General features: G+C 65.7%; 52 protein-coding genes, 1 tRNA gene and 1 pseudogene (2 of these 54 running past the window's edge). 32 read left to right on the forward strand and 22 right to left on the reverse strand.

The features are described 5' to 3' along the window. The 7 genes from ABQF30_RS00910 to ABQF30_RS00940 all read right to left on the reverse strand — a co-directional run. On the reverse strand, window positions 1-46 hold the 5' portion of the coding sequence (locus tag ABQF30_RS00910; RefSeq protein WP_448460259.1) for an MCE family protein. 1013 nt of this gene lie to the left of the window's left edge; the window shows 46 of its 1059 coding nt (coding positions 1-46); it begins with the start codon at window positions 44-46; its stop codon lies off the left edge, out of view. Between the two features lie 2 nt (window positions 47-48). Next, window positions 49-1152 (reverse strand): MCE family protein, encoded by a 1104-nt coding sequence (locus tag ABQF30_RS00915; protein WP_448460261.1) that lies wholly within the window; start codon window positions 1150-1152, stop codon window positions 49-51. Continuing rightward, window positions 1149-2204 (reverse strand): MCE family protein, encoded by a 1056-nt coding sequence (locus ABQF30_RS00920; protein ID WP_448460263.1) that lies wholly within the window; start codon window positions 2202-2204, stop codon window positions 1149-1151. Before ABQF30_RS00920 ends, ABQF30_RS00915 begins: the two co-directional genes overlap by 4 nt. Further along, a complete protein-coding gene (locus ABQF30_RS00925; protein ID WP_448460265.1) occupies window positions 2205-3248 on the reverse strand; it encodes an MlaD family protein in 1044 nt (347 codons plus the stop codon). Further along, on the reverse strand, window positions 3245-4552 hold the full coding sequence (locus ABQF30_RS00930) for an MCE family protein (RefSeq protein ID WP_448460267.1): 1308 nt from the start codon (window positions 4550-4552) through the stop codon (window positions 3245-3247). Before ABQF30_RS00930 ends, ABQF30_RS00925 begins: the two co-directional genes overlap by 4 nt. 80 nt (window positions 4553-4632) lie before the next feature. Continuing rightward, window positions 4633-5490: an MlaE family ABC transporter permease gene (locus ABQF30_RS00935; protein WP_448460269.1), complete on the reverse strand. Its 858-nt coding sequence runs from the start codon at window positions 5488-5490 to the stop codon at window positions 4633-4635. After that, the gene (locus ABQF30_RS00940) at window positions 5487-6299 is read right to left on the reverse strand and encodes an MlaE family ABC transporter permease (protein ID WP_448460270.1); all 813 of its coding nucleotides are present in this window, start codon (window positions 6297-6299) and stop codon (window positions 5487-5489) included. The genes ABQF30_RS00935 and ABQF30_RS00940 overlap by 4 nt, the downstream gene beginning before the upstream one ends. A 222-nt stretch (window positions 6300-6521) precedes the next feature. Here ABQF30_RS00940 and ABQF30_RS00945 point away from each other — a divergent pair, with 222 nt between their 5' ends. From ABQF30_RS00945 to ABQF30_RS00955, 3 genes are all read left to right on the forward strand, one after another. Further along, on the forward strand, window positions 6522-7739 hold the full coding sequence (locus ABQF30_RS00945; RefSeq protein WP_448460272.1) for a TetR/AcrR family transcriptional regulator: 1218 nt from the start codon (window positions 6522-6524) through the stop codon (window positions 7737-7739). Between the two features lie 81 nt (window positions 7740-7820). Next, complete coding sequence (locus ABQF30_RS00950; protein WP_448460273.1) at window positions 7821-9605, forward strand: hydroxysqualene dehydroxylase; 1785 nt, start codon at window positions 7821-7823, stop codon at window positions 9603-9605. Window positions 9606-9623: 18 nt separating this feature from the next. Then, on the forward strand, window positions 9624-10613 hold the full coding sequence (locus ABQF30_RS00955; RefSeq protein WP_448460275.1) for a CobW family GTP-binding protein: 990 nt from the start codon (window positions 9624-9626) through the stop codon (window positions 10611-10613). Window positions 10614-10729: 116 nt separating this feature from the next. Here ABQF30_RS00955 and ABQF30_RS00960 read toward each other — a convergent pair whose 3' ends face one another. Continuing rightward, window positions 10730-12619, reverse strand: a complete 1890-nt coding sequence (locus ABQF30_RS00960) for a DUF1214 domain-containing protein (protein WP_448460277.1) — start codon at window positions 12617-12619, stop codon at window positions 10730-10732. Between the two features lie 235 nt (window positions 12620-12854). After that, window positions 12855-14111, reverse strand: coding sequence for a menaquinone reductase MenJ (menJ, locus tag ABQF30_RS00965; RefSeq protein WP_448460279.1), 1257 nt, complete (start codon window positions 14109-14111; stop codon window positions 12855-12857). Between the two features lie 21 nt (window positions 14112-14132). On the opposite strand from menJ, the gene grcC1 reads away from it, so the two are divergent. The 3 genes from grcC1 (at window position 14133) to ABQF30_RS00980 (ending at window position 16972) form a co-directional block, all read left to right on the forward strand. After that, window positions 14133-15140, forward strand: a complete 1008-nt coding sequence (gene grcC1, locus ABQF30_RS00970) for a nonaprenyl/(2E,6E)-farnesyl/geranylgeranyl diphosphat synthase (RefSeq protein WP_448460280.1) — start codon at window positions 14133-14135, stop codon at window positions 15138-15140. A 74-nt stretch (window positions 15141-15214) separates the two neighbouring features. Then, complete coding sequence (gene htpX, locus ABQF30_RS00975) at window positions 15215-16093, forward strand: zinc metalloprotease HtpX (RefSeq protein WP_448460282.1); 879 nt, start codon at window positions 15215-15217, stop codon at window positions 16091-16093. Between the two features lie 213 nt (window positions 16094-16306). After that, window positions 16307-16972, forward strand: coding sequence for a DUF1326 domain-containing protein (locus ABQF30_RS00980; RefSeq protein WP_448460284.1), 666 nt, complete (start codon window positions 16307-16309; stop codon window positions 16970-16972). Between the two features lie 97 nt (window positions 16973-17069). On the opposite strand, the gene ABQF30_RS00985 is transcribed toward ABQF30_RS00980, so the two are convergent. Then, complete coding sequence (locus ABQF30_RS00985) at window positions 17070-19235, reverse strand: SulP family inorganic anion transporter (RefSeq protein WP_448460286.1); 2166 nt, start codon at window positions 19233-19235, stop codon at window positions 17070-17072. A gap of 435 nt (window positions 19236-19670) precedes the next feature. Between ABQF30_RS00985 and ABQF30_RS00990 the strand changes: the two genes are divergently transcribed. The 4 genes from ABQF30_RS00990 (at window position 19671) to ABQF30_RS01005 (ending at window position 22924) form a co-directional block, all read left to right on the forward strand. Further along, entirely contained in the window at window positions 19671-20444 is a 774-nt protein-coding gene (locus tag ABQF30_RS00990; protein ID WP_448460288.1) for a response regulator transcription factor, read from the forward strand. Between the two features lie 4 nt (window positions 20445-20448). Beyond that, the gene (locus tag ABQF30_RS00995) at window positions 20449-21942 is read left to right on the forward strand and encodes a sensor histidine kinase (protein ID WP_448460290.1); all 1494 of its coding nucleotides are present in this window, start codon (window positions 20449-20451) and stop codon (window positions 21940-21942) included. Window positions 21943-22070: 128 nt separating this feature from the next. Beyond that, a complete protein-coding gene (locus ABQF30_RS01000; RefSeq protein WP_448460292.1) occupies window positions 22071-22370 on the forward strand; it encodes a hypothetical protein in 300 nt (99 codons plus the stop codon). A gap of 38 nt (window positions 22371-22408) precedes the next feature. After that, on the forward strand, window positions 22409-22924 hold the full coding sequence (locus ABQF30_RS01005) for a hypothetical protein (RefSeq protein WP_448460294.1): 516 nt from the start codon (window positions 22409-22411) through the stop codon (window positions 22922-22924). Between the two features lies 1 nt (window position 22925). Here the strand turns inward: ABQF30_RS01005 and ABQF30_RS01010 are convergent, their stop codons facing one another. Together ABQF30_RS01010 and ABQF30_RS01015 are read right to left on the reverse strand one after the other, a co-directional pair. Then, on the reverse strand, window positions 22926-24359 hold the full coding sequence (locus ABQF30_RS01010; protein ID WP_448460296.1) for an APC family permease: 1434 nt from the start codon (window positions 24357-24359) through the stop codon (window positions 22926-22928). A gap of 18 nt (window positions 24360-24377) precedes the next feature. After that, window positions 24378-25517 (reverse strand): zinc-binding dehydrogenase, encoded by a 1140-nt coding sequence (locus ABQF30_RS01015; RefSeq protein ID WP_448460298.1) that lies wholly within the window; start codon window positions 25515-25517, stop codon window positions 24378-24380. 120 nt (window positions 25518-25637) lie between these two features. Here ABQF30_RS01015 and ABQF30_RS01020 point away from each other — a divergent pair, with 120 nt between their 5' ends. Beyond that, window positions 25638-26231, forward strand: a complete 594-nt coding sequence (locus ABQF30_RS01020) for a helix-turn-helix domain-containing protein (RefSeq protein ID WP_448460300.1) — start codon at window positions 25638-25640, stop codon at window positions 26229-26231. Between the two features lie 3 nt (window positions 26232-26234). Here ABQF30_RS01020 and ABQF30_RS01025 read toward each other — a convergent pair whose 3' ends face one another. Both ABQF30_RS01025 and ABQF30_RS01030 read right to left on the reverse strand, forming a co-directional pair. Then, window positions 26235-27260: an NAD(P)H-dependent glycerol-3-phosphate dehydrogenase gene (locus ABQF30_RS01025; protein WP_448460302.1), complete on the reverse strand. Its 1026-nt coding sequence runs from the start codon at window positions 27258-27260 to the stop codon at window positions 26235-26237. A gap of 45 nt (window positions 27261-27305) precedes the next feature. After that, a complete protein-coding gene (locus ABQF30_RS01030; protein WP_448460304.1) occupies window positions 27306-28511 on the reverse strand; it encodes an MFS transporter in 1206 nt (401 codons plus the stop codon). Between the two features lie 102 nt (window positions 28512-28613). Between ABQF30_RS01030 and ABQF30_RS01035 the strand changes: the two genes are divergently transcribed. From ABQF30_RS01035 to ABQF30_RS01090, 12 genes are all read left to right on the forward strand, one after another. Next, window positions 28614-28934 (forward strand): ArsR/SmtB family transcription factor, encoded by a 321-nt coding sequence (locus ABQF30_RS01035; RefSeq protein ID WP_448460306.1) that lies wholly within the window; start codon window positions 28614-28616, stop codon window positions 28932-28934. A 432-nt stretch (window positions 28935-29366) separates the two neighbouring features. Then, window positions 29367-30236, forward strand: a complete 870-nt coding sequence (locus ABQF30_RS01040) for an MlaE family ABC transporter permease (RefSeq protein ID WP_448460308.1) — start codon at window positions 29367-29369, stop codon at window positions 30234-30236. 1 nt (window position 30237) lies between these two features. Next, window positions 30238-31095: an MlaE family ABC transporter permease gene (locus tag ABQF30_RS01045; protein ID WP_448460309.1), complete on the forward strand. Its 858-nt coding sequence runs from the start codon at window positions 30238-30240 to the stop codon at window positions 31093-31095. Window positions 31096-31104: 9 nt separating this feature from the next. After that, window positions 31105-32709: an MlaD family protein gene (locus ABQF30_RS01050; protein ID WP_448460311.1), complete on the forward strand. Its 1605-nt coding sequence runs from the start codon at window positions 31105-31107 to the stop codon at window positions 32707-32709. Continuing rightward, on the forward strand, window positions 32706-33761 hold the full coding sequence (locus tag ABQF30_RS01055) for an MCE family protein (protein WP_448460312.1): 1056 nt from the start codon (window positions 32706-32708) through the stop codon (window positions 33759-33761). Before ABQF30_RS01050 ends, ABQF30_RS01055 begins: the two co-directional genes overlap by 4 nt. Next, window positions 33754-34797: an MlaD family protein gene (locus tag ABQF30_RS01060; protein WP_448460314.1), complete on the forward strand. Its 1044-nt coding sequence runs from the start codon at window positions 33754-33756 to the stop codon at window positions 34795-34797. Before ABQF30_RS01055 ends, ABQF30_RS01060 begins: the two co-directional genes overlap by 8 nt. Beyond that, complete coding sequence (locus tag ABQF30_RS01065; protein ID WP_448460316.1) at window positions 34794-35912, forward strand: MCE family protein; 1119 nt, start codon at window positions 34794-34796, stop codon at window positions 35910-35912. The genes ABQF30_RS01060 and ABQF30_RS01065 overlap by 4 nt, the downstream gene beginning before the upstream one ends. After that, window positions 35912-37159 (forward strand): MCE family protein, encoded by a 1248-nt coding sequence (locus ABQF30_RS01070; protein ID WP_448460318.1) that lies wholly within the window; start codon window positions 35912-35914, stop codon window positions 37157-37159. The genes ABQF30_RS01065 and ABQF30_RS01070 overlap by 1 nt, the downstream gene beginning before the upstream one ends. Beyond that, window positions 37156-38406, forward strand: a complete 1251-nt coding sequence (locus ABQF30_RS01075) for an MlaD family protein (RefSeq protein ID WP_448460320.1) — start codon at window positions 37156-37158, stop codon at window positions 38404-38406. The genes ABQF30_RS01070 and ABQF30_RS01075 overlap by 4 nt, the downstream gene beginning before the upstream one ends. A gap of 8 nt (window positions 38407-38414) precedes the next feature. Further along, window positions 38415-39050: an Rv1363c family protein gene (locus tag ABQF30_RS01080; protein ID WP_448460322.1), complete on the forward strand. Its 636-nt coding sequence runs from the start codon at window positions 38415-38417 to the stop codon at window positions 39048-39050. A gap of 2 nt (window positions 39051-39052) precedes the next feature. Beyond that, window positions 39053-39847: a mannan-binding protein gene (locus ABQF30_RS01085; protein ID WP_448460324.1), complete on the forward strand. Its 795-nt coding sequence runs from the start codon at window positions 39053-39055 to the stop codon at window positions 39845-39847. A gap of 2 nt (window positions 39848-39849) precedes the next feature. Continuing rightward, a complete protein-coding gene (locus ABQF30_RS01090; RefSeq protein ID WP_448460326.1) occupies window positions 39850-40116 on the forward strand; it encodes a type II toxin-antitoxin system Phd/YefM family antitoxin in 267 nt (88 codons plus the stop codon). A gap of 95 nt (window positions 40117-40211) precedes the next feature. Here ABQF30_RS01090 and ABQF30_RS01095 read toward each other — a convergent pair whose 3' ends face one another. Continuing rightward, the gene (locus tag ABQF30_RS01095; RefSeq protein ID WP_448460327.1) at window positions 40212-40703 is read right to left on the reverse strand and encodes a YajQ family cyclic di-GMP-binding protein; all 492 of its coding nucleotides are present in this window, start codon (window positions 40701-40703) and stop codon (window positions 40212-40214) included. A gap of 108 nt (window positions 40704-40811) precedes the next feature. On the opposite strand from ABQF30_RS01095, the gene ABQF30_RS01100 reads away from it, so the two are divergent. The 5 genes from ABQF30_RS01100 to ABQF30_RS01120 all read left to right on the forward strand — a co-directional run bounded on the left by ABQF30_RS01100 (window position 40812) and on the right by ABQF30_RS01120 (window position 42882). Beyond that, window positions 40812-40894: transfer RNA gene (locus ABQF30_RS01100), tRNA-Tyr, on the forward strand. A 477-nt stretch (window positions 40895-41371) separates the two neighbouring features. Further along, window positions 41372-41503: a hypothetical protein gene (locus tag ABQF30_RS01105; RefSeq protein WP_448460329.1), complete on the forward strand. Its 132-nt coding sequence runs from the start codon at window positions 41372-41374 to the stop codon at window positions 41501-41503. A gap of 5 nt (window positions 41504-41508) precedes the next feature. After that, window positions 41509-41862, forward strand: coding sequence for a hypothetical protein (locus ABQF30_RS01110; RefSeq protein ID WP_448460330.1), 354 nt, complete (start codon window positions 41509-41511; stop codon window positions 41860-41862). A 130-nt stretch (window positions 41863-41992) separates the two neighbouring features. Then, window positions 41993-42310: a hypothetical protein gene (locus ABQF30_RS01115; protein WP_448460332.1), complete on the forward strand. Its 318-nt coding sequence runs from the start codon at window positions 41993-41995 to the stop codon at window positions 42308-42310. Then, the gene (locus tag ABQF30_RS01120; RefSeq protein ID WP_448460334.1) at window positions 42307-42882 is read left to right on the forward strand and encodes a carboxymuconolactone decarboxylase family protein; all 576 of its coding nucleotides are present in this window, start codon (window positions 42307-42309) and stop codon (window positions 42880-42882) included. Before ABQF30_RS01115 ends, ABQF30_RS01120 begins: the two co-directional genes overlap by 4 nt. Before the next feature lie 4 nt (window positions 42883-42886). On the opposite strand, the gene ABQF30_RS01125 is transcribed toward ABQF30_RS01120, so the two are convergent. From ABQF30_RS01125 to ABQF30_RS01135, 3 genes are all read right to left on the reverse strand, one after another. After that, complete coding sequence (locus ABQF30_RS01125; protein WP_448460336.1) at window positions 42887-43168, reverse strand: hypothetical protein; 282 nt, start codon at window positions 43166-43168, stop codon at window positions 42887-42889. Window positions 43169-43186: 18 nt separating this feature from the next. Next, window positions 43187-44395 (reverse strand): inorganic phosphate transporter, encoded by a 1209-nt coding sequence (locus ABQF30_RS01130; RefSeq protein WP_448460338.1) that lies wholly within the window; start codon window positions 44393-44395, stop codon window positions 43187-43189. Window positions 44396-44469: 74 nt separating this feature from the next. Further along, on the reverse strand, window positions 44470-46185 hold the full coding sequence (locus ABQF30_RS01135) for a DUF7159 family protein (RefSeq protein ID WP_448460339.1): 1716 nt from the start codon (window positions 46183-46185) through the stop codon (window positions 44470-44472). 143 nt (window positions 46186-46328) lie between these two features. Here ABQF30_RS01135 and ABQF30_RS01140 point away from each other — a divergent pair, with 143 nt between their 5' ends. After that, window positions 46329-47951, forward strand: a complete 1623-nt coding sequence (locus ABQF30_RS01140) for a DUF7937 domain-containing protein (protein WP_448460340.1) — start codon at window positions 46329-46331, stop codon at window positions 47949-47951. Here ABQF30_RS01140 and ABQF30_RS01145 read toward each other — a convergent pair. Further along, the gene (locus ABQF30_RS01145; RefSeq protein WP_448460342.1) at window positions 47948-49471 is read right to left on the reverse strand and encodes a PE-PPE domain-containing protein; all 1524 of its coding nucleotides are present in this window, start codon (window positions 49469-49471) and stop codon (window positions 47948-47950) included. The two genes, ABQF30_RS01140 and ABQF30_RS01145, sit on opposite strands and share 4 nt — an antisense overlap. Before the next feature lie 384 nt (window positions 49472-49855). On the opposite strand from ABQF30_RS01145, the pseudogene ABQF30_RS01150 reads away from it, so the two are divergent. Continuing rightward, a pseudogene (locus ABQF30_RS01150) lies at window positions 49856-50683 on the forward strand (serine/threonine-protein kinase); the annotation flags it as partial. 1047 nt (window positions 50684-51730) lie between these two features. Here ABQF30_RS01150 and ABQF30_RS01155 read toward each other — a convergent pair. After that, a complete protein-coding gene (locus ABQF30_RS01155; protein ID WP_448460344.1) occupies window positions 51731-51955 on the reverse strand; it encodes a hypothetical protein in 225 nt (74 codons plus the stop codon). A 416-nt stretch (window positions 51956-52371) separates the two neighbouring features. Between ABQF30_RS01155 and ABQF30_RS01160 the strand changes: the two genes are divergently transcribed. Beyond that, window positions 52372-54066, forward strand: a complete 1695-nt coding sequence (locus ABQF30_RS01160; RefSeq protein ID WP_448460346.1) for a TROVE domain-containing protein — start codon at window positions 52372-52374, stop codon at window positions 54064-54066. A gap of 46 nt (window positions 54067-54112) precedes the next feature. Here ABQF30_RS01160 and ABQF30_RS01165 read toward each other — a convergent pair whose 3' ends face one another. Further along, a complete protein-coding gene (locus tag ABQF30_RS01165; protein WP_448460348.1) occupies window positions 54113-54568 on the reverse strand; it encodes a hypothetical protein in 456 nt (151 codons plus the stop codon). A 123-nt stretch (window positions 54569-54691) separates the two neighbouring features. On the opposite strand from ABQF30_RS01165, the gene ABQF30_RS01170 reads away from it, so the two are divergent. Continuing rightward, window positions 54692-55882 carry a DUF7159 family protein gene (locus ABQF30_RS01170; RefSeq protein WP_448460349.1) on the forward strand — a complete coding sequence of 397 codons (1191 nt, stop codon included), beginning with the start codon at window positions 54692-54694 and terminating at the stop codon, window positions 55880-55882. A 4-nt stretch (window positions 55883-55886) separates the two neighbouring features. On the opposite strand, the gene ABQF30_RS01175 is transcribed toward ABQF30_RS01170, so the two are convergent. Continuing rightward, window positions 55887-57671, reverse strand: partial view of a DEAD/DEAH box helicase gene (locus ABQF30_RS01175; RefSeq protein WP_448460351.1) — the 3' portion only. The gene runs 144 nt beyond the window's last position; the window shows 1785 of its 1929 coding nt (coding positions 145-1929); its start codon lies beyond the right edge, outside the window — the gene reads right to left on this strand; its stop codon occupies window positions 55887-55889.

Below are 57671 nucleotides of genomic sequence, written 5' to 3' on the forward strand. Positions count from 1 at the left end.
CAACCGCACCGAGGGACGCGGCGGCGCTCAAAGTTGGTTTACGCACGGCTACCTCGGGTACTTCGGATTCGGAAGCGGGGTGTTGCCGGTCACGGCTGTCACGATGCCCAGCGGGTCGGATCGGCTGATCGGGTAAGAGATCGGATTGGTGATGCCGGCTCCGACGCACATCGGCAGCATGTGCCGGTCGCAGAAGTTCTGTGCCGCAGCGAATTGCGTCAGCACCGTGGACACGTTGAGCCGGATCCGGCCGCGCCGGTCGGGGCCGATCGTGTTGGACAGGTTCTGCATCATCAGCGGCACCAGGTCCATGAACTCGGCCAGCTGCGGCTGTCTGGCGCTCAGGACATCGCCGACGGCGTTGAGGTTGGCGGCGATGGTGCCGAGGTGGTCGCCGTGGTCGGCGACGAATGTGTCCACTTGTTCGAGAACGACTTTGAGATCGGCCATCGGCTGGGTGATGTCGACGTTGGCGTCGGCCCAACTGCCGCCGACCTGACCGAGCTCGGAGACCACCTGATTCAGCGATACCTGGCGTTGATTGAATGCCGCCATCAGCGTCGTCAGGTTGTCGACCACCGCGCCGATGTCCTCGGCGCGCGCCCCGAGCACCCCGGTGGCCGAGCTGAGATTGCGAATCGCCTCGTTGAACTGCTTTCCTTGGTCGCGCCACTGGTCTGCGCCGTGGGACAGCACCTGGCCGATATCACCCTGCCCGGGCCCGATAGCCGAGGTCAATGTGCTGATGCTGCCCAGCATGCTGTCGAAGGTGACGGGGGCATGGCTGTGTTCGACGCCGATGATGTGGCCGTCGCGCATGGTGGGACCGGATCCGCTGTAGGCGGGCCCCAGTTCGACGCTTCGGTCGCTGATGAGTGCCGGGCTCAACACATAGGCGTCGACCTCGGCGGGCAGCGCCACATCGGCGGGAAGTGTCATGGTGACGCGCACGGTGGTGCCCTGTGGACTGACGTCGGTGACACGGCCGACCGGCACGCCCAGCACCGTCACCTTGCTGCCGGGGTAGATGCCGTTGATGTAGCCGAAGTCGGCGTGCACCGTCTGGGGCCGATTGGTGCGCCCGAACACGTACCAGCCCGCCGCGCCGGTGCACAGCGCGACGATCAATCCGATCGCGATGTGGCGCCTCATCGACACTCCCGCTGAATGTTCAAGAAACACAACAGGTTGTCCGGCATCACCAGCGACGGCGAGTTGACGTCGGCCCAGGTGCCATTGCCGGTCGCGTTGGTGACGGCGCGAATTGCGGGGGGCATCTGCAGCAGGGTCTGGTCGATCTTGTCGGCGTTGGCTTTCAACGTGCCGGTGACGGCGGTCAGGCTGGTGATCAGGGCGCTGAAGTCCTCCTGCTTGGCGGAGTAGACGGAGGCGAGCTGATGCACAACCGCACTGAGGTTGTTGACGATGTCGGTCAGCGCCTGCCGGCGCGCGGCCAACGACGCGACGATGTACTGGGCGTTTGCCGCTGTGTCTGCCAGCGAGTCGGTCTGCTTGACCAACATCTCCGACAACGAGCGCGAGATCCGCAGCATCTCGTCGACCTTCTCGCCGTTGTCAGCGAATGCCGCACTGGCAGCGCTGATTCCGGCCAGCGTCCTGCCCAGGTCTTCGTTGTCTCCCGGCATGGATTCGGTGAGGGTGCTCATCATCTCGGCCAGCGGTTGTTGCTCGACGCCTGCGGCGGAGTCCGCCGCCTTGCGACCGACGTCGTCCAGACTGTAGGGCACCGTGGTGCGGGCCAATGGGATGACATTGGATTCCTGACCATTGCGGGTGCCGGCGGGCATCACGTCGAGGAACCGCTTGCCCAGTACTGTCCGTAACCGCACCGTCACGGTGGTTCGGTTACCCAGCGGCTGCGCCTTGTCCAGCCGGAACCCGACCCGAACATGGTTGCCGGCCAATGTGACTCGCTCGACACGTCCGGCGGGCACGCCTGCGACATAGACCGGGTCGCCGCCGGTGAGCCCGCTCGCGTTGGCCATCTCGGCGACGTAGGAATCGGTGCGAACGTGGTAGACGAGGCGGGGTACGCCGATTGAGATAAGCATGATCGCGACGAGGGTGATGGTGCCGATCACCCCGAGCGCCAATGGAATCGACGGGTTGTGCCTGCGTTGATCTTTGACGAAGAGGAAGATCACCGCCCCGACGAACAGGTCGATAAGTTTGACGAGAAACATCTACAGGCACACCTCGGAATGTCGACTGCCGAAGATGTTGGCTTCGTGACCGGCGACCTTGAGAGTGAAGTTGCAAAGGTACAGGCTCACGAATCCGCCGTAGCTGGAGGCCCGGTTGATCGCATCGCCGAACTGCGGCAGACGGCCGACCAGTTGGGCGAACTCGTCACTGTTCGGCTCCCAGGTCTGCAGCATCGACTTCAGATTGGTGATGGTGTCTCCGTAGGATCCGGTAGACCGGTTGACGGTGTTGGACAGGGTGGCCAGCACCGCATTGCCTTCGTCGATGAGCAGCCCGAGTTGTCCGTCTCCGGCGAGCACCGCCGCGCTGAGCCGGTTGAGCCCACCGAGCATCTCCTCCATCTGAGGCTGTCGGGTGTGGACCGTCTGCATCAGCGTCGACATGTTGTCGATGAGGCGAGTGAAGACCTCGGAGTTGTTGCTCAAAGAGCCTGTCATGGCCGCGATCTGGGTGAGCAGCGTCGTCAATGTCTGCGACTGCCCGCTGAACGTCTCGACGAAGCCGCGCGTCAGGGTATTGACCTGCTCTGGCGCCAGCGCATCGAACAATGGTTTGAACCCGTTGAGCAGAGCGGTCAGATCGACCGCCGGGGAAGTCTGCGCCAACGGGATGACGCTCCCAGCGGCCAGGTGGGCCGGTGGGTCGTCGGTCGAGACGGCCATGATGCCGCCGCCGGGATCGGACAGCGCCACATAGCGAGCGCCCAGCATGTCGCCGTACCGCACTGCCGCCCGGACGTCGGTGGTCAACGTGTAGTCGGCTTCCACCTCGATACCGACGTCGGCCCGGCTGGTGCCGTCAGGCATGGGTGCGAACCTGATCGAGTCGACGCGGCCGATCCGAATGCCGTTCATGGTCACCGGGTTTCCGACATTGAGCCCTTCGACGCTGGCGAACTCGGCCAGGTAGGTGACGGTACTGCCGCGCACCGGTACCGACAGCGTGTTCGCGACCAGCACCGCGCTGGCCACCCCGGCAGTGCAGAACGCGCCCAGCTTGAGCCACGCCCAATTTCGGCTCATGACAGCCGCACCTCCGTGCCGCGAACCAGCGGTCCGAGCATCACGACGGTCGCGATGTTCGGCGCCGTCGTCGGCCCACTTCGCGGAGGCGCCAACTCGTCCTGCAACACCGCGAGTGCATGCGCTTCTTTCGCAGGGTCGACGGTCGCCGATGCGGGCGCGGCACCGGTCGGGATCGGTGCGGCCTCGGGAAGTCCCGGACCCGGCGGCAGCGACGAATGCGTGGGCAGGTGCGGTGCAGGCGGCGTGAACGGCGTCAGCGGCAAGTCAGCGGCAGGGCGCGCCAGCACATCTGCGGGTTGCCCGGGAACCAGGCTGGACGGGGCGGATTCAGCGCACCGGGCCCCGGAAGTCGTGCCATAGACCGGGCAGTCCGCCAGGGAGTACGGCATCGGCCCCGCGAAGGTCGCGACAGCGGTGATGTTGAACTTGCCCGTCGCGAAGACCTTCGCGCCCGCCTCACCGAATGCCTGGGCACCGGCCAGCGTATCCACCAGACCGAGTGGCTGCGCGGCAGTGGTCGCCAAGATCTTGCCCGCCGCGTCGACGACGGTGATCAAGTGTTCGCGGTGGTCAGACAGGAACGAGGTGAGCACCGAGGAGAACCGGGCGAAACCGGCCATGGCTGAGGCGAATCGCCGGTGATCGTCGACCATGCGGTTGGACACCGAGGTCGCCGCCGACAGCGTCGTGATGATGTCCGGGGTGGCGGAGTTCAGCGCGGCCATGACGTCGCGGAACTGTGGTGTGGTGTCCAGGAACCGCAGCAGCGACGGGGTCAGGGTCTCGGTGACCGCGCTCAAATTGTCTATGGTCGAACCGATTTCGCTGCCCCGGCCGTTCAGTGACTGGCTGATCGCGGTGAGTGCCACCTGCATGCGTTCGGGTTTGATCTGCGAGAACAGTTCGACGATCTTGGTGAAGACGTCGTAGAGGGCCATCGCACCCGGGCTGTTGTCGATGGAGACCGTGTCACCGCCTTCCAGCCCCACGGTCGACCGCTCACCTTCGGAGTCGACCAGTTGCAGGTATATGTCGCCGAAGAAGGTGCGGGGCACGATTCGGGCCATCACCGACGACGGAATGACCGGCAGCACATCCGGTTCGATGGCCAGGCGTACCCGCGACGTCTCGGTGCCCGATTCGATGTCGGCGATGCGACCGACGTTGACGCCGTGGTACCGCACCGGCGACTGGCTGGTGATCAACCCGGCCGATACCGGCACACCGACGAACACGTCGGTGGTGCGGTCGAGAGTGCCCGACGCGCGGGCAACCAGCACCGCGGCGACGGCCACAGCCACCGCTACTGCGGTAATGCCCCGTGCGGCCAGTCGCTTTCGGCTCGGCGGACCTGATCTTCTCTTACGCAGTGGGTGTCTCATCACATGCCCATCCCCGGGATCTCGGGAACCAGACCCCACAGCGCGAATGTGAGGAGGACATCAAGGATTCCGACTGCCAGGATCGCGGTGCGTAATGCACGCCCGGCAGCTTGGCCCACGCCGGCCGGGCCGCCGGACGCGAAATAGCCGTAGGTGCAGTGCACCAACGCCACCACGATCGCGAACACGATCGCCTTGATGCCCGAGTAGAGCAGATCGCTCGGGTCGAGTGCGAGGTGGAAGAAATAGTCGTAGGTGCCGGGGGAGGCGCCGTTGAAGAACACCACCACGGTGCGGGTGGACAGGTAGCTCGCGAGCAGGCCGATCATGTAGATCGGGATGACGCAGACCACTGACGCCAGGACCCGCGTGCCGACCAGATACGGCACCGACCGCAGCGCCATCGCGTCGAGCGCGTCGATCTCGTCGGAGATCCGCATCGCGCCGATCTGCGCGGTGAATCCCGTTCCGACCTTGGCCGCCAATGCGATGGCCACCACCACCGGTGCAAGCTCGCGGGTATTCGCGATCGCGGCCAGCATGCCCGACAGCGTGTTCATGCCGACCAGGTCCAGGCCGCGCTGGGTCTCGACGCCGAGCATCATCGCCGCGGCCAGCGACATGGCGAACACGATGCCGATGGTGCCGCCACCCGACAGCAGCGAACTGCTGCCGAAGGTGACCTCGCCGATCTGGCTCAACGTGTGTCTGCGGTAGCGCACCAACGCATACGGCAGTGACGCCAGCACCTTGACGTAGAAGCTGACGTGCTGGCCGATCACGGCTAGTGCGTCGTAGCCCGCAACGGCGGGTCGGGAAACCTGTTGCAGCGCAGCACTGGTGGTGATACTGGTCATCGGTAACTGCCCACGGCGGGAACGACCACGGTGTAGAGCGCCGACATCGTGGTGTTGAGGATGAACACCAGGGCGAAGGCCAGCACGACGGCCTCGTTCACCGAGTTGGCCACTCCCGCGGGCCCGCCCTTGGTATGCAGGCCTTTGAACGTCGCCACGAGCGTTGCGGTCAAGCCGAATACGGCCGACTTGATCAGTGCCATCACGAAATCCGACACCTGGCCGTACTGGCTGAAGGTCGCCAGGAATGTTCCGGCGGGCAGATGCTGCACGCTGATGTGGTAGAGGTAGCAGGCCATCACACCGCCGAACGTCACGATCGAGCACAGTGCCACCGCGACAATGACGGCCGCGACCAGGCGGGGTGCCACGAGCCGTTCGATCACGTCGAGTCCCATGACCTCCATCGCGTCGATCTCCTCGCGGATGGTGCGGGAGCCGAGGTCGGTGCAGATCGCGGAGCCGGCGACACCGGCCATCATCAGCGCGCACACCAATGCCGCGGCCTGACCGACGACGATGAAAGCCACTACGGCACCGGAGTATCCGCCCGCTCCGATGCGGCCGGCCAGTTCGCCGACCGAGACCGCGATGAACACGCCGATGGGCATCATCAGCAGCAGGGCCGGCCCGGTGCACACCCGTCCGATGAAAAGTGTCTGTGCGACAACCTCATCCAGCACCAGGCGTCTGCGCACCATCGCGGTGACGACGCTCACGATGGCCTGTACCGAGAAGCCGAGGACGTAGCCGCCCTGCACCAGAACATCGCGCACCGGCCCTTTGGCCGCCGGCAGTTCGTACGTCATCGCATCCTTTCGCCCGGGCCGCGTTGTGTGGAGCATGTCACATCTCGTGATGCCACCGCAAGGATTATGTGAATGGCTATTCTGTGTCTAAACTCGGTGCGGGTCGGGTCCCGGATAGCTGCTGCGCGGCGTTAATAGCGCTTGAGAACAGGGATGATCTGATATGGCGTCGAGGCGAGTGTGGCCGGATAAGCTAGTAAGGATTTCGCTTGTGGGGCTGCGTTGACCCGGACTCGGCGGCCCAAGGATCGCAAGGAGCAGATCGCCCGGGCCGCGGCGGACGCTTTCAGCTCGTCGGGCTATCACGGCGTCAGCATGGGGCTGATCGCGGCGCGGGTCGGAATATCCGCGGCCGCCCTCTACCGCCACGCGCCGAGCAAGTACCACCTGTTCCGAACCGCCGTGCTGGCCCTCGGCCAACAGTTGGTCGACGCCACCGCATTCGCCGACGAGCAGCCGGCCGACACCGATCCCGACGCGCTGCGCGACGCACTGGTCGCTGCGCTGATCGACACTGCCCTCTCTAATCGCCACTGCGGCGGCCTGTATCGGTGGGAGGGCCGCTACCTGAATCGTGAAGACCAGTCGGCGCTCATGGATCAGATGAAGGTGGTGAATCGTCGGCTGCACCTTCCGTTGGGTCGCCTGCGCCCGGAGTTGACCTCACGAGAACGGTGGACGGTGTCTTCTGCGGCGCTGAGCGTGGTCGGTAGCGTCGCCGATCACCGTGCCCTGTTGTCGGTCGGTGAGATACGCGGGTTGCTGTCGGATTTGGCGACGACGGTGCTGGCGGCGCCTTTGCCGGCGCAGGTGGACGCGCCCGGGGTATTCCCGGTTCTCGTACCGGCGGCCGGTGTGGGCAAATACGAAGCACTGCTGCATGAGTCGATGGTGCTGTTCAACGAACGTGGCTACCGGGAGACGAGTATGGAGGACATCGCGGCGGCGGTCGGGATGCCGACATCGGGGATCTACCGCTACTTTCCGGGCAAGGCCGACATACTGGCCGCGATCTTCCGCCGCGCTGCCGACCGGGTTTCCAGCGATCTGTCCAGTGTTGTCGGCTCGTATCCGGATGCGCAGGTCGCGCTGATCGAGCTCGTCGCCGCATATGTGGCTCGATCGTTCGACAAGCCGGAACTCGGCTACCTGTACTACACCGAATGGGCGAACCTCCCGGCATCCGATCAGGCGACGCTGCGGGCGATCCAGCGTGCGACGGTGGAGTCGTGGGCAGAACTGGTGGTCGCGGTGCGCCCGCAGTACACGGTCGCGCATGCGCGCTTCGCGGTGCACGCGGCGCTGGCGCTTGTCGTCGATCTCGGCCGGCTCGTCGCGTACGACAACACCGAGCACTCCCGGGCGAGCGTGTGCCGGATGATGGAGGTGACGTTGTTCGGTCGACTTCCGGCGCGGTCATCCGTCGCAACACGCCGCTAGGGCAGCGCAAATGCCGAGCTCGAAGCAGAATAGCCGTTAACTTATACCTCGACGGGGTTCCGCAACGTAGGCGGGGTGGCGATGTCGGGTCGGGTAGAGCAGCAGCGTTTCTCGCGTCGGTCATTTCTGGCCGGCACAGCTACAGCGGGGGTGGCCGCGGCAGCGCTGAGCGCGCCGAGCACGGCCCGAGCGGCACCCGGCCGAACCGTCGCAGTGTTCGGCGCCGGGGTGGCCGGTCTCACCGCGGCCCACGAGCTGGCTGAACGTGGCTTCCAGGTCACCGTGTTCGAGCGAAAAGCCTTGGGCGGCAAAGCGCGTTCGATCGCAGTGCCGAACTCCGGTGCCAATCCGCTGCCGGCCGAGCACGGTTTCCGGTTCTTTCCCGGGTTCTACCGCAATGTCACCGACACCATGCGGCGCATCCCGTTTCGAGGCAACACGTTCGGGGTGTGGCAGAACCTCACCCGTGCCACCTCGTACCTGCACTCGGGGTTGAACCGGGCCGATCTGACCATCCCGCTGCCGTTCCCGTTACCGACGCTGCCGAATCCGATCACTCCCAAGGCCTTCACCGAATCGGTCGCCAGCGTGTTCCAGACGCTGTTCCGACTGCCTCCGCAAGAGGCCGTCTACGCCGCGCAGAAGCTCGCGGTCTACGTGACCAGTTGCGACGAGCGCAAACTCGGCCAGTGGGACAACATGACGTGGGAGAAGTTCATCGGCGCGGACAAGAGGTCCGCCGAGTACAACCGCTATCTCGCCGACGGCATCATCCGCAATCTGGCCGCATCGAAATCCAAAGACGCCAGCGCTCATTCGATCGGCTTGGTCGGTGAGGCGTCGGTGTGGTCGATCCTGCTGTTGGGCAACGATATCGACAACAAGGGCTTCGACCGCGTGCTCAACGGTCCGACCAGTTTGCAATGGCTCGATCCGTGGGTCGCGCATTTGCAACGGCTCGGCGTGACGTTCCGGGTCGGGCAGGCATTGGCCGGGTTCACGCCCAACGGCCGTCATATCGCGTCGGCGACCGTGGTGGACGGCAGCGGCGTGGCGCAACCGGTGGTCGCCGACTGGTATGTCTCCGCGGTGCCGTGCGAGAAGCTGGCCGCGGTGCTCACGCCCGACGTCATCGCCGCCGATCCCAAGCTTGCCAACGTGGCCGCGCTGCGCACCGAGTGGATGAACGGCCTGATGTTCTACCTGCGCGAGCGCGTCGACGTCACCAAGGGCCACGTCAACTACGTCGACTCCGGGTGGGGCCTGACTTCGATCAGCGAGGAGCAGTTCTGGAAGCGCAGCCTTACGACCTACGGCGACGGAAGCGTCAAAGACTGTCTGTCGGCGATCATTTCGGACTGGACCACCCCGGGCAACTTCAACCGGCGCAGTGCCAGGGACTGTAGACCGGCCGATATCGCCGCCGAGGCGTGGGCGCAGATCAAGGCGCACCTCAACGACACGGGCACGGTGCTTACCGACGCCATGTTGCATTCATGGTTTCTCGACCCGTCGATCATCGACTCGGGCACCCCCAATGTCCGCAACGACGAGCCGCTGTTCATCCAGGATCCGGGTTCGTGGGCGCGCCGCCCGGAGGCGGTCACCGGGATCGACAACCTGTTCCTCGCCGGGGAATGGATCAAGACCGACCAGAACGTGACGACGATGGAGGGTGCCAACGAAGGCGGTCGCTACGCCGCGAACGGGGTGTTGCAGGCCTCCGGGTACCGCGGGCCGAAGGTGAGAATCGTGGGGCTGTTCCAGGCGCCGTGGTGGGGTCCCTTCAAGGCGGCCGACAAGGCCCGGTACCGCAAGAAGCTGCCCAACGCTTTGGACATCGTGGATTCCTTCTGGCCGACGTGATGTCCCTACGATGGCCGGGTGAGCGGATCAGTACCTGTGTTGGCCATCGCGGGATATCTCGGAGCCGGGAAGACGACGCTGCTCAACCATCTGCTGCGCAACAGCCGCGGCGTGCGGATCGGCGCCCTGGTCAACGACTTCGGCGCAGTCAATATCGACGCCATGCTGGTCGCAGGCCAGGTGGACGCGATGGCCGCGCTGTCCAACGGCTGCATCTGCTGTGCGGTCGACGCCGACGAGGCCGGTGAGATGCTCGGCAAGCTCGCGGCGGTCAAGCCGCGGCTGGACCTCATCGTGGTGGAGGCCAGCGGCCTGGCCGAGCCTGCGGCGCTGGCCCGCACCATCGCCATGGCCGGCGACAAGCGCTACCACTATGCGGGCCTGGTGCTCGTGGTCGACGCTGTCGAATCAGCCCGCGCCAATCTGGGGCACAGCGTGCGTGCGGCCGATCTCGTCGTGCTCAACAAAGTCGACCGGGTCAGTGCCGCCGAACTCGAGGGCGTGCGGGCCAAGGTGGCGGCAGTCAATCCGCGGGTTCCGGTGCTGCACACCGAGTTCGGCCGGCTAGACCCCGCCCTGCTGATCGACCCGGTCGACCAGCCGCCGCGGGCCGGTCAGCTCAGCCTCGACGAAATGCTGTGGGACGACCACGAACACGACGAGCATGAGCATGCAGCCTTTGAGAGCGTCGAGTTCTGTAGCGACACACCGCTGGATCCGCGGCGGCTGATGGGCTTCCTGCAGAGCCGGCCGGCCGGGCTTTACCGGGCGAAGGGGTTCGTCGACTTCGGCGCGGCAGGCTCGGGGCGCAGGTTCGTCATGCAGCTGGTGGGCAGTTCGTTGCGGTTCGAGCGGCAGCAGTGGGGCAGTGGCGAGCCGCGCCGCACCTCGCTGGTGCTGATCGGGACGGACATGTGCGTCGACGACGTCCATGCCGAACTTGCGGCCTGCGTCAGCGAGAAAGCCGACGATCAGGCGATCCTTGGTGTGCTGCGCTACGTCGTGTGATCGCGGCCGCGGAATCGGCTGTGCAGCGTTTGCTTTGACACGCCCAGCACCCGCCCGATCTGAGCCCACGAGAGCCCGGAGGACAGGGACATTTCAGCGCAGAGTAAAAGCGTGGATTATGTCCAACGTTTGTCGAAGCCGGCCCTACGCTCGTCGAGCTGCGCCTGGCGCTCCTCGGGCGTCACGAACTCCACGCCTTCCATGTCTGCGAGCTCCTCGTGCGAGACCACCTGTTGACTGACGATGCGGGGCGCCTCCGCCCCTTCGCCGCCGAGGTTCTGGAAGCGAATCGACACCAAGCCCTGATTCAGGCCGCCCGTCGAAACCCAGTTCGCGGCACCGGGATCGGTCGGTGAGATCACCACGGTGTAGGTGCCGTCCGCGTTCATCGTCATCTGTTCGTTGTTCAGGCTGGTCGGCTGGTCCCAATAGTTGCCGGTGATGGTCCAGTCGTTATAGGTCGGAACGATGAAGTAGCCCGCGTCACCGGGATCGATTGTGAGCACCAGGGCTTGATCGTCTTCGAGTTGGAACTGGCCGTTGCTCTGTTTCTGATTGGCCAGGAACTCCGCGTTGCTGGCCGGCTCACTCACCACGTTGGGCTCGCCGGCCGTTGCCAATTCCATGTACTTGGCCTGCTCGTTGACACCGCGAACCACGAGGATCAACGCGGTGAAGGTGCCTCGCACGATCGGGGGCATGTATGGCACGGGTGGAATGACCGACACCAGCGAAACCAACACCGGGCTCTGGTTCACGGCCGATCCGAGGAAGGTGAACCCACCCAACTGGGCGAACAGGCTGTTCGGTGGGCCGCCGACACGCTCGATCTCCAGGCTCATCGGCGCCTCTTCGTTCCAGTCGCCCAACGTGTTTCGGGTTGCCAGAATGGTGGAGCCGGGGGTGAGCTGCAGGTGGTTGCCCTCACCCGGTTCGGCGCTCACGGTGATTTCGAAGGTGCCGTCGTCGTTGATCTCGAAATCGTCGTCCACGGTCAGAAGGCTCGACGTCGTACCTGCCGTGCCTTCCAGCACGCTGAAGCTGGTGTCGGCCGGCATGTCGTCTCGGAAGTCGCCGTCGCCGTCGGCGTCGTGGAACTGGCCCCGAATCACATACTCCGACGACCCGCTGACACCCGTGAAGCGGTAGATGGTGTCGGGGTTGTCGTAGAGGATGCGGGTTCCGCCGACGGATTGCCCGTACCAGGTGTGGGGCGGGGCGACCTGTGTCACGAATGCCGGTGTCAAGGGGTTGAGCAGTTGCTGCTGATACGCTGCGGCCAAAGCGAACTCGTCAATGGCGTTGTCCAACGCGGCCAGGTTGTCGGCATCCGGACCACCGGGGAACTGTTGGTAGGCGGCGGCCAGGAAGCCGAGCTTGAGCACACCCTTCATGATCCGAACCGGCAGCGTCTTCACGGTCTCGGCGGCCAGCTTCTCGGCGGCGAGTTGCTCAGGGGTTGCCAGGGGATTGTCCGCGGTCGCGACCGTCGTGGCGTCCGTTGTGGCCGACACGGTCTGAGCCTGCACCGTCGCCTCAGCCTGCACGGTGCGGGCGGGGGAGTCCGCATGTCCGATTTCGCGGCGGGCCGCCGCCGCCATCACCCACGCTGCCGGCGACGGCGCAGGCTCGTCCTGACGGCGATCGGCATGTGTCGCACGGCTAACTGCGGAAAGAACTTTCGACACCGGTCCCGACGGCTCGGTTTCTTGCTTTTCGGTCTCGCTTTCGGGTGCGGCCTTCCGCGGCCTCTTGCGGTCAGTCGGCTTTGGCTTTTCGTCGTCGGAGTTCTCGCGGTCAGCCGAATCAGCCTGTGCAGTTTGGGATCGACGCTTCGCTTCCCGTCGCTTTTGCTTGGCGGACTTTTCCGCAGACTTCTCCGCCGACTTCGCCGTTGGCCCGGCCGAGGTTCCGGAAGACGACGACGATTGGCCGGTGGACTGTCCATCGTCGGCGGAAGCGACACCCGGGCTGGTGGCTAGTGCCACCCCGATTCCGAGAGCCACGGCCAACCCCCCGACTCGGCCGATGAATTGACTACCGCGGCGACACCGATTCGGGCTCACGGATTGACACGTTAGAGCGCCCGGAGGTGTGGCGGACGCGATTTCGGGTAACTAGTCAGCCATGCGTCCGCTCCCCTTGGCCAAAACCGCATCCGCAACGCTTGCCGCCGCCTTGGTCGGTGGGCTGGCGAGCCGCCCGGCAGAGTCGTCCTGGTATGCCGCGTTGCGGTGAGCGTCAGCTGAACGGCTTGCGCTGATCCAACCGCCGCGATGCCAATCCGCCCGTGCGCCACACTCTGGCGATCCAGTCTTCGTCCTCGTCGGTGACCAGGTTGCCCATCACCCGCACCGCGATCCGCATCAGGGTCGTCGAGCGCATGGCAACCGGACCCGTCAACGGCAGGAACCGGGGCAGCGTCAACAGCAGCGCCAGACGCCGCGCCACGGAGAACCCGCGGGCGTAATGGTCGGTCAGCAGCGAGGGCCATGCGACGGACAGATCACCCGATCCCAGCAGTTCGGCGGCCAGCCGACCGGTCTCAAGGCCGTAGTCGATGCCTTCACCGTTGAGCGGGTTGACGCACGCCGCGGCGTCGCCGATCAGCATCCAGTTCGGTCCGGCCACCCCGGACACCGCGCCGCCCATCGGCAGCAGGGCCGACAGCGCGGCGCGGGGCTCTCCGGTGAAACCCCACTCCTCCCGGCGCAGCCCGGCGTAGTAGGACATCAGTGGGCGAAGAGCTGCGTCCGCGGGCCGCTTCGCGGTTGCCAGCGCACCGACGCCGATGTTCACCTCGCCGTTGCCCAACGGGAAAATCCAGCCGTAGCCGGGCAGCACCTTGCCCTCGGGGGAGCGCAGTTCCAGATGCGAGGTGATCCACGGTTCGCTGGCCCGTGGGGTCGCGATGTATCCGCGGATGGCGACGCCGTAGACCGTCTCCTTGTGCCAGGCCCGGCCCAGCGCACGGCCCAAGGTGGACCTGGCCCCGTCGGCCACGATCAGCTCGGTGCAGCCGACGGTGCTGCCGTCGTCGAGCAGTACGGCTTCGGCCCGTCCGGCTGAGTCATGCTGCACACCAACGGCTTTGACGCCCAACAACATCTTCGCGCCGTCGTCGGCGGCCACCGTACGGATCCGTTCGTCGAGCTCGGAGCGCGGCACCGCGCTGCCGGTCGACGGAAACGACGGGCCCGGCCATGGGACTTCGACGTCGGCGCCGAAACCCGACATCCGCAGCCCGCGGTGCCGGATCCGGCTGTCCAGCCACGGCCCCATACCGAGCCGTTCCAACTCCGCGACCGCGCGCGGGGTCAGCCCGTCACCGCAGGCCTTGTCGCGGGGAAACTGTGCCGCGTCGATCACCAGCACATCGCGCCCGGCGCGGGCGGCCCACGCGGCGGCTGCCGAACCCGCTGGTCCGGCGCCGACGACGACCACATCGGCCTTGGTGTTTCCGCGGGTCGGTCCGCTCCTGCCCGCCGGTGTGTTCATGCTTCCCAGTATGTTGGCAGGGTGAGGACACCAGCGACCGTGGTGGCAGGCGTTGACTTCGGCGACGCGGCATTCGCCGCCGACGTCCGCGACGGGGTAGCCCGGATCGAGGACTTGATGTCCACTGAACTGGGCAAAGCCGACGAGTTGATGGCCGAGGCCGTCCAGCACCTATTCCAGGCCGGCGGCAAACGCTTCCGCCCGCTGTTCACAGTGCTGTCCGCCCAGCTGGGGCCCGAGCCCGATGCCTGGCAGGTCAGCGTGGCCGGTGCGGTCATCGAGCTCGTGCATCTGGCGACGCTGTATCACGACGACGTGATGGACGAGGCGCAGATGCGCCGGGGTGCGCCGAGCGCCAACGCCCGGTGGGGCAACAACATCGCGATCCTGGCCGGCGACTATCTGTTCGCGACTGCGTCGCGGCTCGTGTCGCGGCTCGGGCCCGAGGCCGTGCGTGTGATTGCTGACACATTCGCGCAATTGGTCACCGGTCAGATGCGGGAGACCCGCGGCGCCGCCGAGCATGTCGACTCGATCGACCATTACCTCAAGGTGGTGTACGAGAAGACCGCGTGCCTGATCGCCGCGTCGGGCCGTTTCGGTGCGACGTTCTCCGGCGCCGACGAGCAGCAGATCGAGCGGCTCAGCCGGCTCGGCGGGATCGTCGGCACTGCCTTCCAGATCTCCGACGACATCATCGACATCGACAGCGATCCCGACGAATCCGGCAAGGTTCCCGGCACTGACCTGCGCGAAGGCGTGCACACCCTGCCCGTGCTGTACGCGTTGCGGGAATCCGGACCGGAAGCCGACCGGCTGCGCGAATTGCTGGCCGGGCCCGTTGAGCGCGACGAGGATGTGGCCGAGGCGCTGAACCTGCTGCGTGGGTCGGCCGGTATGGCGCGGGCCAAGGAGACGGTCGCCTCGTATGCAGCCCAGGCGCGCGACGAGTTGGCCGCTCTGCCGGACGGCCCGGGCCGTCATGCGCTCGCTTCGCTCGTGGACTACACGGTGAACCGGCACGGCTAATCCGGAACCCGGGTGGGGTTGCTGAGCGTTTAATCGGCAATGACTGTCCTGGTTCCTAATAGAAGGAAGCTCCGATGACCTGGAATCCGCACGCGAACAGGCTCAAGACTTTCCTGTTGCTCGTGGTGTTCTCCGGTTTGATCGTCGGCGTCGGTGCACTGTTCGGCAGAAACATCATGTTCCTGGCGGTCGTGTTCGCCATCGGCATGAACGCCTACGTGTACTTCAACAGCGACAAGATGGCGTTGAAGGCGATGCACGCCCAACCGGTCACCGAACTGCAGGCGCCTGCGATGCACCGCATCGTGCGGGAGTTGGCCAACGCCGCTCACCAGCCGATGCCGCGGCTGTACATCTCCGACACCGCGAACCCGAATGCGTTCGCGACCGGCCGTAATCCGCGCAACGCCGCGGTGTGCTGCACCACCGGGATTCTGCAGATCCTCAACGAACGCGAATTGCGGGCGGTGCTCGGGCACGAGCTGTCTCACGTCTACAACCGCGACATCCTGATCTCCTGTGTGGCGGGCGCGATGGCGTCGGTGATCACGGCGCTGGCCAACCTGGCGTTCTTTGCGAGCATGTTCGGCGGGAATCGCGACGGTGGTACGAATCCCCTTGCCATCCTTTTGGTTTCGATGCTGGGGCCGATAGCGGCGACGGTTATCCGGCTGGCCGTGTCACGGTCCCGCGAGTACCAGGCCGACCAGTCCGGTGCCGAGCTGACCGGTGACCCCTTGGCGTTGGCCTCCGCGCTGCGCAAGATCTCCGGTGGAGTGGAGGCCGCACCCCTGCCGCCGCAACCCCAACTTGCCGATCAAGCACATCTGATGATCGCCAGCCCGTTCCGCGCCGGCGAGCGGATGGGCAAGCTGTTCTCCACACACCCGCCGATTGAAGAGCGCATCCGCCGGCTGGAGGACATGGCCGGCCGCGGCCCCGGCCAGTACTGATCCCCTAGCACCGCACTTAGCACCGCGAGCGTGTGCGTCTGTTGCCCGCCACGCCGCTAATCGCCAGCATTTTGCGCACCCTCGTGTGAGGTATGCCGCGGCTTGGACCGCGATCAGTAATACCCCCTAGGGGTACTTGTGCCCTTAAGCTTTCCGATGTAACGTCGTCAACGTCAGATACCCCTAGGGGGTATAAGGTGAAGGGAGCAGGCAATGACGGTGACAACGACGGCGGACTGGTATCTCAAGGGCGACTGGTTCGATGTGTGCAGCTGCAAGTTGCCCTGCCCATGCAGCTTCGCCCAGGAACCCACGCATGGCGATTGCTTGTTCACCCTCGTCTGGAAGATCAGCGAAGGCCGTTACGGGTCAACAGATCTGAGCGATCTCGGCGTGGTGGCGTTGGGCGAGTTCAAAGGCAATATGTGGATCGGTGATCCCGAGGCGACGATGTCGCTGATGTTCTACATCGACGACAAGGCCGATGCCGATCAGCGTCACGCACTGGAGCAGATCTTCACCGGGAAAAAAGGTGGTTGGCCCGGTGAATTCGGCAGCCTGATCGGTGAGTTGCGCGGGATCGAATACGCGCCAATCACATTCGACGCCGCCGAGGACCTCGCCTACTGGCGCGCCGAGATTCCCGGAAAAGTCGATGTGCGCGTGGAGGCGCTCACCGGCCCGACTTCGGATCCGAACAAGCGGGTCACCACGGTCAATGCGCCCGGTGCCGAGGTGGGTCCGGGACAGGTCGCGACGTGGGGCGTGGTCACCAAAGATGACGCCATCGGGTTCGACTTCTCGCACGAGTATCGCGGCGCGTCGAGCAAGCACTTCCCGTTCGACTGGCGGCCCGAGGCTCTGAACCCGGACGCTTGACGCCCAGCGCGAGCGTGCGTGGAATGCTGCCGAAACACGGTGTGTCGGGCAGCAGACACGCACGCTCGCGCAAACGGGGTGACCGTACTGACTACAACTAGGCGGCGTCGGCGAGGGTTTCCACCAACGTCGGCGTCACCCGCAGCACTCCGGCGGTGGGGATGTCGTAGAACAGCCCGATCACGTTGACGCCACGCACAAGTGGATGTTCCAGCAGGGTCTGCACCTGGACCGCGATGTTGACCATCGACAGCTGATCCACCACAACGAACCCTGCCGCCGCTGCCGAGCGCGCCACCGGATGCCGGCCGTCGTCGAACGCCTTCAACACCGGATTGCCTTCGGACAGCCAGGTTTTCAGATACTCATCACCGTCGCCTCTGGGCGCGAGATTGCCCAGCAGGGCGTTCATCGCGCCGCAGCTGGAATGCCCGCACACCACGATGGAGCTCACATGCAGCCGGTCTACCGCGAACGCGATCGCCGCCTCCATCGACGCATCCGTCTGACCCGCCGGAATCATGTTGCCCACGTTGCGGACTGTGAACAGGTCTCCCGGCCCGCTGCTCGTGATGACGTTGGGCACGATGCGCGAGTCGGTGCAGGTGATGAACAGCGTCTCCGGGCGCTGAGCATGTTCCAGTTCTTTCATGTGCGGACGCAGCACCGGCGCGGTGCGCCGATGGTAGGCGGCCAGCCCGTGCAGCACCGACGCCGAATCGTCGTGCCGCCAGGAGCTCCACGGCACCACGCCGGAACGCTTGTCGAACGGCGTGAATGCGCGGATCGGCGGCCCTGCCACCGCACTGCCCATCTCGACGGCGCCGACGTCATGGATCTCGACCGTGCCACCGGTGGCCAGGTGCTGGCGCTGCCACTCGTCGATGGTCCCGTGTGCGGCGTGGTCGATGAAGTCAACGGACAGTTCGACGGTCACGTGGGCGCCGGCGGGGACGGTCGCCAGCACGCTGGTCAACCTGGGCAGCGACAGGAACGTGCAGGAGCCTTCGATGGCGACGCGCCAGTCATCCTCACCAACCGGCTCGGCATGGATTTTGGCGCGCACCACCCGCCACACCGTCAGCGCGATCGCCAGTGCCAGCCCGATCAGCACTCCCTCCAGCAGGTTGAGGAACACCACGCCCGCCACGGTCACCACATAGACCGCGAAATCACCTGTCAGCCGGGCGGTTTCGATGTGCGCACGTTTGACCAGCTGGCAGCCGATGACGATCAGCAGTCCGGCCAGCGCCGCGGTCGGGATGAGCTGGGCCAAGCCGGCGAACGGCAGGGCGAACACCAGAACCCACACCCCGTGCATGATCGCCGACGCCCGGGTGCGGGCGCCCGCGGCGACATTGGTGGAGCTGCGCACGATGACGCCGGTGACCGGCAGCCCGCCGATCGCTCCGGAAACCATGTTGGCGGTGCCCTGGCCGATCATCTCGCGGTCGAAGTTCGTCCGCGGGCCGGTGTGCATGCGGTCGACGGACACCGCCGACAACAGACTCTCGACGCTGGCGATCAGCGCTACCGTCAGCACGCCCGCGGCGAACGCACCCCAGTTGCCGTCGGGCAGGTTGGGCATCGCGATGGCATCGAGCAGCGAGCCGTCGAGCTGGATACGCGTGACGTCGAAGGGCACCAACACACTCAGTGCTGTCACGCCGGCGATGGCGACGAGCGGCCCGGGCACCTTTCGCACCGCCGCGGGCATCCATCGCCAGCCGACCAGTATCGCGATGACGAGTACGCCGAGCAGCAGGCCCGCGCCGTGCGCGGAGGCCAACTGGCCGGGCAGTTCGGTGACGTTCGCCCATGCCGAGCTGTTGGAGCTGCCGCCAAGCAGCACGTGCACCTGCTGCAGCGCGATGGTGATGCCGATGCCTGCGAGCATCGCGTGCACCACCACGGGGGAGATCGCCAGCGCGGCGCGCGCCACGCGGCTCAGCCCGAACATCACCTGCAGGATCCCGGCGCCCACGGTGATCGCACAGGTGACGGCCCAGCCGAACTGGGACACCAGGCCGGCCACCACCACGGTCAGGCCGGCTGCCGGACCGCTCACCTGCAGCGGGGACCCGCCGAGCGCGCCGGCGACGATGCCGCCGACGACCGCGGCGATGATGCCGGCGAGCACCGGTGCACCCGAGGCGACGGCGATGCCCAGTGACAGCGGCAATGCGACCAGGAACACCACAAGGGAGGCGGGTAGGTCGTACCGCAGCACCGCCCGGGCTTTCTGTTGAAGGGTTTGCTGCATCTCGTGTTCCTATCTGGAGTGCGGTGTTGGCCCGGGCGTGCGTCATCGCGATGCCCGGTCAGTGCGGTGACTCCGTTGTCGCTGAAATAGCGTTGAAAGACATTGCAAGACAGCGATATACAAGCTGCAAAAAGGTCCACGGTGACCCGGCAATGTCCAATTGCTATGGGCGAGAGTATTTATCACTGGAACAACTCGTCAAGGAAGTACGGCCGACGCATAGAGAACCCAAATCTTGCGTTGCGCTCTGACACCCCGCCAGTTACCAAGTATTGACGCTGACGTTCGAAAGGCTATGTAGTGCAACAATTCTGGCGTGGGACACGTATCGATCTCGATAGTGATGAACGTCATAGCTGCCGGATCGACGGAGCTTGTCTGAGAACTCGCTATGAACTTGGTGACAACTGTCTATGTCCTCCGCACAATGGGTTCATGACGACGATGTCGGTATCCCCTCGTGCTCAACAACCCCGGCAGGCCATCCTCGGCCAGTTGCCGCGGATCCATCGTGCCGATGGGTCGCCGATCCGGGTGTTGCTGGTGGACGACGAGCCGGCACTGACCAACCTGGTGAAGATGGCCTTGCACTACGAAGGCTGGACGGTCGACGTCGCTCACAACGGCCATGACGCGGTGGCCAAGTTCGACGAGACCGAGCCCGACGTGGTGGTGCTCGACATCATGCTGCCCGACATCGACGGGCTGCAGATCCTGCAGCGGGTGCGGGAGGCCGACGGCTATACGCCCACACTGTTCCTCACTGCGAGGGACTCGGTGTTGGATCGGGTGTCGGGGCTGACCGCCGGTGCCGACGACTACATGACCAAGCCGTTCAGCCTGGAGGAATTGGTGGCCCGGCTGCGCGGGCTGCTCAGGCGGTCCAGCCACACCACGCCACCTGCCGATGAGGTGCTCAAGGTCGGTGACATGGTGCTCGACGGGGCCAGTCGCGAGGTCACCCGGGGCGGCGAGCCGATCGCCCTGACCGTCACCGAGTTCGAACTGCTGCGCTACCTGATGCGCAATCCGCGCCGGGCGCTGAGCCGAGCCGAGATCCTCGACCGGGTGTGGAACTACGGGTTCGGCGGCAAGTCGAGCATCGTCGACCTCTATATCTCCTACCTGCGGAAGAAGATCGACGCCGGTCGGCAGCCGATGATCCACACCGTGCGCGGCGTGGGGTACATCCTGCGGCCCAGTGAGTGACGCGATGACGCGCCCCCGATGGTGGCCGCGCTCGCTGCGCAGACAACTGGTGCTCGGGGTGACCTCGATCGTCACGGTGGTGCTGATCGCGGTCGGCGTGTTGTCGGTGTACAGCCTGCACACCTATGTGTCGACGATGAGCGATACCGAGGTGCAGCGGTCCCTGGCCGCGTTCAGCCACTCGTTCGAGAAGCTGCGCGACAAGGAGGAGATGCACGAGATCGCCAACGACGCCGAAGCGTTGACGGCGTTCGTCGGTCAGGCGCCGGGCAATCTGATCGCGGTTCTGCACGACGGGGTGGTGGTGCAGTCGGCGGTGTTCTCCGATGGGGAACCGCATCCGGCGCCGGTCGCGGTGGTCAAGGCGCTCGAGGCGCAATCGTGGGCCAGCGCGCAACCGCGCTCGGTCAAGCTGCCGGTGCTCGGGTCTTACCGGGTGTGCAGTCAATCCGCGGGCGACGGGGACGTTCTGGTCTCGGGCGTTTCGCTGGACAGCGCCAATCTGATGATCGCCCGCAAATCAGTGACCGTGGCGGTGATCATCATCGTCGCACTGATCCTCACCGCGGTGGCCACCGTCGCGGTGGTGCGGTTCGCGCTGCGACCGTTGCGCCGGGTCGCGGCCACGGCGGCCAAGGTCGCGACACTGCGACTGGACGGTGACGACCACCGGATCACCGCGCGCGTTCGCGACAAGGACACCGACCCGGACAACGAAGTCGGGATCGTGGGGGAGACGCTCAACCGGCTGTTGGCCAACGTGGACAGCGCGCTCGCCGAACTCGCCGCGTCGGATCGGCGCACCCGGCAGTTCCTCACCGACGCCAGCCATGAACTGCGGACCCCGCTTGCCGCGATCCAGGGGTATGCCGAGCTCACCCGTCAGGACAGCGCGAACCTGCCTGCGACCACCGAATACGCCCTGGCCCGCATCGAGGCCGAGGCGCGCCGGATGACGGTGCTGGTCAGTGATCTGCTGCTGTTGTCCCGACTGGGCGAAGGTCAGGACCTGGAGACCGACGACATCGATCTGTGCGATCTGGTCATCGACGTGGTGAACGACAACGCGGTGTCGGCGCCCACCCATAACTGGGTGGCGCGGCTACCGGACGATCCGGTGTGGGTGCTCGGCGACCACATCCGGTTACACCAGGTGGTCAGCAACCTGCTGACGAACGCCCGGGTGCACACCCCGCCCGGAGTCACGGTCGCCGTCACGCTGACTGCCAATGGCGAATACGCAGAATTGACGGTCGCCGACGACGGACCGGGTATTGACGCCGAATTGTTACCGAATCTGTTCGGTCGTTTTGTGCGGGCCGATAAATCCCGCTCTCGCGAATTGGGCAGCACTGGTCTCGGGCTGGCGATTGTGGCCTCGATAGTCCAAGCTCACGACGGCACGGTCACAGTGGCTTCCGACGCGGTCGAGACCGTATTCACTGTGCGTATCCCCATGTCGGTACGGGTATCGGCACCCGTTGCGGCGGTATTGTGAATTATATGAATTCGGCCTGAATTCGTTCGCCGATAAATGGTATGGGTTCGATATGAATTGATGGACCGGCCCAATTTACCTGCCTAGGCTGAAAGAAAGTTCAGCCGAATAGGAAAGGTAATACGCACATGAGGAATACCGTTATCGCCGCCGTCGCCGCAGGCTTGGCCATCACCGGCCTTGCGCTGGCCGGCCCGGCCGCCGCGGCGCCGACCGGCCAGACATCGGCCCGGCAGACGATCAAGGATCTCGAGGCTGAGGGTTACCGCGTCATCCAGACCAAGGTGGGCAGCGGGTCGTTGGACAAGTGCACCGTCAGCGCGGTGCGCCCTGGCCGCGACGTCACTGAACTGAAGGCCGCGCCGCGCGGCAACACCGAGGAAGTGGTCCGCTACACGACGGTGTACGTCGACCTCAAGTGCGGCTAGCGGTGGTCGCTTCGAACCGGCCGGGTTAGGGTGTCGACGTGCGGAGCAGAATGCTGATCGGCCTGGTAAGCGCCGCGGGGGCGGCAATCATGAGCGTTCCCGGTACCGCGGTGGCCGAGCCGCCACCGCCGCCGGTGCTCCCGAACATCAACGCGTTCCCGCCGGTGAAGACGTCGGAGTATGCGGTCATGGACAACAACTGGTACGCGTTCGCCACACCCGAAGGCGTCACCTGTGTTCTGCAGCGCTCCGGTGGTTACGGCTGCAGCGGTCCGATCCCGGCGGCACCCAACGGAGCGAATCTGGTGAGCGGCGGGCCCGGTGTTCCCGGGTTCGCCAGTTCGCCTGCTCCGGTGTTCGCGGCCGCCGGCGCGGCCAAGCCATTGCCGGCCAACAGCCGGATCAGCTACCAGACGGTGAGTTGCGGTACCGACGGCGTGATGACCACCTGCATCGACGGGCGCAATCAGGCCGGCTTCGTGATCAGCCCGGCCGGCAGCTTCGTCATCGGCGAGCAGCCGTCGGACTTCAAGCCGACCTTCCAGATCGGCTGAGTCAGCCGATCCCTTCGAGCGTCTCCACCTCACTGGTGCCGATGTTCGAAATCACGTGTGGTGAGCGGCGGCTCAGGATCCAGTACCACGCGAGCGCCGCGGCCACTGTCGCGATGAACAGCCACGGGATGACGTTCAGCGGGTAGGCCGGAATCGGATAGACGTTGGCGTAGAACACATATGCCATCGATGTGATGGCCACTGCGGCAGCCGGCCACACGAGCGGAACGCGAGCGTTGATGCTGCGCAGGAACTTCACGGCAGCCAGCGCCGCGGCCGCATAGGCCACCATGTACCCGTAGGTGCCGTAGGTGTCCACCCAGGTGACGACGTCCATCGGGTCGACGCCGCGAAGGTACATCACCACCGAGACGGCGATCACGAACGGGCTGACCGTGAGCAGCGCCCGGTGCGGAGTCAGGTGCGTGGGGTGCGTGCGGCCGATCGCGGCCGGCACCACACCCTCCTTGCCCATGACGTACAGGATGCGTCCGATGACGTTCATGGGCGCCACGACCACCGCGAAGAACGATGCGGCAATACCGAAGTTGAGGATCGGGTTGAACCACGTCGGCATGCCGACCAGTGTCGCGATGTCGTCGAGCGGTTGCGCGGATTCGCCGAGGGCCGGTCCGAGCGCGGCGACCTGGGTGTAGGCGGCGAAGATGTAGAGCACGCCGACGCCGGCCGCGCTCCACATGATCGCGCGGGGCACCGCGCGGTAAGGGTCCTTTGCCTCGCGGGCCAGGGCGTCGGAGCTGGAGAAGCCGACGAAGCCGAGGATCGCCAGCACCATGCCGACTGCGATGCCCGACGGCTGGGCGCCGCTCAGATCGAACTGGTCGGCGTCGAACGCGTCGGCCCCGAGGTGCACCAGGGTCGCCACCAAGAGCAACACGATGATGAAGATCGAAACCAGTTCGAGCACAAGCGAAACGCGCGCCGACAGTCGGATGCCGCGAATGGTGAACAGTGTGGCCAGCGCGCCGAGGATGACGGCCAGCACGATCTGGGCGGCCAGTCCGTGCACCGGGATGCCGAGCTGGTTGAGCAGTGTTGCGGTGTAGGCCACCGATCCGCTGAGTGATCCGGCCGCGATGCCGAAACACCCGATCAGCAGACTCACACCGGTCAGATACGCCCCGAACGGGCCCAAAGTCGTTGCGGCATAGCTGTAGAGGGAACCGGCCGACGACCGTCGTTTGGCGAACTGCGAGATGCAGTAGCCGACCGACAGGATCACCACCGTCGCGAGGGCGAACGACATCCAGGTGCCGCTGCTCGCGGTGGTGTAGATGGCCGCGGCGGTGAATGCGATGACCGCGCTCGGCGCGATGTTGGCGATGGCCTGGGCGGCGAGTTCGCCGCCGCCCATGACACCGCGCCGCAGGCCGGCGTCACCGTCGGTCGTGCCGGTCTGAAGATCCTCGGACACTGGGCTTCTCGATTCTTATCAGGCTGAGGGGATGAGGAGTTGGCGCAGGGCGTGTCCGGCTGCCAGGTCGTCGAGCGCGGCCGCGGCTTCGTCGAGCGGACGGCGGCCCGAGATCATCGATGCGAGATCGAGATTGCCCGCCATGACCTCGTCGACGAGTGCCGGGATGTCGCGTTCTGGCACCGCGGATCCGTAGTTGGAGCCCAGAATCCGCTGATCGCCTTCGGCAAGGGCCAGCGGGTCGAAGGTCGCGCGCTCGCCCTGCGGTGGTAGGCCCACGATGACGGCGGCGCCGCCGAGACCGAGTGCGGCGATCGCCTGCTCAGTGGTTGCGATCTTGCCGATCGCGTCGAACACATAGTCATAGCCGTCGGCGACGACATCGCGCAGCGCCGCAACGACATCGTCGGCCAACGATGCGTCGACCACGTCGGTGGCACCGAGTTTGCGCGCCAGTTCCAGCTTTTCGGCGACAACATCCACCGCCACGATGCGCGATGCGCCTGCCAGCCGGGCGCCCTGCACACATGCCAGGCCCACACCGCCGCAGCCGATCACCGCGACTGTCGAACCCGGTTGCACCCCAGCGGTATTGCGTACGGCACCGACGCCGGTGGCGATCGCGCAGCCCACGATCGCGATGTCCTCAAGCGGTGCGTCCTTGCGGACCTTGATCGCGCCGCTGCGCGGGACCACGACCTCCTCGGCATACGACGACACACCGAGGTAGTGGTGGATGCGCCCCCGCTCGTTGGACAGGCGCGTCGTTCCGTCGTACAGCGTCCCGCCGGCTGCGACGACCGACGCCACCAGCGAGCACTGTGCCGGCCGTCCGGCAAGGCACGCGCGGCATTCACCGCAGCCGGGCACCCAGCTCAGCACCACGTGGTCGCCGGGCGCGAGGTCGTCGACACCGGCGCCGACCGCGGTGACCACGCCGGAGCCCTCATGTCCGAGCACCACGGGTGCGGGGACGTCCCACGCCTTGGTGGTGACGTGCAGATCGGAGTGGCAGACGCCGGCAGCGGCGATCTTGACGCGGACCTCGCCGGCGTTGGGAGCCGCGAGGTCGACGTCCTCGACGGTGATGGTGCCGTCGCCGTCGAAGACCGCGGCCCGGATCTGCGTCGTGCCGTTCTGCTGGTCGGTTGGGGACACCGCCGTGCCTTTCTGTGCTTTGAGAGGTTTGAACCGCGTGTAGGGTTCAATGCCATAAAACGCTCGCCGTGTTTTATACCACTAAACGAATGGGCGTCAAGACCAAGGGGAGGCCTAGCGGTGACGGACAGCGCCGAGACTGGCATGGGCCGCGCCGGTGCCCGGTTGCGCGAAACCCGTCATCAACGGGGGTTGAGCCTGACCGACGTGGCCGCCAAGGCCGAGGTGACCAAGGGCTTTCTCAGCCTGGCCGAACGCGGGATGACGAATGTCTCGGTTCCGGTCCTGATCCGGATCTGCGCCGCCCTCGATATCGGCGTCGGCGATCTCTTCGAGTACCCGTCGGCGCCGATCGTCCGCAGCGGGGCGGGCGCACCGCTGGAGATGGGTGGGCACGGCGTCCGGGAGGAGCTCCTCACTCCGAAGGCCGAACGCCACGTACAGGTGATGCACACGGTGATGCGGCCGGGCGGCGGCTCCGGCGGGGCCTACATACTCGATGCCACAACGGTTTTCGTGTACGTGTTGAAGGGGCGACTGAGCATCACCGTCGACGGTGAGTCGACGTTGCTGAACACCGGCGACAGCATGACCTTCGGTGCGACACAGCCACACGACTGGCACAATCCGACCGGCGCCGAGGCCGAGGTGCTGTGGACCATCGCACCGCCGGTCGGGGCCGAGGACTTCAGCGCCGCGGTCCGCGGGGACTGACCCTCAGAACCCCGAGCCGTGCACCTCGTGCCCGGGTTTCTCGGCGGCCAGCCCGCGGTAGGCGTCCTCGACGGTGGTGCCGTGATTGATCACGCTGTCGACCTCGCGGGCGATCGGCATGTTGAGCCCGTAATTGTCGGCGAACTCCATGATCACGCTGGCGGCTTTGACGCCCTCGGCGACCTGGTTCATCGAGGAGATGATCTCGTCGATCTTCTTGCCTGAACCCAACTGCTCGCCGACGTGCCGGTTGCGGCTGCGCTGGCTGGTGCAGGTGACGATGAGATCGCCCATGCCTGCCAGCCCGGCGAAGGTGTCGCGGTGCCCGCCCATGGCCTCGCCCAGCTTCGCCATCTCCCGCAACGACCGGGCGATCACCATGGCGCGGGTGTTTTCCCCGATGTTGAGCGAATAGCCCATGCCGACGGCGATGGCGTAGACGTTCTTCAGCGCGCCGGCCATCTCCACACCCACCACATCGTCGGTGGTGTAGGTGCGAAAACGCTTGGTGCGGAACAACTCTGCGAGCTTGGCGGCCAGATGTTGGTCAGGCATGGCCAGCACGGCCGCGGCGGCGTAACCCTCGGCGACCTCGCGCGCGATGTTCGGCCCGGCCAGGATGCCTGCCGGGTGGCCGGGGAGCACCTCGTCGACGATCTCGCTCATCCGCATGTTGGTGCCCTGCTCCAGCCCCTTGACCAGTGACACCACCGGCACCCACGGGCGCAGTTCGCGGGCCAGTTCGGTGAGCACCCCGCGGAAGCCATGTGACGGCACGCCCATGACGATCACGTCCGCGCAATTGGCCGCTTCGGCGAAATCGGTTGTCGCCTTGAGGCTTTCCGCCAACTCCACCTCGTCGCCGAGATAACGGGAGTTGCGGTGGTTGTCGTTGATGTCCTTGGCTGTTTCCTCGGACCGCACCCACTGCAACGTCGGCCCGCGCCGGGCACAGATCGAGGCGACGGTGGTGCCCCAGGAGCCTCCGCCGAGGACGACGACGTTGGGTTCACGCTGCGCTGGTGCCATGGCGATCAGCGTATGGCCGCGATGCGGCTGCCCGCCGCAAGTTGGTCAGACGCGTCTGCGCATGGACCGTGCCCCGATCCCGGCCGCCGTGACACAGGCCAGCGCGACCGCCCCGGCGAACCAGGGGAAGACGGAGGCCAGGTCCCAACGGGTGGCGGCCCAGCCGGCGAGCAGCGTGGGAATCGCCATCGCGGTGTAGGCCAGCACGTAGAACGCCGACATGGTCTCGCCGCGCTGATCGGCGGGCACCACATGGGACAGGTGGCGCAGCGACCCGCCGAACCCGAGCCCGAATGTCGCGCCGAGAAGCGCCGCGGCCACGAAGACCAGCGGCCAGGAATGAGTCACCAACACAGGGACCGTCAGCACGAGCGTGATCGCCATGCCGACGTCGCCGACGATCGCCGCGCGATGGGCAGGCACCCGGGTGGCGGCCAGTTGGGCCATCGCGGCCGCGAATGCGGTCACACCGACCACGCCGCCGCCGAAGAGGAGGTTGTCGATGTGCGTCTGATGTGCGGCCAGCGACGGGTACAGCGAGAGCAGCACGCCGAGCACCGACCACGAGGCCATCGCGCCCAGTGCCGCGAACCAGAAATCGGATCGGATCTCCGGGGCCACGGCAGGTTTCGAGATCCGGATCGGTCCCGACGAGCGCGTAGTGTGCGTCTCGCGCAACGCCAGCAAGCCGACGCCGACGATCACGCACACGACGGCCACCACGGCATACGGCGTGCGCAGCGGATGCGGCGCGTACTGTGCCAGCACTGCCGAGCCGACGATCGCCACGGTCATCCCGATGTTGAAGGCGACACCGGTGAGCTGCCCGGATCGCACCCCGCGGTGCGGCCGAAGATCCAGTAGGGCAGCGGCGGCCACCACCACGATCGAGCCGACCGCGGCACCGTGGATGGTCCGGGCCACAAGGAGCAGCGCCATGTTGTCGGCCACCAGGAAGACACCGAGGCCGACGATCATCGCGATCATCGCGCCGATCAACACCGGTTTGCGGCCGATGACATCGGAGATCCGGCCGGAGATCAGCACCGCTGCCAGGGCGGCGACGGCGTAGACCGCGAAAACGATCGTGGTGGCCAGCGGCGTGAGGTGCCACACCGTTTCGTAGATCCCATAGAGCGGTGCGGGTAAGCCCGACACACCGAGGGCGACGCCGCTGAGGACAAGAAGCAGTGGGTAAGCCCAGCGCTGGGTCTCAGTACCGAACGAGCGGTCGGCTGCGTCCAGCGCCATCAGTGCTCCTCATGCGGTAGGTTTGATGCTCATCGAACCGGGTTGAGCTTACGCGGGGTTTGATGATCATCAAACTTATTTTCCCGTGACGGAGGGCACACGATGGCGGAAGTCGCCAGTTGCTCAGTGGGGTCCGTTCATCAGGTACTGGCCGCACTGCAGGATCCCGTGCGGTTGGAAATGGTGCGTCGCCTGCGTAATGCCGGCGAGCCGGTGAAGTGCGCGGCCCTGTATGACGGCATCAACAAGTCGACGGCCACCCACCACTTCAACGTCCTGCGCGACGCCGGACTGATCGAGCGCGTCGTCACCGAGGGCCACACCCGTCAGCGGTTGCGGTCCGAGGATGTCGACGCGGCCATGCCGGGCCTGTTGGATTCCGTCGTCTCTCGCGCCAATCGGGAAGCAGATCGCACCCAATGAGCCTGCCAACCACGTTTCCGTGAATTTTCGCGCGTTTCGGCTACGTCGACGAAGTTAACCTGCATGCTGAGTCAGGCCTCCGCCCTTGGATACCTCGGTGTGCTCGTTGCGATCGAGTGGCCCGGTGGCGACGGTCGATCGGCGCGTGTCGGCTAAACGCGTTGTGACAACTGCCAATACCTGGTCGCCGCAGTAGCGCGCGGCACCTGGAGCTTTGGTGATAGTGGCCGCCGGTCCACCCCGGTGGCACCCGCGGGTCTTGATTTGACGGGGTTATGTGAATGATAATTCGGCGGATCGTTGACGGCGCGGGCCTCCATGGCGGACCGGGTGACGGGGGATTGACGGGTCTTCCTACGCGCTGTAGGAAGTTCCTACACAGTGTAGGAAGGTTGGAGGGACCGTGAGCATCCACCTGCTGAACGAGAGAGGATGACCACGTCGCCTGAGCGCGTGTCTGATCAGGCCGGACCGGGCAACGGGCTCGAAGCCATCGAGAACTGGACCACCGGTTACGCCAGGCGTCATCCGATTGCGTCGCTCACCACCGTGGGCGACCAGTTCGTCCTCGGAGTGCGCACCCTGCAGTACTTGTTCACCGATCTGTTCACCGGCCGGTTCCAGTGGCAGGAGTTCATCCGGCAGGGCGCCTTCATGGCCGGCACGGCGGTGCTCCCGACGATTCTGGTGGCATTGCCGATCGGGGTGACGCTGTCGATCCAGTTCGCACTGTTGGCCGGGCAGGTAGGCGCCACCTCGCTGGCCGGAGCGGCCAGCGGTCTGGCCGTCATCCGTCAGGCCGCGTCGCTGACGGCCGCGATTCTGATGGCCGCCGCTGTCGGATCGGCGATAACGGCCGATCTGGGTTCGCGCACCATGCGCGAGGAGACCGACGCGATGGAGGTCATGGGTGTATCGGTGATCCGGCGCTTGGTGGTTCCGCGATTCGCGGCGGCCATCATGATCGGAGTCGCACTCACCGGCGTGGTGTGCTTCGTCGGCTTCCTGGCCAGTTACCTGTTCAACGTCTACTTCCAAAACGGTGCGGCAGGCAGCTTCGTTGCCACCTTCTCATCGTTCGCGACCACAGAAGACATGATCGTGGCGCTGGTCAAAGCGGTGATCTTCGGAGCCATCGTCGCCGTTGTCTCATGCCAGAAGGGGCTGTCCACCTCGGGCGGGCCGACGGGCGTCGCCAACTCGGTGAATGCGGCTGTCGTGGAATCGATTCTGGTGCTGATGGTCGTCAACGTCGCGATCAGCCAGCTCTACATCATGCTGTTCCCAAGGGTGGGACTGTGACATGAGCGCATCGACCTTCGTTCCTCCCGTGCTGGCGCCCTGGGTCAGGCTCTACCGACGCGTCTCGGCCCCGGTCATCCGGCTCGGGCACATGCTGGTCTTCTTCTTCCAGGCACTGTCCGGCATCCCGGTCGCGCTGCGCCATTACCGCAAAGAGTTCGTCCGGTTGTTGTCCGATATCACTTGGGGTAACGGCTCTCTCGTGGTCGGCGGCGGAACTGCGGGCGTGGCGATCGTGCTGGGCATCACCGTCGGCGCGCTCGTCGGAATCGAGGGATACAACTTCCTCGACCTGCTGGGCCTCGGGCCGGCGACGGGCATCATCTCCTCCCTGGTGAACACGCGCGAGCTGGCACCGATTGCCGCCTCGCTCGCATTCGCCACGCAGGCGGGTTGCCGATTCACCGCACAGCTCGGTTCGATGCGCATCGCTGAGGAGATCGATGCGTTGAACGCCTTGGCAATTCGGCCGATTCCCTATCTGGTGACGACGCGCCTGATGGCCTCGGTGATCGCGATCGTGCCGCTCTACGTCGCATGCCTGGCGGCCAGCTACCTGACCAGCCAACTCGTGGTCTTCGCGATCAGCGGCGGTTCGACCGGTTCTTATCTGCACTACTTCACGATGATGTTGTCCGCCCAGGACATCCTCTACTCACTGCTCAAGGCGATCGTCTTCGTGTGGATCGCCTCAACGATCCAGTGCTACTACGGGTTCTACGCCAGCGGGGGTCCGGTGGGGGTGGGCGTGGCCGCCGGTCACGCCATGCGGGCCAGCATCACCGTGGTGATCATGGTCAACATGCTGCTCACGATGGCTCTGTGGAGCGTCGACTCCGGAGCGAGGTTCGGGGGGTGAGGGACTACATTGCCGAATTCCATTGAGCTGGACGGCCGTGGACCGTCCGACCGGCAGCTGCTGAGCTGCGGAGTGGCGCTGTTGGTGGTCGCGGCGATCGTCACGGCGGTGCTGCTGGTCAAGTCGACCGGCCGGCTGGACCCCTACGTCCGAGTGGTGGCCAACCTGGTGAACGTCGGCGATGGGCTGCCGCAACGATCCGACGTGAAGTACCACGGCGTGTTGGTCGGCATGGTGCAGGACGTCACCCCTGCCGCGCACGGCCAACCCAACTACGTGCACATCGATCTGAAACCCGAATACGCCAGGTCGATTCCGGGCACCGTCACGGCGCGGGTGGTGCCCAGCAACGTGTTCGCGGTGTCTTCGGTGCAGTTGGTCGATAAGGGCCCGGGCCCTGCCATCCAGTCCGGCGCACACATCCCGGAGGACACCGAATTGCCGACGGTGTTGTTCCAAACCACCATCAGCAAGCTGCGCGACATCCTCGCCGCGACCGGACGCGGTCGCGAGGACAAGACGGTCGGCATCCTGGCTGCCGTCAACGCGGCCACCGAGGATCGTCGCACCGAATTGCTTGCCAGCGGCGCGCAATTGAACCGGCTCATCGACGAAACCAACGCGATCGTGGCAGCTGAGCCCGACGGGACGACGGTGTCTGCCCTCATCGACGCCACCCGAGGGCTGCAGGCCACCGCACCGGAACTGCTCGACTCGCTGCACCAAGCGGTCGAACCGATGCAGGTTCTGGTTGAGCAGCGTTCCCAACTCGACGCGCTGATCAGCGGCGGCATGCACACTATGAACACAACCGATACCGCGCTCAACAACCACACAGACCGCCTGGTCAAGATCACCTCGGAGCTGACGCCGGTGCTCGGCAACCTGGCGCAGACCTCGCGCCACTGGGTGCCTGCCTTCATCAAGCTGAATCAGCTGTCCGACAAGTTCTTCGACGAGGCGTGGATGCACGACCGCGACATCGGCAACATGCGGGTGAACCTGTCGTTCACGCCCAGCTACACCTATACCCGCGCCGACTGCCCGCAATACGGCGAGCTCAAAGGCCCGAGTTGTTACACCGCGCCGCTGGTGGTGACCCGACCGGCACTTCCCGAGGTGTTGTTGCCGCAGAACTACCAACCGCCGAAGGATCTGGCGCCGCCACCGGGCACGGTGCTGGGGGAGAATGGCAACCTGGTCGCAGTCGGTCCGCCCCTGGTCAATCCGAACCCGAGCTTGGCCGATCCCAATCCGCCACTGCCGCCGGGGATGACGCCGGCGCCACCGGTTCCCGGGTCCGCGAATTCGGCACTGCCCCCGACCCCGCCGCCACCGGTAAACCAGTCCCCGGTCGCGCCGGTTGCGCCGAAACCGTGGGATCCGCCGCCGCCCGCACCTCTGCCCCCGCCGCCGGGACCGGGTCCGGCGCCATTACTGCCCGCCGAGGCAGCACCCGCTTCATTCGGCGGCAACGTCGGCCCGGTCGGCAGTCCGCAGGAGCGCGCCCAACTCGGTGTCATCACCGGCCAACCGACCACAACGGCTACCCAGTTGCTACTCGGCCCAGTGGCGCGGGGGACCACAGTGTCTATTTCTGAGGAGCACCGATGAAGTACCGAGGCGCAATGATCGGGCTGTCGTTGTTCATGGTGGTTGCGGTGGCGTTGACCTGGCTGGTCTACGTCACGCTGCGCCGGGACGTGGCCGGCGAGACGGTGCCGTACGCCGCGGTCTTCACCGATGTGTTCGGCTTGCGTGAGGGTGACGACGTCCGAATGGCGGGTGTGCGGGTCGGCCGGGTGGAAAGCATTGAGCTGCAGGATAATCTGGCGAAGGTGTCGTTCGTGGTGCAAAGCGACCAACAAGTGTTGGGCACCACCGTCGCCTCGGTCACCTATCAGAACATCGTCGGGCAGCGTTATCTCGGATTGTCGTTGGGCAAGCTCGGGGATCCGGGCCCACTGCCGGCAGGCAGCGTGATCCCCGTCGAGCGCACTGATCCGTCTTTCGACGTCGATACGCTGCTCAACGGCTATGAGCCGCTGTTCAGCGTGCTCGACCCGCAGCACGCAGACAACCTGACCAAAGGCGTCATCCAGTCGCTGCAGGGCGATGAAGGCTCGCTCACCGCGCTGGTCGACCAGACCGGCAAGCTCACCGAGTCGTTCGCCGGGCAGGACGAACAACTCGGCGAGGTGATCACCGACCTGAACGTTGTGACGGCCAACCTCGCCCGCCACAACGAAGACCTGGACCACGTCATCGGTGAAGCCCGAACAGTGGTGTCCACGTTCGACGCCCGGCGTCCCCAGCTCGTTGACTCGATGGGTTCGATCGCCAAGGTGGTGCGCCAACTGTCGACCGTCTCCGATGAGGTGTACCCGTCACTGAACGAACTGGTCACCCGCGAGCCCGGATTCGCGGCGCACATGGTGGGCCTCGAGCCGCAACTGGCGTTCACCGGCGCCAATCTCCCGCTTTTGCTCAAGGGATTCGCGCGGATCACCGGTGAAGGCTCCTACGCCAATGCCTACGCGTGCGACCTGAACATTCAGGGATTCTTCCCCGGTCTCAATGATGTGGTGCCGATCATCGTCGACGCCGCCACCCCCGGCAACAAGGCGCAGTACAGCCCGAAGTGCAGGAGCATGGCCAATGGCTGACACGTCCAAGCCGCGGCGCAGGCGGCGCCCTCTGGAGAATCGCAACAGGACCTGGTTGGGAATCATTGCGGTCGCGGTCATTTCGGTGCTCGTCGCAACACTGCTGTTGATCAAGGTCGCCAACATCGGCTATCGCGACTACACCGCGCACTTTCTCCAGGCGGCGGCACTGCGGCCGGGGAACCCGATCACGGTCGCGGGGATCCCGGTCGGGGAGGTGATGAGCATGAAGCTCGCAGGCGATCATGTCGAAGCAAACCTCAAGGTCCGCAACGACGTTGCGCTCGGGGAGGACTCCCGGGCCTCGATCAAGATCACCACTATCCTGGGGTCCCGATATCTGGCGCTGTACCCGAGTGGGTCAGGAACAGTGCGGGACAACATGTTTGACCTCACCCACACCGAGGTGCCCTACGATCTGCAGGAAGCGCTCGCAGACGTCACCAGAACCTACGAACAGGTCGACACCGACAAGTTCGCCCAGTCACTGGCGATTCTGGGTCAGCAGATGAAGACGCTGCCTCCGGTGGTCCCGCAGGCGCTGGCGAATACCCACACGTTGTCGACGATCATCGCGCAGCGACGGGACCAATTGGGTGAGCTACTGGAAACCACCGAACTGATCAGCAATACGCTGCGCCGCCAGCAGTCGACGATCGGTAACTTGGTAGACCAAGGCAATTCGTTGCTCGGTGAGTTCGTCGCACGGCGTGCCACCTTCCACGCGATGATGGACGCGCTCACCAACCTCGTCCAAACGTTGAGCAACATCGTCATCGACGACCGCCCAGAGCTGGAGGAGCTCCTGCGCAACCTGCGCGAGCTGTCCGGCATGCTGGGCCAGCACGACGACCTGCTTCGCAGCATCCTGCAATCCGCGCCGATCGCGTTGCGCGGCTTGACCAATGCCACCGGCAACGGCAACGCTGTCGACTTCAACGCCACCAACGGCCTGCTGATCGACTCCTGGATGTGCGCGATCAGCGGCCGGGCCAAGCAGTTCGGCATGATCCAGTACTTCAAGGACTGCAAATGAGAATCGGAAAGTCTCGGTTGGCGGTTCTGGTCATCGCTGCCCTCACGGTGGCAGCGGTGGTCATCGCGGCGGTGGTGATCTACACCAAGGATCAGCTCGACATCATCTCGGTGACCGCTCAGTTCGACAGCGCTGCAGGTCTCTACGACGGCAACACTGTGGCGGTGCTCGGGATGCCGGTGGGCAAGGTCACCAAGATCACCCCGAAAGGCAGCTACGTCGAAGTCGAGTTCACCGTCGACAAGGACGTCAAGATCCCAGCCGACGCCCAGGCCGTCACGATCTCGAACTCGATTCTGACCGACCGGCAGATCGAACTGACTCCGCCTTATCGTGGCGGTGACATCCTGGAAGACCACGCCACCATCGGGCTGCACCGGACTCAGACCCCGGTCGAATTCGCCCGGGTGCTCGATGTTCTGGACAAGCTGTCCGTCTCCCTGCAGGGGGACGGGAAAGGCAATGGCCCGGTCAAAGACGTCGTCGACGCCAGCGCAGCGATCGCCGACGGGAACGGCCAACAGATGAAGGATGCCCTCGGTGAGTTGTCGAATGCGTTGCGGCTCAGTGCCGACAGGGGCACGGTGACCAAAGATCAGCTCACCACCATCATCCGCAACCTGAGTTCGTTGTCGGAGGCAACCACCAGGAACGACGCGACGATGCGTGATTTCGGTTCGTCGGTGCGCGCCCTCAGCCAGATCCTGGCCGATGAGGATCTCGGAACCGGCTCCACCGGTAAGAAGATCAATGAGGTGCTGACCCATACCGCCGAGGTCCTCGAAACCCATCGGGATGCCATCAAAGACATCGTCGCCAACGGCGACACCGTCTTGACGACCGCCGTCGATCATGAACGCGATCTCGCCGAGCTCCTCGATGTCGCGCCTATGACGCTGGACAACCTGTACAACGTCGTCGACCAGAAGAACGGCGCGCTGCGGGTGAAGGTGCTGACCGACCGGGTGTTGTTCGACAACCAGTTCATCAAGGAGGTCTGCAACGTTATGGGTCTGCGCCAGTTGGGCTGTAGCACAGGCACTTTGCAGGACTTCGGACCAGACTTCGGACTGTCCTACATGCTGGACGGGCTTGCGGCGATGGGACAGAAGTGATGGGCGCCGATCGAAGGTTACCCGTGGCGCTGGCGATGGCTGCGTGTCTCACGGTTTCAGGCTGTGCCACTGAGGGTTTGGCGAGCCTGCCGCTGCCCGCACCCGGCGTGGGATCCGGTGGCTACCGGGTGACCGCGGTGTTTTCCAATGCGCTCAACCTGCCTGCCAATGCCAAGGTGAAACTCGCCGGCGCCGACGTCGGACAGATGGAGTCGATGGTGGCGCGTAACTACACCGCGGTAACCACCTTGCGGATCATGGACGGGGTGCGGTTACCGCAGGGCAGCACCGCCGAATTGCGTTCCGCCACCCCGTTGGGAGACGTCTTCGTCGCCATCAAGCCACCGAGCCCCACTGACCCCGGGGCCCAGTTGCTCAAAGACGGCGACACCATCGGATTGGAGTCGACCACGGCGGCGGCAACCGTCGAATCGGTGCTGAGTTCAGCGGCGGTTCTGGTGAATGGCGGTGCCGTGCGCAACTTCACGAACATCATCAACGGGTTGGGCAAGGCCACCGGCGACCAAGGCCAGGCGTTCGGCAACCTCATCCGTAAGACCAACCAGACCCTGGGCACGCTGAACAACCGATCCGGCCAGATCTCGACGGCGATCACCGAGACCTCACGGTTGGTCGAGCAGATCGAGGCCAAGAACCAGACGATCAGTGACGTGATGGCGCAAGCGCGGCCGGCCACCGACACCTTGGCCGCTCACACCACTCAGATCGCCGATCTGGTGGACCAGGTCGGTGATGTCTCCGACCAGCTGCGCAAGTTCCCGTCGATCGCCGGTACCGACACCAGCGGCCGCAGCGTCATCGGCGATGCGAATACGGTTGCGGGGGCGTGGAATGACGTCGTGCTGACCCCCGACGCAACCCTCTACGCGCTCAACCGGCTGATGCCACCGCTGGTCAAGTCCACGACCAGCAACGCGCTCGGGGTGAACGCGAGCATCGATCGATTGGTTCTCGGGAGCATCCCGGATATCGGATTCGCCGGAGACCCCGGCTTTCACGGTCCGAAGCGCCACGACTGGCATCAGTTGGTGGGCGCGTTCAAGTACACGCTGTGGCGCCTGCAGGAGAAGGTCGTCGGCAAGGGTCCCGGTGTGCCGCAGGTCCCGGTGATCCCCAGCCCGACTGAGCCCGGTCAACTGGAAGTCGCACCGCACGCGGGAGGACCGGCGCCGGCTGCTCCGCCACCGCCCGGGCCCGACCCCCTGCCTGCTGAGGCGCCGCGATGATAGGGACAGCCGCCGATCGACTTGTCGACCTCGTCCGGTTCGGTTACCGGCGTCGGGCGTGGCTGTCGGCGGCGGGCTTGATCATGGTTCTGGTGGTGGCGACCGGCTATCTGCTGTTCGGCGCGCTGCGGGTAAACCCGTTCGCATCGCAATACGTGTTCACGGTCCAACTGCCCGAGTCGGCCGGCCTGCTGCCCAATCAGGACGTGACGTTACGTGGGGTGCCGATCGGACGGGTGCAACAACTCGACATAACCCCAACTGGGGTGAATGCTCTGGTCAACGTCAGATCGACGGTGAAGATCCCGGAGTCCAGTGCCGTCCGGGTGTCGGGATTGTCGCCGGCCGGTGAGCAGTACATCGACTTTGTACCCGATACGGACCGAGGACCGTTCCTGGCCGACGGCAGCGTCATCGCGCTCGGAAAGGCCACGGTGCCTGTCAGTCTGGCGGAGTTGCTGGCCAATGCCGATGGGGCACTCGCTCAGGCCGACCCGGCGAAGCTCGAACTCATCAGGCGGGAGTTGAGTCTCAGCGACGCCGGCCCGCAGAAGCTTGCGGACATCATCGACGGCGGCACGTTCCTGCTGTCCACGATCGACTCGGTGTTGCCGGAGACCAGCAGCCTGCTGCGCAGCAGCCGCTCTGTGTTCACGCTGCTGGCCGATAAGAACGCCGGAATCGATGTTGCCTCAGACAATCTCACCGAAACCTTCGTCGGCATCAACACGATGCGGGACGGCTACCGCCGGCTCACCAACCAGACGCCGGGAGCACTGACATCAGTCGACAACCTGTTCATCGACAACTCCGACACCATGGTGCAGCTGCTCGGCAACCTGACGACCACCTCCCGGCTGCTCTACCTGCGGGTGCCGGCGCTGAATGCGTTGTTCCCCGACTACCGTACGTCGCTTCTCGATGCGCTCGGCACGACGATGCACGACCACGGGCTGTGGGCGACTGGTGACGTCTACCCGCGCTACTCCTGCGATTACGGAACACCGCGCCTCCCGCCGTCGGCAGCCGATTACCCCGAGCCGTTCATGTACACGTACTGCCGCGATGATCATCCCGGAGTTCTGATCCGCGGCGCCAAGAACGCGCCTCGGCCGGCCGGCGACGACACCGCCGGACCGCCGCCGGGGGCCGACCTCGGTCGGCAGACGGACCCGACCCCGAAGGGCCGGTTCACAATTCCCACCCCCTATGGTGGCCCGACACTTCCGATCGAGCCGCCACGCTGAGCTAGGAGATGACGTTGTCTGTGACAGCTGACAAAGACACCGATAAGGACACCGAACCCGACGACAAAGATGTCGGCGAGACGACTGGCGATGTCGACGAGGAAGTCGATGTCGACGAGAAGGCCGACACTGCAGAGGAATCCGACGCCGCGCAGGCCGAGCGCCGGTGGCCGCGCAGGGTCCTCATCGGAGCGGTTGCTGCACTGGTGGTCGCCGCGCTGGCCGCAACCGGCTTCCTTGGCTGGCAATTCTGGCAGCACCGGCAGGTCGAGAGCGCCGGGCAGGCTGCCAAGCAGGCTGCAGTCGAGTATGCGGCGGTACTCACCAGCATCGATACCGCGAAAGTCGACGAGAATTTCACCCAGGTGCTCGACGGCGCGACGGGTGAGTTCAAGGACATGTACTCGAAGTCCAGTACGGAGCTGCGTCAGTTGCTGATTGACAACAAGGCATCCGCGCACGGTGTGGTGCTGGAGTCGGCCGTGCAGTCAGCAGCCAAGGACAAGGTCGTGGTGCTGCTGTTTGTCGATCAATCGGTGTCGAACACTCACGTGCCCGATCCGCGTATCGATCGCAGCAGGATCAAGATGACGATGGAGTATGTCGACGGCCGCTGGCGCGCAAGCAAAGTCGAGTTGCCGTAGCCATGCGTCGCGCGATGGTGGGGGCGGTGGTGATGGCAGTGGCACTCGCTACTGCGCCGTCGGCTGCGGCGTCGGCTCCGTCGTTCTGTAGTGAGCTCGGGGGCAACTGGGACGGACAGTTCTGTCGCACTGCGGTCACCTCGGAACGAAAAGCCGTCCGCGACATCAAGATGGCGCTGCCCGGCGACCTGGTGGAAAACCCCGTCATCCGGGAGTACCTGACCAACCTGATGAACAACTGGCGCAATGCCGCGAGCAAGATGGTCCAGGACAGCTTCGGCGAGCAGCGCTTCGAGATATTCCGGCACGGCGGCGCGATGAGCGTCGTCTTTCACGAGATGTACTCGGGCACAGTCGGTACCGACGCCCTCGCACACCCGAACGCGCCCATCATCAGCGACGCCTACCGCACCTTCACCTTCGCTGGCGGGCGGCAGTTGCAATTGGCCGACCTGTTCAAACCGGACGTCGACCACCGGGCCGAGATCCCGCGCCTGGGTGCGCCGTTCATCGTCGCCGCGCTCGATGCCGCACCGCCGCCGCACCAGCCCGGCACCTATCCATTCACCCCGGATCGTTGGACACCCGACAAGGTGTATTCGGGCGGCTACAAGGCGTGGGCGCTGACCCCGGACGAACTCATCCTCTACATGCCGGATTATCCGGTGGGACGCGACAGCCCGATCGACTTCACCCCGGGCATGATGCAGTGGTCGATGGATGGTGGCACCGTGCAGGCGCACATCCCGCTGTCCGCGCTGAGCCCCGTCCTGCGGCCCGAATACGGTGGAGCCTAGCCATGCGCATCATCGGCATCGGGCAACTACGCGGCGACACCCGAAACTACGTCGAACGTGTCGCGTCCGGCGAAACCTTCGAGGTGCTGCGCCGGGGCCGTCCCATCGCGCGATTGCATGCCGCGCACAACGCCCACCAGATGCTTATCCCCGTGACGCTCAGCGAGTTGCGCACGCGGGCCGCGCGGGTGCTCGACCGCGTGGCGGCGGGGGAGACCATCGCCGTCGAGCACCGCGGCCGAACCGTCGCTGCGCTGTGGCCGGTGTAGCGCGTGCAACTGATCCCAATGTGCGCCGAACGTGAAGAAGATCGCGAGATTCCTCGGACATCTCGCGATCTTCTTCACATTGGGCCGAGAGAGCTTTAGCGGTAGTTGACGAACTGCAGTGCCACGTCCAGATCGGCGCCCCGCAGCAGCGACTGAACGGCCTGCAGGTCGTCGCGCTTCTTGGAACTGACCCGGATCTCCTCACCCTGGATCTGCGCCTTGACGCCCTTGGGGCCCTCGTCGCGGATGATCTTGGTGATCTTCTTGGCCTGCTCGCTGCTGATGCCTTGTTTGATGTCGCCGGTGACCTTGTAGGTCTTGCCGCTGGCTTGGGGCTCGCCGGCGTCGAACGCCTTCATCGAGATGTCGCGGCGCACCAATTTCTCCTTGAACACGTCGACCGCGGCCTTGACGCGCTCCTCGGTGCTAGAGGTGATTTCGACCACCTCGTCGCCCTTCCAGGCGATGGTGGTGTCGGTGCCGCGGAAGTCGAACCGAGTGGCCAGCTCCTTGGCGGCCTGGTTGAGCGCGTTGTCGACCTCCTGGCGGTCGACCTTGCTCACGACGTCGAAGCTGGAATCCGCCATTGGACGCCTCTCCTCTCCTCGGTGGGTGGTGCCGGTTTGGAATTTAGGTACATCCTCGTTGTACCCTGCTAGTCGCACCAAACCGGGATCCGGGGCGGCGCAAAACCAGGCAGATTGCCCGAGCGGCCAATGGGAGCGGACTGTAAATCCGTCGGCTTACGCCTACGCAGGTTCGAATCCTGCATCTGCCACGCAGGTCAGCCCCACTTTCTAGTGGGGCTGATTGCGTTTCAGGGGTCGGAATTCTCTCATTTTCTAACAAGTCGCGCCAAACTCTGCGCGGCGCTGATCAGGGCTTCCGGCTGGGAGTGCACATAGGTGGCCATGGTGAACGCTTTGCTGGCGCCGCATGGGCACATCTTTCAGGTGCACAACATCTTTCAGGTGCACAAGGTGCCGTACCCGCGGCTAGGAGCGTCCGGGCCCACCGTGACGCCGAATTGACGAGTTCAGGGTGAGGCGCTGCTGTCGTCGGTAAACCCGCGTGCGGCTGTAATACGTGTGTAATACACTGATCGTGTGGCGATCACCTGGGGGCGAGGACCGAGACGAGCACCTCGCCCGCCACGGTGTCACCATCGAGCAAGCCAGCGAGGCCCTGGCCGACCCCGAGCGCGTCGTCATCCGCCCCGACTACGCGAGCGTCTCTGGCCGCGGTATTCGCACGGTTGGCTGGTCAGCCCAGCTTCGACGACCTGCTCGCGGTCCTGAGCTACATCGACAATCAGGGCGTTGAACAGGGCACCACCGCGTTCCGCGCCAAGGGCCGGGATCGTCGCCACTACTACGAACAGGAGTGAACACTATGAACGACAAAGAACTCCGCGATCTCATGGACGCTGAGGCGGAGGAAGCGGCGAATGCGCCGGATGAGGATGACGGTGCATCGTTGCCTGCGCACGTGAACGTGTCGCGTCCGGGCCGTGCGCGTTCCCGGGTGCTGCAGGTGCGGTTGAACCCTGACGAGTTCGAGGCGATCGAGCGGATCGCGGCGCGGCGTGGGTTGCCGGCGTCGACGGTTGCGCGTGACTGGCTGCTGCGGATGATCCGTGAGGACGAGGCGCAGGCTGGGGAAATGGACGTGACGACTTTGCTCCATCACCTGGAGGCGACGGTGGCGCAGCTGCGGCACGCGCGGACTGCTGAGTGCCGACGCTGACCGCAGCCACCCGCGGAGCTGGAGCGCCGACGCCGAACCTACCTATGTCGCATTCGACTCCCGCCGATCGTCGTAGGTATAGAAAGGAAGACGCGTACCTTCCGGCGCCGATCCGAGGAGGCCCTGAACGATGACGGACATCACCAAACTGCACGACGCGCTCGTCACCCGCGTCCTGGAGAGCGACGCGATGACGTCACGTGAGACGCGCCGGGCCGCGTTCGACAATGCCGGTCGCAGTGAGTCCGGGCCCATTCGCACACTGATCGAGAAGGTGGCCCACCACGCCGATCAAGTGACCGACGAGGACGTCGACGCTGTGCGGGCCACCGGGCTCAACGAAGACCAGATCTTTGAGATCGTGGTGTGCGCCGCGATCGGCCAGGCCACCCGCCAGTACGACAATGCGCGCGCCGCCTTGTCCATCGCGACGGAAGGCGACCGATGAGGCTGGAAATCCTCGACCGTGGGCATCGCCTGCGTACGAAGGCCCTGCTGACTTTGATTCGGGTGGTTTCGCGTCAGCCGGTGGTCGACGCCGTCAAGCTGGCGTTCTACCGTCCTGACTTCTACGGCGCCGGTGATCTGACCCACGAGGCGATGCGCGGCCCATCGGACTGGTCGGTCGGCGATCGGGAGCTGATGGCGGCGTACGTCGCGAAGGTCAACGAATCAGCGTTCTGCGTCGCGGCGCACTCGGCCACGTCGAGCCAGTGGTACGGCGATGCCGACAAGGTTGCCGCGACGCTTGCCGACCCGGACACGGCGCCGATCGAAGAGCCGCTCCGTGCGACGCTTCGCATGCTCGGCAAGCTCACCCGTGAGCGCGGGATCGATGCGGACGACGTTCGAGCCGTTTTGGCGGCCGGCGCATCTCGTCAGCAGATCGACGACGCGTTGGCCGTGTGTCTGGCCTTCGACATAACCGCCCGACTGTCCAATGCGTTTGCCTTCGACATCGCGCCCCCAGCGGCGATGAACGCCGGTGCACGCCACCTCTTGAAGCGCGGCTACCGGTAGGCGATTACTTCGCCTCGGCGCCCAGGATGTACCAGCCGGTGTGATGTCCGATGAAGTCGCGGGCGATGAACAGGACGCCGAGAACGACGACTGCCAACACCAGCGTGACGATCACCCAGCTGAGGGCGGTCAGGACACGGTTTCGCGTCGCACCAGCGCCGACATCACCGGCACCCACGGCATTGAGCCGGACGCCCGCCGCGAACACGACAGGCACAGCAGCCCCGAGGAGGAGGCCGAACAGCAAGATCTTGCCGACGGCTGCAAGGTTGATCCAAGCGCTCATTGTCGTCTTCTCCGGTCTCTAAACGGGGTCCAAGGCGGTTTCAACAGCGGCCGCCACATGGGGCGCCGACTGCACAGGCGCACGCTTGAGCGGGTCCGCTCCGGCGGTCAGGCTGCCCTGCCACTCGTCGTTGACGTTCTTGTGGTCGATCGGCGGCTTACGCGATTTCAGCCAGATGGGGACCGCGACCGCCAACAGCAGCAGGAAGCCGGTCAGGGTGCCGGCGAAACCGCCGATGCCATGCACGACGAAGTAGGTGACAGCGCCGACGAGGCCGGCGGCGGGCAGGGTGACCAGCCAGGCGGTGACCATGCTTCGGGCGACGCCCCAACGGACCTCGGCGCGGCGGCCGACGCCGCTGCCCAGGATCGAGCCGGTCGCGACGTGTGTGGTCGACAGCGAGTAGCCGAAGCTGCTGGACAGCAGAATGATTGCGGCCGAGGAACATTCGGCGGCCATGCCCTGAGGTGCCTCGGTGTCGACCAGGCCCTTGCCCAGGGTGCGGATGACGCGCCAACCGCCCGACAGGGTGCCGAGCGCGATTGCGACGGCGCAGGCCACGACGACCCAGAACGGCGGCATGGTGGCGGACTCGTCGATGGCGCCGTAGGAGATCAGCGCCAGGAAGATCACGCCCATCGTCTTCTGGGCGTCGTTGGTGCCGTGCGCCAGCGAGATGAGCGACGCTGAGCCGATTTGGCCGTACCGGAATCCGGCCTCTGTCCGCGCGCCGGACAGACCACGGATCATCCGGTAAACCCCCCAGCTGCCCAACCCGGCGACCAGGCCGGCGATCAGCGGGGCCAACACTGCCGGGACGATCACTGTCGACACCACGCCCTGCCAGATCACGCCGTGTCCACCGGCCGCGGCGAGCATCGCGCCGATGATGCCGCCGATCAGCGCGTGCGACGAGCTTGACGGGATGCCGAGCAGCCAGGTCAGCAGATTCCAGGTGATGCCGCCGACCAGCCCGGCGAACACCAGCTCCAGGGTGACGAGGTTGGCGTCGACCAATCCCTTGGCGATCGTGGCCGCGACCGCGGTCGACAGGAACGCGCCCACGAGGTTGAGCACGGCGGACAACGCAACGGCGGTCCGCGGCTTCAGTGCACCGCTGGCGATCGATGTCGCCATGGCATTGCCGGTGTCATGGAAGCCGTTGGTGAAATCGAACACCAGTGCGGTGAAAACAACGATGCAGAGCAGGAGAAACTGAACATCCACAAGCAATAAGTATGACTTTAACTACTACGAAAACCTAATTAACTGGGGTGCGTTCTTCGTCACGCTGTCCCGGTTTACGGGAGCTCGGCCACCGTCGTCACAGGCGAGTCGCCGCTCGACGAGTCACCACTCGACGAGCCACCGCCACTTGATGATGAATCTCCGCCCGATGGTGCCTGCGGGTACAACGTGGCTGCCGGCGCCTCTGATACCGGCTGCTGGATAGGGGGCGTGTAGGCGGGCACTGGTGGTGTGTAGGACGGCTCCTCCACCGGAGGCACCGAAGGTTCGGTCGGCGGGCTCGTCGGCACCGACGACGGCGCCGTAGTGGTCGGCGGTGCGGTGGTGGTTGGCGGTGCGGTGGTGGTCGTCGGGGGCGGGGTTGTCGTGGTCGGGGGCGGCGACGTGGTCGTCGTGGGAGGTGGCGACGTAGTGGTCGGTGGAGTTGTCGGTGTTGTCGGCCGCGTCGGCGTCACCCATGGCGGTGTCCAGGGGGTCAGCGGAGGCACCACGATGACCGGGGGAACCGGAACCGGAACTGGGATCGGCAGCGGAACCGGCGCCGGAGCCGGCGCAGCGGGGGGAGCAGGTGCGGCCGGCGGAGCGGGGTTGACGGGAGGTGCCTGGTTGACCGGCCGGTCGCCGGTACCCGAGCGCACCCTCGGTGCCGCAGGAGCAGCGGGCGGTGGCGTCAACACCGCAACGGGCAGCGCGACGGGATCCGGCTCGTGCGGAACCGGCGGAAGGTAGCGGCCCGGCACCGTATCCGCCTGTGTGGCGGTCACCGGCTGGGCGCTCACGTCAGCCGCAGGTCGAACGTTGATCGCGACCGTGACGGCGAGCGCGGCGAAACTGATGACCACGAACGTCATGGCGCTGCCCATCAGCAGCATCCGTGGCGGTGGCGGTGCGATGACGGACGTGTAGTCCGCCTCGTCAGCCTGCTCGGGGATGAACTCGCCCAGCGGCTCGACCGGCATCTCGTCGAGCCAAGGTTCGTCCCCGGGTTCTTGCGAGTAGGCCAACTCCGGCCCTACGAGGCCGTCGACGTCCGCTTTCGCGGGAGCCATCTGGGTGGCATCGGCCGCGGGAGCCATCTGCGTCGCGTCGACCGCAGGGGCCATTTGCGTCGCCTCGACAGCGGGCGCCAATTGCGTCGCCGCAGCGGCGGACGTGAAACCGCCGGCCGTCTGAGCGGCACCCCGCGCGATCGCATAGCCGGCATCCGGCGGCACCTCGACCGGCGTCGTCGAATGGAGTTCTGCCGCAACAGAATCAAGATCAAGTCGCTGACCAACCAGCATCACCCGTCCGGAGGCGGGCACCTGCTGCAGCACCGCCGCGCACGCGGCGGCGGCACCGGCGGCACTGATCGGGACGGACGCCAACGTCGAGGTAGCCCCGCCATCCTCGCCGACCACCGTCAGCGACACTGTGTCGTCGCCGGCCAGCAGTAGCGCCGCATCCGCGCCCGAGCTGCGGGCCAGCGCCGCGGCGGCCTCGGCTTCGTCCACGACCTCGACGTTCTGCACGCCGGCGCTGACCACGCTCTGGCGAAGGGTGTCGGCCTCAGACGGGTCGGGCAGGCACAGCCGGGTCGCGGCGACCTGGTTGCCCGATTCGGTGACCGCACGGTACGTGCCCACGATGGTGTCGGCCAGCTCGGTCATCCCGTCGTCGGACAGGTCGAGCGCGTACTGGTCCAACAGCTGGCCGCCGCTCGCGGGCGAACCGATCATCGCCAGGCGTGCAACACGCCCGGCGACCGCCACCCCGAGGACTACGTCCACGGTTCCACTCCTTGCCTCATGCATATTTCAGGGGCCCCGACGGTCATTTCCAAGCTACCGCTTTGGCGGTTGTGCGCCGGAGCAAAAGTGAGCACGCTGGTTGGATCGCCTTGTCGACGTCACCCATAGATAGGAATCGGTACGTGAGCGACCAACGTTACGACGCGCCCGCCACCGTGCAGGTGGCGACGATGGCTGCTCCCGTCGTGGCGCGGTCGCCGCGCGTCGGCTACGTACCCACCCGGACCAACAGGGTGCGCGACGGATTCGCGGTCGCGTTGCTCGTCCTGGCCCTGCTGGTCCCCTGGGACCTTGACTTCGGCGTCGGGGTCCCGGCCAGTGACGGATCGCTCTTTGCGGTGCTGGCCGTCGTGACGCTGTTGGCCGTCGCCGCCGCGCTGGCACCGCACCTCGGACCGTTCCGGCTCACCGCCCCGAACCCCGACGTCCGGCGCACGGGCCGGATCCGGCTCGTGCTGAGCGTTCCCTACCTCGTCGTGGTCATCGGTTTCGTCTCCTACCATCTGGCGCAGACGGTCGGGCACGGCGGCACCGGCGCCGTACCGCCGGGTGTCGGCCCCGCCATGCTGCTCGGCGTTGCGGGCGCAGTCTTGGCAGCACAGCCGCCCATCACCTCGATCACCATCGAAGACAACAAGTTTCGGCGCTGGTACGCGGTAGCCCGGGTGATCGGCTTCCTGTCGATCGCTCTGGCGACGCTGTCGGTGGCCTTCAACCTGTACTGGCGGCTGCGGTACCTGTTCGTCACCGAGGTCGACTTCAGCGGTCGCGACATCGCCGTCATCGTCACCACGCTGCTGTACGGGGCGGCGGCGATGATCGCCCTGGTCATCGCCTCGCGCTGGCTCACCGAACGGACCGCTGCGGCCCGGTTGGCGACGACGGCACTCGGCATCGCGGGAGCGGTCGCCGCCACCCTGGTGTGGGTCGCCGGCATCGGCCGTGACATCGACGCCTTCCACGGCATCGCGATGAACACGTCGACCGCCGCGGTGGGCTACGAGGGATACCTCGCCTGGGCCGTCGCCGCCGCTATCGTCGCGCCGACGACGCTGTACGCCGTCTTCCTCATCAAGCCGCCGACCATCGGCGCGTACCGCGGCGCCGCGCAGAAGTGCTTGACGCTGATCGCCTTCTGGGCGTTCGCGGCTGCGGCACTGCGCGTCGTCGACTACGTGATCGCACTGTCGCTCGATCTTCCGCGCGCGCTGTACGACAGTGTCGCGATGGCGGCGTTCAACCTCTGCACGGCGTTGATCGCGCGGTGGTTGCACCGCCAACTGGACAGAGGTGTGGCGTCGCCGACGGTCGCCGCCGCGTTCAGTGGGGTGTTGTTCGTGTTCACCGTTGCCGACCTGGCCATCGGTGTCGCGCTCGCGCCCCGCTACGCCGCACCGGCGCCCGCGGCGATCTACGGCAACAACCTGGCTCAGCAGATCACCAGCACATTCGACGTCACGGTGTGCGCGTTGAGCCTGGTCGTGTTGGCCGCCATGCTGTTCACCGGTCCGCTGGCCGGCTACCTGGTCCGTCGCGACGCCCGCACCGCCAAGCCTGTGAGCCCACCTGCGCCACAGATCGCCGAGCCCACTGAGACTTTGGCCCCGCCGACCATCGTGCGGCAGCCTCAAGCGTCGGCAGTGCCGAGAATCGTTCGTCTGAAGGAAGATTCGACGACTGTGCTCGAACCGCCTGAATCCACAGCGACACTGCGGATCCAACGCCGACCGCAGCGCCCGGATTAACCCGCCCGCGCGCTCGCGTGCTTCGAGGGCCGGCTGCGCTGCGTGTGAGCCGACTTCGCGGCCTGCCTAGCGGCGGGCTTCGGTGCGCGAGCCGAAGCCCGGTCGGAGCGCGCGGTTCCTGATGAAGCTCCCGGTCTGCCCGCGTGCCTGTTGCGCTTCGCGAAACGATCCGCATCCGGGTCCGCCTTCAGTCGTCGCTGCGCCGAATCGGTGTGCCGACTGTCGAATCGCGCCTGCGCGCGACGATTGAACGGGGTGGATTCCGGCTCGTTGTCTGCTTCGGCCTTGTCATCGACCTTGGTGTTTGCGGTTCCACGGCCGATGGCCTGCAGCACCTTGGCCAGCGGCCGGGTGGCATCCGACACTGCTCTCGTCACGTCGACCACAATGCGGCGCACGCCTTGTGCCATGGGCGAGGTGTCCACCGGCTCGACCGGATGCTCGGTTACCGGGGTGACGGCTTCGATGTCGGAGACAACCGGCTGGGGCAGGGACGGGTTGTAGGTTTCGCCGCCAAGGATCGCCAATGACTGCGCGAAGGCTCCCGGCAGTGCGTCGAGCGCTTCCTGCCTCTTCTCGTCGGGGGTGGCCCAGCTGAATGCCTTGACGTGGCTGGGATCTGCGGTGCGGTCGTATCCCATCTCGACGAACACCCGTAGGACCGGGTCGATGAAGTCGACGAATCGCTCTGCGCCGATCAAGGATGCGGGTATGCGCAGCGGCGCGAGGAGCGGCAGGTACTGGGGCAGCATCACGTAGGTGGTGTTGCCGACTTGGGTGGAGACGGCGTTGGGCGCATCGGGATGTTCCAGTACATAGCCGGGAAAGGCATGACCGAACGCCATCCCGGCGACTTGGTTCGCGATGGCCAGCGGGTTGTAATAGGCCGGGAAGTCGACGATGCCGTCGTATTGATTCTGGTAGTAGGTGGTCTTGAAAGGGCTGTCCGATGGTCCGGGTCGGCCGAACGGGAAGATGTCACCCAGTACCGGCAGATTGTTCCAGTCGGTGAAGCGGGTGAGGAGGCCGCCGTTGGGCTGATACGGGTCACCGATGAAGATGAACTCGTAATTCTGTGCGTTGGCAACGTAATCCGGGACCTTGGCCATCTCGGTGCGCGCGATCTCGGCGACCATACTGCCCTGTGACAAGCCGATGATCGTCACCTTGTCGCCTGCCGGCGTGGCGGCGATGTCCTGCAACAGGTAGCCGGCTCCGATCGATTCGGACCGCTTCATAGACTGCGGCCAGTACGGAATATCGGACAGCCCAGGAATATCCGAGATGATCGGCAAGCTGAGAGTCATCTGCGCGGGGTAGGGGAGGGTGTGGAAGGAGTCGCCTTCCGGAACGGTGTTGCCGTAGAAGGGCAGTGGGATGGTCAACCCGAGTCCTTCGAGGGAAGGCCCCACGCCGATCGTCGTGCCGAGTTGTCGCACCGCTGCGCTGTAGCCGGCCGACGGGGCGCTGACACTGACTCCGGCCGACACCGCGATGACAACGCCACCGGCCAGCAACATTGACGCCCACCGACGTGAACCGTGTCGCCGAGGCGCACTGCGCAGCGGCATTCCACAAAGACCCCGACCCGCCATACCCGTTCCCTACTCTCCGCATCGTGGTGAGAACGGCCATCCCAGGTATCTGACGCGGCCGCAACGAGTAGGCGGGCTAGCAGCACATAAAGGGCAGGGCGTCATGCGCGCTACGTCGTATGCTGCCGAAAGTTACCATCCGTCGGTGGCAGGGATGGGAAAACTCACTGTTGAACGAAGAACTCGCGTGAACCACTGAGACGAGACCGCTGGGTTAGATAATGGACTCTTTGCTCGAATACCGTTATCGGGAACCCTAGATTGACGCAACCGCGTGTTTGCCGCAGCGGGTCGTGGTAAACCACTGACATGCCGTTGTCGCACGGTACGAAGATCGCTGGTTACACGATCCAGAGGTTGCTCGGTTCAGGGGGGATGGGAGAGGTCTACCTCGCCCAGCATCCGCGGCTGCCCCGACATGATGCACTCAAGGTTCTACGGTCGAGCATCTCGGCCGACCCTGACTTCGTGGAGCGGTTCAACCGCGAAGCAGACCTGGCCGCGAAGCTCTGGCATCAACACATCGTCGGTATCCACGACCGGGGCAAATACCGAGGACGCCTCTGGATCTCGATGGATTTCGTCGGCGGCACCGATGTCAGCCGGATGTTGCACGACGACTATCCGAACGGGATGCCCGTCGCAGAAGTGGTAGACATCGTCAAGGCTGTCGCCTCTGCTCTCGACTATGCGCACGGGAGAGGACTGCTGCACCGAGACGTCAAGCCGGCCAACATCCTCGTCTCCGACGGCGATCACGGCGAACGACGAATCCTGCTCGGCGACTTCGGTGTTGCCCGAGACCTGGCCGACACCGCTGCCGGCGGGCTGACCAAGACCAACATGACCGTCGGCACAGCCGCATACACGGCGCCCGAGCAGCTGATGGGGTTGGAGCTCGACGGCCGAGCCGATCAGTACTCGCTGGCGGCGACGGCGTATCACCTACTGACCGGGGCGCCACTATTCGAGAATTCCAATCCTGCGATCGTCATCAGCCAGCACCTGAATTCGGTTCCCCCCGTGCTCGCCTCTGTCCGGCCTGAACTCGCGCCGCTCGATGCGGCGTTGTCCCGCGCATTGGCCAAGGACCCAGATGAGCGCTTCGCCACATGTACGGACTTCGCACGTGCTCTTGAACGGCCCGAAGTCTTGATGGCACCGGTGGCCGCGCCCAGTCCGAATGATGTCGACACGATGTTGGCCCCGGCGGCGCTACCTGTTGTGCAAGGCCCTTCTGCGGATTCGAGTGCGCCGACCACTGCAACTCGTCGCGGACGTCTAGGGCTGGCAGTGGCAGTAGCGGCGCTGATCGCGGCTGTGGTAGGCACCGTCTTCGTGCTGATGCCTTCGGATAACGAGCCGCCTGTTGCGCCCTTCACGCTTGCCGGGACTCTGCAATTGCAGAGCGATCTGTTGAAGACCACCGCTCTCCCAAGCGGATTCATGTGTGCAGGAGCACGCGACTATGGCGACATCGGCCCTGACGCGCCCGTCACTGTCGAGGACGAATCCGGCAAGCTGTTGGCGAAGGGGGAAATTCAGAGCAGTAGTACGGGCAGTGATGGCTGCCATCTGAAGTTCCGCATTGACGACGTGCCGAGTGGGGCCCGCTTCTACCGAGTACATGTGGCGCAGCGTCCAGAGATGAGCTTCACCGAGTCCGAAGCGAAGGCAGGCGTGGAACTTTTGGTGGGCGCCACCGATTCGGAACCGACGACGGCAACATCCTCGGCACCGGCGCCGAAGGAAACGCCTGGACCTTCCACGCGTACCGTGACGGTCGCACCACCGATTGACGACGTGAGTCTCCAACGCCTGCAATCCTTAGCTGACAATGACCGTCCGTACGTGGCCGCGTACTACACCGATCATTGGGTACCTCAAATCAGCTCCAAGCGTGTCGGTTTGGTTGCGGACGGAACTACTTGGGACACCACAAAGATCCTCGATCAACATATGCGCCTGCGTGGGACCTATCCGACTGTCCGACTGCTCCGGTCCGGTGATTGGTCGACATACGACGGACCCGGCTTCTGGGTGACGGTCGTCGGTCTGCACTCCGACAACCCCGGCGAGGTACTTGCATGGTGCGCTCAGGAAGGGTTCGACAGGGACAACTGTGCGGCGAAGGTGGTCAGTACGTGGCGGCCCGTCGATGGCAGCACGAAGTACAACTGAGCCCTAGGACTTCCGTCCCACAACCAAATAGACCGCCGGCAGCACGCCCGAGGTGGTCAGCATTCCAAGGGCACCCGCCCACATCCACTTGGGCCCGTTGATCCGGTTCGCGTCGCGGCCGGCGAGATCGCGCAGCGCCCAGGCGCGCAGACCGGCGTCCACCGCGGCCACGCCGATGATGGCGGTCTTGGTTTTGGGTGACAGATCGCTCCAGCGCTGCTTGGCCACTGCAGAGTTCCTTTCGGTTCAACGACAGGTGCCTTCCACGGTACCGACGCAGTCCTGCGCCCGTTGAGCGAATAATCAATAGCGCCCGCACCTTTGCCCGCGTACCGTTCTGCGGGCCGGTGATGTGAGCCGGATGTTGAGCGGTTACCACTGTTAATGGATAGGACGCGGGTTCGAATCCCGTCCGCCCCTAGGGGACGGTAGCTCAGTCCGGCAGAGCAATTATCCCGGTCGACGACTCACACGCCCACATCACTTGGCGTACAACTTCATTGCCGCGTGCCGGAAGTCGATCGGTTATCTGGCGCATTAAGGTTCGATTCCTGGCGTAGCAGCCCCTGCTGCTGCGAGTCCGGTTGGCACCTCACACGCTCGCGGCAAACCCGAAGACCAACGACCACGAAAGGAGTAGCCCCATGGACATTCTCACCACCTTCAACAGGCGGAGGACGCGGCAGTCACAAATAGCGAAGCCGGAGCAGGTGCTCAATGCTGCTGGCGGCTACACCTTTTCGGTCGACGACTGGTCGCGGGTACACCGCTTCCTGACGCTGGGCACCGACGGTGGAACGTACTACACCGGCGATCGGGAACTGACGCGTGACAACGCCGATGCCATCCTGCGCGCTGCGGGCACCGACCCCATTGGGCTGGTGAACCGGATCGTCGAGGTCTCGGAGGCCGGGCGCGCACCGAAGCAGAACCCGGCGCTGTTCGCGTTGGCCATCGCCGCGTCGACTGACGACGTCGACGGTCGGCGCGCGGCGTTGGCGGCGCTGCCGCGGGTGGCGCGCACGGGTACTCACCTGTTTCTGTTCGCCGGCTACGTCGAGCAGTTCCGTGGCTGGGGCCCGACGCTGCGTCGTGCCGTTGGCCAGTGGTACACCGAGCGTCCTGTTGATCGGCTGGCCTACCAGCTGGTCAAGTACCGGCAGCGTGCCGGGTGGAGCCACCGCGACATGCTGCGGTTGGCCAGCCCGTCCGGCGTCGTCGACCCGGCCCGGCGCATGGCGTTCAACTGGTCGGCGGGAAAGGGCCTCGGTGACTACGCCGAGGCACCGGTCCGGCTGACGGACGCGCAACTGAAGGCGGGGCAGCGCAGCGCTGTCCGGCCCGTGGTGCGTGCCGATACTGTGCCCGAGGAGTTGGCGATCATCGCCGACTTCGAGGACGCGCAGGCGGCGTCGTCGGCAGCTCGGTGGGTCGAGATCGTCGGCCGTGGCAACGGGCTGTCGTGGGAGATGCTGCCCGACGCGGCGCTGGCGGAGCCGGCGGTTTGGGAGGCACTCATCGACCGCGGGATGCCGCAGACGGCGCTGATGCGTCAGCTTCCGCGGCTGACCCGGCTCGGGCTGCTGTCCGGCTCCGTCGGGGACGTCGTCGCGGCGCAGTTGGCGGATGCCGAACGCGTTGCCGAGGCGCGAGTGCATCCGGTGAATGTCCTTGTGGCACAGCGTACCTATGCCTCGGGGCAGGGTGCGCGTGGACAAGGGGCGTGGACGCCCGTCGTGCGGATTTCCGATGCGCTCGACGCCGCGTTCTACGCGGCCTATGGCGCAGTGCGGCCTGCCGGCAAGCGCACGCTGCTGGCGCTCGACATCTCGGGTTCGATGAGCTCGTACGTGTCGGGTCTACCGGTGACGTGCCGTGAGGCGGCGGCGGCGCTGGCGATGGTGACCGCGGCGACCGAGCCGCAGCACCGCATCGTCGGGTTCACCGCCGGTAGCGGCGGATGGACCAGCACGGCGATCACCGAGCTGGACATCAGCCCGCGTCGTCGCCTCGACGACGTGTGCGCGTACACCGCGGCGCTCCCGATGGGCGCCACGGATTGCGCGCAGCCGATGGTCTGGGCGCGCAAGAACCGGGTGGAGGTGGATACGTTCCACATCTACACCGACAACGAGACCTGGTACGGAGACATCCATCCGCATCAGGCGCTGGAGCAGTACCGCCAGAAGATGGGGATCGATGCGCGGTTGGTGGTCGTCGCGATGACCGCGAGCCACAACTCGATCGCCGATCCGGGTGATCCGCGCGAGCTCGACATCTCGGGTTTCGACTCGGCGGTGCCGACGCTGCTGGCCGATTTCTCGCGAGGCGACATCTAACGGGGTAGGGGGGTGACGGTCATGCACCGTCACCCCCGACCCGTCGTCACGGCTTCGGTATGTCGATCCCGAGCAGCTTCAGGCCGTCTTTCAAACGCTTGTCCGCCCCGTCGATGGTGGTGTTCAACTTCAGCAGTTCGGCAGAGGTGGTGCGCGGCGTCAACGCTGTGCACTGGTCGGCCACGCTGCGGTAGCCGTCGATACCGTCCTGCAACGCAGAATTGACGTTCATATCGGGGCCGGGCAGCACGTCGCGCTGCATCGTGTCGAGGTAGGACCGCAGATCCTCACACGCCGTGTGCAGCGTCGGGAAGTCGGTGGGCGCAGCGGCGGTGCCCATCGCATCTCCGACCGGACCCTGTGCGGCACCGAGTCCGCCCATCGACTCGATGACCGCAGTGCGCCACTCGTCGGTGACGGGAGCAGCCACGGGCGTACCCGCCACTGCGCACCCGGTGAGCAGGGCCCCCGCGGCGGCCGCCACGGCGAAGATGTGCCTCATATTCACGCAGCTTAGGGGTCTACTCATGCGGCCACATGCGCTGAGTCACCACGGTTACGCGAGAGTTACCGCCGTCACACCGGTAACCTGGAGACTGATAATCAGGCAGATCGGGGAATCGGCATGGACCTCGTGCTCGGCCTTGGGATGACGTCACGAGCGGTTCGATGGGTGCTCGTCGAAGGGACGACGGGCGAAGGCACTCCTGTCGACCGCGGTGCGATCGCCATCGACGATGTGGCGACGTACGACTCTGAAGGCCTGCTGCACGGGTTGGTGGATGACACCGTGAGCACCGGGGAGAACCGGATTCACGCGATCGGCGTCACCTGGACCAGCGACGCCGCCCCGCTGGCAGGCCGGGTCCTGGATGCACTCGAACAGCGTGGCCATGCCAATGTCTTTGCGGTCTCTGAGGTCGAAGCCGCCGGGCTGCTGACAACCGGCATCGCCGAGATCGCGGGCTATGACGACGTCGCGGTGTGCATCGTCGAACCAGATGCCGCCGCCATCGCAACGGTCACGCCCGACGCGGTGACCACCGACCGCATCGGCAGGGCCCCCGAGGACGAGGCGGCCGAGGAACTGATCGGCAATATCGTCTCCACCTTGCAGTCCACCGGTGGGCAACCCGCAGCGGTTTTCGTCCTCGGATCCGACGGCTCGGATTCGATCGTGTCGGCTCTCGCCGAGGCCACGCCGTCGCCGGTCATCTCTGCCGCAGAATCCGACCTCGCATACGCGCGGGGTGCCGGCCTGGCCGCCGCGCTCGCGGTGAACACCCAGGACGGGCTGGCCCGTTCGGGCAGGTCGCTGCATCTGACGAAAGTCGGCGCGCTGACCTCGGTGCTGGTTGCGGCGGTGGCGACGTTGGTCGTGGCGACGACGGCCGTGGTCGGTATCCGGCTGCATCCGGGTGCGTTCGCCGACGCACCAGAGGTCGCTGAAGTCAGCGAACCCGCTCCGGCGGCCAAGCCGCAGCCGGCGCCGCCCACCGTCAAGCCGAGTCCGCGGGAGGTCAAACCGAGCCCACCCGCGGCCAAACCGCGCCCGGCGCCGCCCGCAGCACCGCCGTCGGCTCCGAAAGCGCCCGCTCCGGTGGCCGAGGTCGACAACGCGCCCGCCTATGTTCCGCCGCCGGCCCCCACCTACATTCCACCGCCTGAGCCGGCGTATGTCCCGCCTGCGCCGCCTGCCTTTGTGCCGCCACCGGCCCCGCCTGCGGTGACCTATCCGCAACCACGGTTGCGGGACCGGATCATCGAGCGCATCCCGATCATCGGCCGCTTCCACGAGCCCAAGCCCTGGGGCTGAGGCGCTACCTCGTCAGCCTCGCCTGTTCGGCGCGGACAATTTCGTCCTGATGTGGCCGCACTGCGTCGCGGTGCTGCGCGAGCCGGTGAATCGGTTCGTCGATGCTGCCGCGGGCCAGTAGCCGGTGCACCCGCACCGTGTGCAGGTCGCTGATGCGCTGGGTCCGCCCGATCACCTGACGTTCGGCACGTGGCTGCCATTGCGGTTCGGCGACGAGGATCACGACGGGTGCGGATACCCGTCGCAGATCGAGGGCACCTGCACTGATCTGGGCCAGTAGCGTGGCTGGCCCGCGGTCGGTGGCGAACGCGTCGACCATCGCCTGCCGATCGGACACCGATTCGCCGGCGGGGCCGAATACCTTCCCCGGCAATGCTTTTCGAATAACTTCGAGTACGGCCGCGAAATGCGAGAACACCACCACGCGGGCCCCGTTGATCTGTGCCTCGCTGACGAGTTCGATCAGCCGGTCCAGTTTGGCGGTCGGAGTCGGGGCGCCGGACGGCCAGGCGGCCTGGCGGATGGCGGTGAAATTGCCGCTGGAGACCGCACGTCGGTAACGCTCCCGGTCGGTGCTGCTGAACCGCACCCACTCCTCGGTGGCGATGCGTAGCGGCAGCTCGTCGACGACGTCGCGGTAGTCGCGACGCAGGTATGCGCGGTCCACTGCCCGGCGGAACGCGATCGAGCCCTGCCTGCCCGTGTTCGGGGTGACCTTGCCCGCGATGTCCGGTTGCAGGAAGTCGATCAGATGACGGAAGCCGTCGATCCGGGTGTGCATCGGCACACCGGTCAGGAACAGGATGCGGTCATCGGACGTCAGGACATTGCGTACCGCGCGGGTGCGGTCGGACTTGGGGTCGCGCAGCAGGTGTGCCTCGTCGACGATGACCAACCCGGGCCGCTCCGGCAGCGTGATGCGCTGCAGCATGCTGAACGAGACAATGGCCAAGCCGCCGTTGTCTTTCCACGCGGCGAGCCGGGCCTCACGCTGGCTGCCGCGGATCTCGATCGCCGTCAGTTCGGTGTGCTTGGCCGTCTCGTTGACCCAGTGGATGCTGGTGTTGGCCGGGCAGATCACCAGCACATGACGCATCTTGTCGACGGCAGCCAGGTGCGCGGCGACCGCGAGAGCTTGGATGGTCTTGCCGAGGCCCAGGTCATCGCACAGCAGAACCCGTTGCCGCGCCACGGCGTATCGGGCGCCGAACAGTTGGTAGCTGCGCAATTCGGTGTGCACCAATGAGAGATCCAGGCCTGTCCGTTCGGCCTGCGCGGCGACCTGCGCCCCGACGAACCCTTGTGCGGCATCTACATCGGTTGTGCCGGAGGCAAATTCGCGGAGTAGCTGGTCGACCGGGACGGCGTCCTTCCGGTACGCCATCCAGACGTCCGAGTCGGGTTTGCGGGCGTCTTCGACCCGATCGATCAGTTCGGCAACCTTGTTGGCCAGCGGATCTGGATCGGTGGCCGGCGACCCGGCCCGCGCACGCAACCGGGGGAGCAGCCGTCGCAGCTGTTTGGCGGGGACGTCTGCGCGCGTGAGGACGACGAGGTTGGTCAGCAACGCGGCGTCGTCGGGGTTGTCGGCGGAGAGCCGCGGCCTGGTGGTGGAGCGGATGTGGTCGGCCATCGCCTGGGCCGCGGCCTGGACCGCTTGTGCGGTCGCGATGTCGACACCCGGCACCTGGGTCAGTACCCGGGCCGGCACGGTGTAGATGTCGGCGACCGTACGGAACTGCGAGTTCATCAGCGCGCTGATGCGGGTGCCGCGGGTGAGATACGGGCG

The sequence above is a fragment of the Mycolicibacterium sp. XJ870 genome (assembly GCF_053483975.1).

Coding starts and splice junctions, on each gene's coding strand:
- ABQF30_RS01055 (WP_448460312.1), top strand. CDS start 32,706: ATGAAGTACCGAGGCGCAATGATCGGGCTGTCGTTGTTCATGGTGGTT.
- ABQF30_RS01125 (WP_448460336.1), bottom strand. CDS start 43,168: ATGAGCGCTTGGATCAACCTTGCAGCCGTCGGCAAGATCTTGCTGTTC.
- ABQF30_RS01065 (WP_448460316.1), top strand. CDS start 34,794: ATGAGAATCGGAAAGTCTCGGTTGGCGGTTCTGGTCATCGCTGCCCTC.
- ABQF30_RS01035 (WP_448460306.1), top strand. CDS start 28,614: ATGGCGGAAGTCGCCAGTTGCTCAGTGGGGTCCGTTCATCAGGTACTG.
- ABQF30_RS01085 (WP_448460324.1), top strand. CDS start 39,053: ATGCGTCGCGCGATGGTGGGGGCGGTGGTGATGGCAGTGGCACTCGCT.
- htpX (WP_448460282.1), top strand. CDS start 15,215: ATGACCTGGAATCCGCACGCGAACAGGCTCAAGACTTTCCTGTTGCTC.
- ABQF30_RS01115 (WP_448460332.1), top strand. CDS start 41,993: ATGACGGACATCACCAAACTGCACGACGCGCTCGTCACCCGCGTCCTG.
- ABQF30_RS01070 (WP_448460318.1), top strand. CDS start 35,912: ATGGGCGCCGATCGAAGGTTACCCGTGGCGCTGGCGATGGCTGCGTGT.
- ABQF30_RS01075 (WP_448460320.1), top strand. CDS start 37,156: ATGATAGGGACAGCCGCCGATCGACTTGTCGACCTCGTCCGGTTCGGT.
- ABQF30_RS01000 (WP_448460292.1), top strand. CDS start 22,071: ATGAGGAATACCGTTATCGCCGCCGTCGCCGCAGGCTTGGCCATCACC.
- ABQF30_RS01110 (WP_448460330.1), top strand. CDS start 41,509: ATGAACGACAAAGAACTCCGCGATCTCATGGACGCTGAGGCGGAGGAA.
- ABQF30_RS01165 (WP_448460348.1), bottom strand. CDS start 54,568: ATGAGGCACATCTTCGCCGTGGCGGCCGCCGCGGGGGCCCTGCTCACC.
- menJ (WP_448460279.1), bottom strand. CDS start 14,111: ATGAACACACCGGCGGGCAGGAGCGGACCGACCCGCGGAAACACCAAG.
- ABQF30_RS00950 (WP_448460273.1), top strand. CDS start 7,821: ATGTCGGGTCGGGTAGAGCAGCAGCGTTTCTCGCGTCGGTCATTTCTG.
- ABQF30_RS01120 (WP_448460334.1), top strand. CDS start 42,307: ATGAGGCTGGAAATCCTCGACCGTGGGCATCGCCTGCGTACGAAGGCC.
- ABQF30_RS01080 (WP_448460322.1), top strand. CDS start 38,415: ATGACGTTGTCTGTGACAGCTGACAAAGACACCGATAAGGACACCGAA.
- ABQF30_RS00925 (WP_448460265.1), bottom strand. CDS start 3,248: ATGAGCCGAAATTGGGCGTGGCTCAAGCTGGGCGCGTTCTGCACTGCC.
- ABQF30_RS01025 (WP_448460302.1), bottom strand. CDS start 27,260: ATGGCACCAGCGCAGCGTGAACCCAACGTCGTCGTCCTCGGCGGAGGC.
- ABQF30_RS00995 (WP_448460290.1), top strand. CDS start 20,449: ATGACGCGCCCCCGATGGTGGCCGCGCTCGCTGCGCAGACAACTGGTG.
- ABQF30_RS01045 (WP_448460309.1), top strand. CDS start 30,238: ATGAGCGCATCGACCTTCGTTCCTCCCGTGCTGGCGCCCTGGGTCAGG.
- ABQF30_RS00980 (WP_448460284.1), top strand. CDS start 16,307: ATGACGGTGACAACGACGGCGGACTGGTATCTCAAGGGCGACTGGTTC.
- ABQF30_RS00940 (WP_448460270.1), bottom strand. CDS start 6,299: ATGACGTACGAACTGCCGGCGGCCAAAGGGCCGGTGCGCGATGTTCTG.
- ABQF30_RS00990 (WP_448460288.1), top strand. CDS start 19,671: ATGACGACGATGTCGGTATCCCCTCGTGCTCAACAACCCCGGCAGGCC.
- ABQF30_RS01040 (WP_448460308.1), top strand. CDS start 29,367: ATGACCACGTCGCCTGAGCGCGTGTCTGATCAGGCCGGACCGGGCAAC.
- ABQF30_RS00935 (WP_448460269.1), bottom strand. CDS start 5,490: ATGACCAGTATCACCACCAGTGCTGCGCTGCAACAGGTTTCCCGACCC.
- ABQF30_RS01170 (WP_448460349.1), top strand. CDS start 54,692: ATGGACCTCGTGCTCGGCCTTGGGATGACGTCACGAGCGGTTCGATGG.
- ABQF30_RS00915 (WP_448460261.1), bottom strand. CDS start 1,152: ATGAGGCGCCACATCGCGATCGGATTGATCGTCGCGCTGTGCACCGGC.
- ABQF30_RS01160 (WP_448460346.1), top strand. CDS start 52,372: ATGGACATTCTCACCACCTTCAACAGGCGGAGGACGCGGCAGTCACAA.
- ABQF30_RS01090 (WP_448460326.1), top strand. CDS start 39,850: ATGCGCATCATCGGCATCGGGCAACTACGCGGCGACACCCGAAACTAC.
- ABQF30_RS01030 (WP_448460304.1), bottom strand. CDS start 28,511: ATGGCGCTGGACGCAGCCGACCGCTCGTTCGGTACTGAGACCCAGCGC.
- ABQF30_RS01145 (WP_448460342.1), bottom strand. CDS start 49,471: ATGTTGCTGGCCGGTGGCGTTGTCATCGCGGTGTCGGCCGGAGTCAGT.
- ABQF30_RS01095 (WP_448460327.1), bottom strand. CDS start 40,703: ATGGCGGATTCCAGCTTCGACGTCGTGAGCAAGGTCGACCGCCAGGAG.
- ABQF30_RS00920 (WP_448460263.1), bottom strand. CDS start 2,204: ATGTTTCTCGTCAAACTTATCGACCTGTTCGTCGGGGCGGTGATCTTC.
- ABQF30_RS00985 (WP_448460286.1), bottom strand. CDS start 19,235: ATGCAGCAAACCCTTCAACAGAAAGCCCGGGCGGTGCTGCGGTACGAC.
- ABQF30_RS01060 (WP_448460314.1), top strand. CDS start 33,754: ATGGCTGACACGTCCAAGCCGCGGCGCAGGCGGCGCCCTCTGGAGAAT.